Raw genomic sequence first — 57,671 nt, 5'->3', positions numbered from 1 at the left:
CTGCGCGCTGATCACGATCTGGTCGGGGCGAGTAGAAACCCCCGGTCCGGCGTTGATACAGGCTCCGCAACTGGGCTCAATCACAATCGCTCCCGCCCGCTTGAAGACGTCTAAATAGCCCTTGCGAATGCAATAATCTCGCGTCTCCTGCGATCCAAACTGAATATAGAACCTGCAGCTGCCCGCCACGCGCTTGCCTTGCTTGAGCGCGTCGGCGAGCACGCGAGCATACATATCCATGTCTTCATTCTTGCCGGCAGTGCACGTGCCGCCGTAGGCGATCTCAACCGGCACCGGCGTATTTAGGTCGCGGATGAATTTGCCGTTTCCCGGATCCCCAGGCGTGGCCACCATGGGGAAAATCTGGTCCGCATCCAGTTCGATGACCTGGGCATACTGCGCACCCGGATCGCTGTTCAGTCCTTCGATTAGCTGTTGCGCTTTATTGCGATCCATTCCTCGGCGCTCCACCAGGAAATCGACTACCTTGTTGTCAGGCGCCACAATGCCGGTAAATCCACCGATCTCGGCCGCCATATTCGTCATGGTGGCGCGCTCGTCCACGCTGAGCTCTTCAATGGCCTCGCCGGCATACTCCATGACTTTGGCCAACGCCTTGCCGCTGCGAACGTAATCGAGCGCCAGCAATTGCAGGATGAAGTCTTTGGCCGTCACGTTGGGGCGGCGCTTCCCGCGGATGACTACCTTTACGCTCTCCGGCACCTTCACTCGTACATCTTTGGTGATCCAGGAATTGAATACATCCGTGGTGCCGATGCCGAACGCAACGCAGCCCATCGCGCCCACGTGGGGCGTATGCGAATCCGAGCCGACATTCAACTGCCCCGGCAGCGCGTAGCTCTCCAGAACCAGCGAGTGGCAAATGCCCTCCGAACCTTTGCGATCGCGCAATTCGCCGTGCAACTTGATGCCACGCGACTTGGCGAAATCTTCCTGCTTGAGCTTCAGTTGGGTAGCAAGATCAAGCAGCCCCATCTTGCGCTTCTCTTCGGAGAGCACTTCGTCGAGAAACGTCAGGTGATCGCGGAAAAAAAGCACGCTGCCAGCATCGTTGACCGGCGCATCTTTGCCGACGAAATGCTCAAAAAAGATAGAAGCCATGGGCGTGACGTACTCGTGGCTGAAGCGTAGATCAGTACGCGCGAAACCCGCATCTCCGGGCTTGACTGCGGGCACGCCTATTTTGTCTCCGCCGGCGATCATGTGCCGAGCAAAGATCTTTTCTGCCACGGTCATCGGCCGAGCCTTGGTTTCAATCGGCGGTAAAAAAACCTTGCCCTGCATGCGCGCCACGTTAAATGGGAACAGGCCGCCGTGCTCGATGATTTGCCGCGTGATCTCATCTTCGCCCTGCGTGAACTCGGACAGCGGAATCTCCTCACCCGCGCGGATCTTGTCAATCAGCCCGAAATTCGTGGATGTGAGCACGCCCAGGTTTTGGCAATTCTGCTTGTAAATGCGCTCGATATTTTCCGCGATCACCAGCTGAATGCCGGCGCTTCGCTCCGCGTATGGCGACTGCTCCCGGCTGGAGCCCTTCCCGCGCCGCTTCCCGCTCACCGCGGCCACGAAGCCGCCCTTTTTTACGTCGCCGCGTTTGATCGGCAGCTCGCTGCCGCATTTCAACCCGGTATAGGGAAACTCCCCCAAAGTTTCGTCAAAGAAAAAGCAGATGTGTGCCGGGGTGATCTCGTCGGTCGAAATGTCGTCCCGAAGCTTGGGATTGTTGGCTGGATTTTTCGTGTCCCAGGGCAGGTCTTCGCCCGCGAGCTGGCGCTTGATCAGTTCCGGGTCTTCGGTGAGGAAAAGAATCCGGCCCCGCAAGCGGACCCGATCAGGCCGTTTTTCAATCTTTCGATCCAGAAGCGACGCAGTCATAACTTCATCTCAGCGGGAGCCGTACCAGCCGCCCGCCCCTATTTGGATGCGGGCAGCAATACACATATTCTACGCCCGTCCAAGAAGGCCTCCGCCCAGGCGCCTTGGTCGCGCTTCGCGGGCGTCTGCTGGCCGATTTGCGCCTTTTCATTGACCGTTTCCCGCGGTCAGCCTAACATTTCCGCCAGTGGCTACTCCCTTCCAGCCTCTCGGCCAGACGGTTTCGCACTATCGCATCCTCCGCAAAATCGGGGGTGGTGGCATGGGAGTTGTGTATGAGGCGGAGGACCTCCGCCTGGGTCGGCACGTTGCGCTCAAATTTCTCCCCGAGGAACTCGCCCAGGACACGCAGTCGCTGGAGCGCTTCGAACGGGAAGCTCGCGCGGCTTCGGCGCTGGATCACCCGAACATCTGCACCGTCCACGATTTCGGCGAGCATGAAGGCCAGCGCTTCATCGTAATGCAGTACCTGGAAGGCGAGACCCTCAAGCACAAGATCGCAGGCAAGCCGCTCGAGACCGAGACCGCACTCGAACTTGGAATCCAAATCTCGGACGCACTTGATGCCGCACATGCAAAGGGCATCATTCATCGCGATATCAAACCTGCCAACCTCTTTGTAACCACTCGTGGTCAGGCGAAAATACTCGACTTCGGGCTGGCGAAGGTTTCTACCGATAAGCAGGTAATGGGTGCCACGGCTGCGACCCAGGATGTTGCCGAGGAGCACCTCACCAGTCCAGGCACCGCCATCGGCACTGTAGCTTATATGTCCCCCGAGCAGGTCCGCGGCAAGGAACTAGACGCTCGCACAGACCTGTTCTCCTTCGGCGCCGTCCTGTACGAGATGACGACGGGCGCTCTTCCTTTCCGCGGCGACACGGCTGGCGTGATCTTCGAATCGATACTTAACCGAGCTCCGACATCGGCAGTCCGGATCAATCCTGAGATTCCCGTCGGCCTCGAGCAGGTCATCAGCAAGGCACTGGAGAAGGACCGAGAGATCCGCTATCAGTCCGCCGCCGAGCTCAGGGCTGATTTGAAGCGGCTAAAGCGCGACACAGAATCTGGAAAGCTCCTGGCCGCGCAGACTGCTGGCCGCACGTCGCCGCTTGATTTCGCGCGTAGCATTCCCATCCGTATTGGGCTGGGCATACTCGCATTGGCACTGGTTGTCGTGGGATGGTACTTCTTCCCCGGCCGCAGATCCGAAACATCGCCGAGCCCCGCATCCACTTCCGCCCCGACTGCAAGTTCTCCGCAAACTATGGCCGTTCTCCCATTCCGCGATCTTTCCGGGCAGGCTGGAAGTGACAGTTGGGGAATCGGCATGGCAGACGCCGTCATCAGCCGCCTCGCCTCGCTGCACAACCTTGCCGTCCGCCCTACAAGTTCTGTTCTGAAATATGTGAAGCAGAGCACAGATCCTGTGCAGGCGGCAAAAGACCTCGGCGTGCAATCGGTTCTCGACGGCACCTACCAGCGTTCGACCGGAGTCGTACGCGTCTCCCTGCAGCTCATCGATGCACAGACAGGGGCGACGAAGTGGGCACAGCGTTACGACTTGCAAAGCGGAGAAATGTTTAAGTTCGAGGATGAACTTGCAACCCGCGTCATTCAGGGACTGGCAGTACAGGTCTCTCCTGCGGAACAAAGCTCTCTTCAACAGCCGGCGACGAACGTTCCCGAAGCTTACAACGAGTATCTGCAGGCACGTTTCTACCGCAATGAATATTTCATCCGCTCCGATTTGGCCACTATCCAAAAAGCCCAAAGCTTCGCCCAGCGGGCCGTCTCGCTTGATCCCAATTTCGCCGATGCATATGCACTGCTGGCGTTCTTATACAACTTGGAGGGCATGAATTTCAGGGAGAATGCCCGGAAGAATCTGCAGTTAGCGACAGAAGCGGCCCAACGTGCCCTTCAACTGAATCCACGCTCAGTGGAAGCCTTGGTCTCGCTCGGTGCAATTTACGGTGAGCAGGGGCGGAATTCGGAAGCAATCTCTACCCTGCGCCAAGCTGTGGCACTCGCACCCAACGTTGAATACGCCTGGGCTTCACTGGGCTATGCTTACCATTACGCCGGGCTGCTTGATTCGGCCGAGAAAGCCTTCCGACAAAGTCGCGACCTGAACCCAACTCTTCCCAGGGCCAATTGGATGCACGGCCGAATGCTTCTCTATCTCGGCCGACCGCAGGAAGCAGAACAGGAGGTCAGGCAAGCATTGGCCAGTAATCCTGATCAGTTCAAGCTCTTAGCATTCCTTGGTGAGTTCTTGTACTACCAGGGTAAGTTAAAAGAGGCCGAGCCTCCCCTCCTCCGCTCGGTGCAGCTCGGCGGAAAAAGCGGAGATGACATACCGCTCTGGTTCGCCGCTTTTCTCTATGCATCTCAGGGGAAGAGAGAAAAAATCGACCCTCGTTTATTCGCTTACCGTCCGCAACAAGTGATAGACGGAGATCTCGCGTATTGGGCTGGAGGGATGTATGCCCTCCTTGGGGAGAAACAACAGGCTATCTCGTGGCTGAGGCGAGCGGTTGAGCTCGGGAATCTCAATTATCCATGGTTTGAGCACGACAAGAACTACGATAACCTGCGGTCCGATCCTCAGTATCAGAAGATCATGGGCGAGGTTCGCGGCCGCTGGGAGCAGTACAAACAGGAGTTCAATACCACCTAGCCCACGCTAGCTCTCCCGCGTCCTTACATACTCCTCCACCGACGGCAGCTGTTCCAGTCCTTCTCCTCGAAACACAGCATCGAACTCGCGCAACAATTCCGCATGAATCAGCCCGTTGCTGGCGAGGGTTTCGCGGCTGTTGATCTCGAATGGCTGTCCCGTAAATCCGCTCACCTGACCGCCCGCCTCTTCCACCAAAAGCACGCCCGCAGCCGTGTCCCAGGGATTGAGGTTGAACTCCCAAAAACCGTCGAACCGTCCGCACGCCACTGCGGCCAGGTCCAGTGCCGCCGACCCGGCCCGCCGCACTCCGTGCGTCTTCAAGGTGATCTGGTGGTAGAAGTAGATGTTGGGATTTTTGTGCCGCTTCTGGCTGGGAAATCCGGTGGCGAGCAAGCTTTCCGCCAGCCGCGGCACGCTGGAAACGTGGATCTTCTCACCATCCAGGAATGCTCCCCGTCCGCGCTCCGCCGTGTATAGCTCGTTGCGAGTGGGATCAAAGATGACGCCAGTGATCAGTTCGCCCTGAAACTCGAGCGCTATAGAAACGCAGAATACTGGATACCCGTGCGCAAAATTCGTGGTGCCATCGAGCGGGTCAACATACCAGCGATAATCGCTTCCTTGCTCGGTGCGGGTGCCTTCCTCGCCCATCAGGTTGTGCTTGGGCCAGCGGCTGCGGATACGCTCAAAGATCAGCTTCTCAGCCGCGCGATCGGCCGCGGTGACCACGTCCACGTCGCCCTTGTACTCGACCTTGACGCGCTGACGAAAAAAATCCATCAGCAGGGCTCCAGCTTCCCGCGCCACCTCGCAGATAGGCGACAAAAACTCGGACCGCGATTCCCCGGATGAAGACGAGCCTTTCGCTTGCGCCATTCAGGGTTTCCGCCGCCCGCTGTCTTCGGCGATATACATGATTTGGTGTTTGAAAATGAACAGGTTGGGGGCGCCTTCCCGGGTCACGCGCACCATATTCTTGTCGTAGTACTCGATCCAGCCCTTTACTATTTCTCCGTCAATCAGCTTCACTACGACGGGCTTTTGCTTCTCACCCAGGCTCTTCAGATACGCCGACTCTTCGTAAGTCTCTTCCGGCGGCGGATTCTTGCCTTTCTTCGAGGGACGCGGAATTCCACGGAACGACATGGCTACATTCTACACGTGCAGCCAATCCGACTACATAGCACCCACGCGAGCACAAAAAACCACCAGCTCCCGAGGGAACTGGTGGCGTCACACAAATAGTCAATCACCTTCAGCCTAGAACGTAAATCTCATCCCGAACTCGATCTGACGCTGAGCACCCAATGAATAGACGCCCGTGCCGTTGCCGACTCGGAATGATTCGTTATCCGCTTTGGTAGTGCCATTGATTGCGCCCGAACCCGCTCCAGATAACAATCCATTCATCGTGTTCGGCGGCAGGTTGAAGTTGCTGAAATTAGGCAGATTGTAGAAGCCCACGCTGGGTTCAATTGTGTACCGCTCCGCAAACGTATGCCTCCACGCTAACTTCAAATCCATGGCCCGCAACCAGGTAAAGTTGACCTGGCTTCCCGGTGTGTTCGAGGAGCAGCTCGGATCCACCGCTGGCGGTGCAAGACAAACGTGTGATGCAACGCCGCCCAAAGCTTGCAATTCGGCTGCAGTCATCAGGCCGGCCTGGATCAGGGTCTGGCCTGCAGGAGTGGGTTGGTTTGCGATGTTGTTGTTGTAATTGTTGATCAGGTTATTCAAGCTGCCGGCATCCACTCCGCGGTCGAACTGCCCGAAGTGCGTGCCGGGAAGTGGATCTCCGATCGTACCGTCACCGGTGAAGTCAGTGCGAAAGATATCGCCGATATCGCCGGTACCCGGAACAACAATCGCGCTCGCGAGAGGGCTATAGAAGTGGCTTATCAGCCCAATCCGGAAGCCGCCCGGAGCATCCACGAATCCACCGAACGATATCTGGTGAGTGCGGTCAAGCAACGCTGGCCCGTAGTATCTTCCCGGTGAGTTGTTATCGGCGGTTTGCAGCACAAAGTCTTGATCACTGTCTCCAGGAGTACCCGTTAGCTGTAGGCCACCGCTGTTCCTAAACCGTGACAAGCTGTAAGAAATTTGCAGGTTCGCGGCCTTGATCCATTTCATTGGGTTACTCACGTTTTGCGCAAGCTTCATCTGCAAAGCGTTGTAATCCGACCGCCCGATGGGCTGAAGACTGAAGAAGGACGCCTGGTTCGGATTCTTTCCACCGAACGCGCAGGGATGACCAAGTCCACCATTGGCGGCAGGCTGGTTGCAACCTACGCCGCCAATGTCGCTCGAGCTCCCCAAACCATTATTCACGTAGTCGTCTATGGTTGCGCCATGCGCGATCGCGCACGCGACGGTTGTGCAGCTGGAAAAGGAGGTATTAGTTAGCGCAATTGCTTGTTGTGCGGCCGCCGGATTGAAGGTCCTGATATCGCCGTCGCTATTCTGATCGATCGACAGCAAAGTATGCGTCTCAACATTCCGCAGGAAGTCCGCGCTGAACACCATCCCATGCCGGATTTCCCGCTGAATGCCGATGTTCATCTGTAGCGAACGAGGGGTCTTGTAATTAGGTGCAAACAGACCGGTGTTGCCTCCGCTGCCCTGTCCCGCAGTAAGGAAATTCCCGATGTAGTTCGGGTTTGGAGCCTTGAGGTCGAGCGGGTTCCCCGCTAAAACCGTCTGCCAGAATGACATGATCTGGGGAATGACAGCTCCGACCGGCTGATTGCAAATGCCCACAGGCGAAATGAACCCGCTGGGATCTGTGGATTTGCTCACCGGAACCGGCTGCGGCTGTCCTCTAAAGCAAGCACTCGTAACAGCATTAAACGCCCCGGTCTGTAGCCGAAGCGGGCGATCGAAGAGAACGTTATTCCAAATTACGTTCTCGTAGAACAGCCCAATTCCGGCACGAATGACGGTTTTTCCATTGCTCTTCGGATCCCACGCCAAACCAAGTTGCGGTGCGAAATTCAGGTTCGCCTGCTTCACCCGATTTCCCTGACCTGGGAACACAGCGTTTATGGCTGCGTCAGCCGGTAGATCGCTGTCGGTACGTCCGGTGTCCCTGTCGTAGCGCAACCCCGCGCTCAAGGTGAAATTCGGCTTGATCTTCCAAGAGTCCCCGATATAGATACCGATCCGGTTATCAGGTCCTAAACCTCCTGCTGGGAAACCGAGTGCCGGGTCAAGAGTATTGAACCCTTGACCATTGCCGACTCGGAGCCGTTGAACCGGATAATTCAGAGGATTCGATGCTCCGCCCGGAAAACTGCCTACCGGACCGGTGCTGGCAGTCCACGAAACCCGTGGCGCGGTCCCGTAGAAATCTGCGAATCCGCCTCCCTGAAGGTGGTTGAACGCAATTCCGTACCGCAAAGTGTGAGCGTGAAGAATCTTGCTGCCGTCGTATTTGATTTGGTGGTTCGATTGAGGAGTGCTTTGCGGCGCCAGCAGGTTGGGTCCCACGAAGAAGCTGCTCGAGCTCAGTTCCAGCCCGGTGCAGCACAGTGGCAGGGAGGGATTGGTTAGAGTGGCGTCCGCTATCTGATTTTGGAACTTCAAATAAGAGAAGCGGAAAGAATGGCTGAATGTTCCTTTGGCCAGGTCCAAACCAACCACGTGCTGACGGGTCACGTCTTTGTTGTCGTAAACCGAAAACCCCAGCCCAAACGTTGCTGCCAGCAAGTTCGAAAAATATGAGTAACGATAGAAAGCCTTCGCGCTGCCACCCAGGTTATAGTCCAGTTTTCCCACCAGGTTGTTCTCGCGAAATGGTTGGCTGAAACCGCCGCTAAAGGCATCAAACGGGGTTCCGGACAGGAGCACTCCTGCCAACGAATCCTGTTTCGTACGCTCACCATCCGCGAAGAAGAACAATCTGTTTTTAATGATCGGCCCACCGAAGCGCCCACCATATTGATGACGTTGGAAGTAATTGTCGTTACCGCCCGGTGCTTTCGCGGCAAAGTTGTGATCACGGATGTAGTAGAAACCTTCGCCATGGTACGCATTGGTTCCAGACTTTGTGGTCACGTTCACCGCGCCTGAAGAGGTCAGGTCCTGCGAGAGATCCAGCGAAGATTGGCTCAGCTGGAATTCATCAATCGCACTGGCCGGAATGTCAGCCGTCGTGGTTCCCACTGTCTCATCGCTCACATCCACGCCGTCAACATTGATGCGTGCGGTACGCCCGAACCTGCCGCCGAATGAAATCGACGAATAACCCGCCTTGGTGGGATCGAAATTCTGGCCGTCCTGGATTTGCACTCCCGGTTCCAGCTGTGCCAAGTCCAGGAAGTTGCGCCCGCTCACCGGCAAATTCTCGATCTGCTGTGCATTCAGCACGCCTTGAACAGTCGCCTGCTCAGTGTTTACTTGAACCTCTGAACCCTGGACCTCAACTATTTGGCTCTCTCTAAAGCGAGCTTCGCATACGCGGTCGCCGTGTTACCCACCATCACCGTGACCGGCACGCTGACAGTGCTGAATCCCTTTGCAGCAACCTGTACTTTATAGTTTCCAGGAGCCAAGGCACCGGAATTGAACGCACCAGAATTATTACTGACCGTCTCGATGTTTTGACCGGTAGCAGTATTGGTAATCGTGACCCTCGCTCCGGGAACCACCGCTCCGCTCGGATCAGTTACCGTACCTACAATGCTGCCGGTGCCCACAGTTGTCTGCGCCGACAGCAGAGAAACAAAGCTTACTAACGCAAGTACTGTCAGCAATACCAGACAAAATCGTCCCAGCTTTCTGCAATTCGCTTGGGGGATGCTCATTTTCTACCTTCCTTTTGGTTTGCCCAGTTATTGACGAAAAGATCGGCCCCAAACCCCGTGGAGCCCAGTTCCCAAGGCGCAATTTTCACGCGCCACGGCGCTCTTCCGTCATTCACACCTAAAAACAGGCGTTTCACGGCGGATTTGTCTCGCTTGGGAACAGGGTTCCTCTGCAATGCACTGACCAACTCTGAAAGTAAATATTTACTTTGTATTTTCAGTCAGTTAGCCAGAAGCCGGCCACCGACACAGGCGCTACGGCGCTCACTAATTCCAGAATCCCATATTTTCTTTGGGCTTATTTACAAATTGGTAGGCGGAGCAATGGCCTAGAGGGGGATTTCAGCCAAAAAAATAAGGGAGGGCTCTCGCCCTCCCTCTCTCAAACAAAGGTTAACTAGTTAGAACGTCCAGCGCGCAAACAGTCTCGCGTTGAACGGACGCTGGAAGCCAACGATCGGGTTCAGGCCACCAGTGGTTCCCTGGTACGGTTTCAAAAAATCAGCATTCGATACCAGGAAAGACCGGTCTTGGTTCTGGTCTACACGGAGTTGTGTTCTTTGATTGGTGATGTTGAACAGGTCAGTGCCCAAGTGCAGCATCTGACGTTCAGTCAACTTAATTCCATACTCCGCGTGGATGTCGGCTTGCCCATCCGTCGGCGTACGGCCCAGCGATCCGCGGCCGCCCACCGGTATCTCACCGGAGTTCTGGTAAGCGGGGTGCGCCCTCAGATCGTTGATCGGAATGCCACTCTCAACTCGAACGCCAGTTCCCAAAGTTAGGTTCTTGAGGAAACTTGAACTGAACGTATAGCTGAGATAGCTGTTGATGATGTGACGACGGTCGGTGTTGAGCCAGCCCACCGCGAATTGGTCGCCCAGCAGGCCGAAATCGCCCCGGACAAAGTCGAACAGCGAGCTGATGCTCGGATCGCTCTGGCCATTGTCATTGCGGAAGGCGCCTTCGTAGTTGCCGGAAAGCTCAGACCAGCGGTAGTTGGTACGCATCTGCCAGCCGGCGCTGAAGCTCTTGTTGACTTCAAACTCCACCGCCCTGTAAATGCGGACCGGATTGACAAAACCGTCAGGTTTGCCATCCGCCCCTAAGAGACCTGCCGTAGCAGGGTTGGTAATGCAGAAGTCTCCCACTGGGTTGCCAGCGAAGTCGGTCGCAGTACCGCCCGATGCGCAAGAAGCGGGAAGGCCCCCCGCCGGATAATCAACCTGAATTGGATTGATAAACAGATCTGTCCCTGCGCTCGGGTTGCTGATCAGGTAGTTCTGGTTGAGGCAGCACTGGAAGGCCTCCGGTGAAATGCCGGCCATGTCCTCCACGATCCGCTTCAGCCTGCGGTCTATGAAGCGGACGTCCACGACGATCCCTTTGGGGAACTCGTGTTCAATCCCGCCCATCCACTCTTGCAAATACTGCATTTTGGTGCCGGGAGCGATGCTGGTCGTTGAAGACAGGCTGGCGCCGCTGACGGCAGTGACGTAATGCGCATCGTCAAGGATCGGGTTCACCAGCGTGCCGTCCGGGTTGAGGGCAACATTTCCGGAAGCATCGGCCACCGGCAACCACGCGGTTGCGCCGAAGTCCAGTTCGTTGCTGAGCGAGCGGATCGCCATGTCGAGCGGTATGGCGTAGCTGTACCGGGCAAAGTTGCCATAGATCTTGCTCTTCCGATCGCCGAGGGGATCAATGGAGAGACCAAGGCGGGGAGACCAGTTATCAGTGTAGGTGTAGTGGGTATGGAACTTCTGGCCCGTCCTGAAGTCGGTATAGGGCGTGCCCTGCATACGTTGCTGCTCCCAACGCCACCCAATGTTCATCGTGACATGGCGATTGGGCGACCAGGCATCGTTCACGTAGGCGGCATGGTAATTGCCGTCCGTGTCGAATGGCACCTTGCCGAACTCGCCTCGGGTTTGGCGAAGGTACACACTCTTTATCCCGGCTCCAGGAACGAACATAGTGGGGCAAGCACCCGCAGGAGACGTACAGAAAGCGCCGGTTGCCGATGTTACGCGTAATTGGAATGCGGCATCGCTGACCAGACCGATTGCGCTCGCGTCAAGTCCCTGGCCGCGATTCGGATCCAGCGCCATGAGCGCTGTAATAGGAAACGATGGGCCTGAACGGGAGCGGTTACCCTTGTAGAAGTTGCGTTCATAGTGATAGCCGATCCCGAAGGTATGCGAACCTAGCTTGTCCACTGTCTTCTGGGTATCGAAATTCAGCCCGTAGTTGTCGCCCTGAGTGGTTTCACTGAATCCCAGACCCTGGCGAGTAAAGATGCCAGAGAGCGGCCCCAATGGTCCATCCAGCGTCCCAGGCGTGAGTGGGGTTCTGCATGAGGTTGAGCCGGTTGTGCCCGTAAAACCGCAACCCGTGACGTCGAGGATTTGGTAAATGTTCGGGGCCTTCGGCGTCTCGGTCAGGTAGTTGTGTCCCCACGAGAACGACGCGTTGGCCAGCCATGTCGGCGAGAGGACGCCGTTGTAGCGAGCCACCCAGTTGCGAGTACCGTTCGAAAGCTTACTGAAGGTCGTATCGCTAAAGGTGCTGGTGGTGTTGAACGCGCCAGTGTTGCTGCGTGTTGGATCGCCGTACACCGACGACTCTAACTGGTGCTTGTCGGAGAGCTTCCAGGTCAGCTTGGCTGCGTAGTTGTAGAAGGTCTGTTTGAGGTCATTCGTCGTGCCGACCAGCGGGAAGTTGTAAGCCCCGTGCAGAGTCGCGAAGCGGTCGAATTGAGTCTTCCACGAAGGATTGAACGATCCAAAGAAGAAGAGCTTATTGCGCAGGCCTGGGACATAGCCGCCGATTTCGCCGGCGACGTCGTAACCCTGGTCGTGAAGCAACAAGCCGGTTTGGTTCAACCGGTTGAAGTTATCGGGGTTCAAACGCTGGGATTCAAACGCTTTTGGACCAAAGAACCCTGAAATACCGCCATGGAAGTCGTTACCGCCAGACTTGGTAACGATCTGCACCAAACCGCCTGTGCTCTTGCCGTATTGCGGCTCGTAGCCAGCCGTTTTGACCTGCACTTCCTTAACGAATGAGAGGTTAATACCGGTGGAGAGCGATCCATAAACGCGCGAGAACACGCCGATACCACCGAATGCGCCGTCAGTGATGTTTACGCCATCCGCCACGTATTGATTCTCCAGGCCGCTGCCGCCGGAGATTGACGGGTTCGCCGGACCGGTGCCGCCGCCCGAGGTCACTCCAGGACTGGCATAGAACAGACCGGTGACATTGCGGGCCACCGGAACTCTGGAATAGAAGTCATTGTTAAGGTTGGTGCTGACCGCAGTAGATGTCGTGTCTACCGTGACTGCAGCCGCACTCACCTCGACTACCTCACTCGCGCCGCCTGGCTCGAGCTTCACCTGAATGTTCGAGTTTCGGTTGGTGAAAACCTGGATTCCCTTCACATCAGCGGTCTTAAAGCCCTGGGCCTCAGCTTTCACCGAATAGGCACCCGGAACCAGGAGGTCAAAGTAAAACCGCCCGCTTCCGTCTGTAGTTGCTGTCCTCGTGCCCTGGGGCCCGCTCAAAGTGACCTTCGCGTTGGGTACCACCGCGCCGGACGGGTCAACTACGGTACCGCTCACATTGCCCTTCACGGCAGACTCTTGCGCTAGAGCCGTAAAAGTAAAGAGCAACACCAAAACAAGCGCCAAGATTGAAACGTACTTTCTCATTCTTCCTCCAAAGAACCTGGGAGTTCTAAAATTCTGGGGGTGGCCTTTGCGTGGCCGATATACCTGGGTACCCCGGGCCGCTGCCTTTCGGCGGATAAACAGCTAGTTGTTATTGCACTTTGTTTGCCGCTGCTATGTGTCGATATGCAGTAATTCTTTCAATCACTTACGAATCTACTGGCATCATCGGTTTCGGATTTCCATAGTGTACGGGGATGAACTGCTATGGAATTTTGAATAATTTTGGGGCCAAAAACCACTTCACTGTGGTGAAGCGGTTGAAACCGGGGCTATGACTCGGGATGAGCTGACATCAGCTGTTTGCCCTTTTGTTCAGCGGCTGCCGCTTTCTGCAGGTCGCCAGTCTTCCGATAATATTCAGCCAGACCGAGCTGCAGTGGCCCGCTCCCCGGTTTCAGGCTGGCGGCTGACTCCATCACTTCAACCGCTTTTCTGGTGTCTCCCGTCTTGTCGAAACTCTCCGCGATCCTAACAATTGTTTCGTCGTCGGTTGAGTTGCCGATGCCGCTTTTTACATAAAGATCGGCTACGCGCGAATATTCCTGGTGGGCGAAATACATTTCTACCAATTTGCTGCGGAAACGCTCTTCGTTAGGACTCTTCGCATAGGCTTTCTGAAACCACTCCAGCGCGTGCTCGCGATCTCCGAGTGCCTGGTAGCAAGTCGCCCTTTGATAGTCTGCCGTGCCGCTTTTGGCTCTCTCCGCTAAGCCCTCGTCGGAAACATCCCACGCAGGCGAAGCGGTCGAGGCCGTTAGCACGCTGAAACTTAGCGAGCCATAGGTCTTCGCTTGACTGTCCGGATCACGCAACGTCATAACCAGCCGATAATTCCCCGGCGCCAGATCCACGGTCGGTATCTTTTTTCCGTTGAGGACAGAGCCGCCCGGATCCAACTGATCGAGGGGAATTTCATCGTGCAGCGTCTTGGTGTCCTTAGCTCCCATCCTGCCGAATGAATAATCCACGTCAAGCTTCTTGCCCGCTCGAGAAACGTTTCCCGCCGGCGCATCCCACACTTGGTAAAAAAACTTTAGTTCTCGGCCTTGGGTCAACTGCAGTTCCTGGCCCGCCATGGGAACAAATTGCACGCCTGCGCCACTGAACGGCAAGGTTTGTTGCCCTGGCTCAATCATGCTTGCATCTGTAAACGGAACGAGATTAGAAACCTGCAGTTCTCCGGGTTGCACTTCCGGAATTGCTACCTGTACCTCACGACGGTAGGCAGCATTGCGCAACAGGTCGGTCAGTTGGAATTCCAATTTGTACTTGCTCGGAGGAAGTGGCAACCATCCTTCAAACCCGAACACCTTGCCCTTAATCTCTTCGAATTTATCTTTTCCTATTTCCCGCGCGATCTTTTTCTCGTCAGTAAAAATCAGCTTGCCGGCCGCGGAATAAACTTTTACTGCGGCAAGAATTGAGTAGTAGTAGCCTCCTTTGGAGGCCTCTCCCACCGTAAAATCCTCCGGCTTCTTGAATCGCAGCACGTAATGCAAATTCATATCGCCTGCGGCGTCACGGAGCGGGACAGTAAGCACATCCAGATATTCAGGACCCAGGATGAGTCGGTGGGTCACGTCCTCGAGGAGCCGGCGACGGTTCGCCAGCTGTTCTTGCGACAGCGGATTGTTGGCAAGGTTCCGGATGGTCGCCAGCATCACATCAGATTGCAAACTGATTTGCCCGCCCTCCATATCCACAGGTTCATCGGGAATCAGGCTCATCGTGACCCGCGCGACATCAGCCCCAGCATCGTTTGAGATGATCTTCAGCGCTTCTGCACGTTGCGGCCCCGCCACGCTGTTGATGAGCTTTTCCGGCCCATCGCCATAGGGACTATAGATTCGGAACTCACTGCTTGGATCCCGCTGATAAAAGACCACGTAGAAAAAAGGCGGCAATGCCTGGTTTGCGTTGGAGTAGAACCAGATCTCCATGGGCGCGATCTTTTGCAGCCCAAGCAGTTTCTGCTTTTGGGCGGGTTCACCCAAGGTTATATAGACGCGTCCCATGTCGGTTCGCCAGCCTTCGGTATGGCTCACGTGCCCAAAGTACTGGTTCGCGTACGTGATTCGGCGATAATGCTCAGTCTTGTAGGCGTTGTCGGGTGAAGCTGGAGTCGGATTGCGTATCTCCCAGAAGCGCTCGATGAATTGATCTCGCGCCTGATCGCTGGTCAATCTCAAAAACGCATCTTTTTCCTGGTTCGTAATTATGTAGGCTGCATCTTTTGTCAGCCATTCGCGATAGTGGGGAGAAAGCGCAGAGGCTTTATCTTTTGCTAAGCAGAGACTCGGTATCACCAGCAACAGCGCTGTGATCAACGTTACCAAACGCACGCTGCGGCGCCGAGCCGAGAGAACATCACAACCCACAGAGATAAACATCAGAACTATTAGGGTATTGCGAGCTGTGGCGGAGCGTCAAGCCAGGCACTCCCGCGTCCTTCCTTCAATTATTTAAGTCATTCGCGTTCGTAGTGGTACTAGAATGTCCTCCCCGGGGAGGCACCCATGAATTACCGCGTTCGAATCACTTTCCTCTTACTTTGCGCACTGCTGGCCAGCGTTCCCGCGCGTGCCCAGATGAAGCAAACACCCTCTCACCACACTGAAATTCACGGAGTTGTTCGTGATGCTGTGACTCACACTCCGCTCTATCACGTCCTTGTCAGACTGGAAGGGCAGGGCTTTGACACTCAGGCTCAAACCGACACGGACCAAGCGGGCAAGTTCGATTTTCAGAATCCGGGCCAGCAGGTTTTCATGGTTCACGTCCGGCAGAGGGGCTACAAAGAAACCATCCAGCAGGTTGATCTCACGATGGCCACGACGGAATACGTCATGTTTGATCTTCAGCCCGACCGGAAGGACGTTCCAGCGGCTCTACCTCCGGAGGGGCCTCAAGCCGGTCTGAATGTTCGCGACGCAGCAGTGCCGGAACCGGCGCGCAAAGAGTTTGCCGCCGGCAAGGTGCTATTGCTGGAGAAAAAAGACCCGCCAAAAAGCATTGAGCACCTGCGGAAAGCCGTCAGCCTCCACCATCCTTATTATGACGCCTACATGATGCTGGGCATGGCTTACCTTGAGGACGCCAAGCCCGCCGACGCCAAGTCTTCATTGGAAAAAGCGATTCAGCTCGAACCCAAACTGCCCGACGCCCACATCGCGCTCGGCATTCTTTTAAGTCACGAGAAAGACTATCCCGCTGCTGAAAAGAGCCTTTCCCGCGGCCTGGAACTCAATCCCCAAGCCACCGCCGCCGAATATGAACTGGCAAAGACCTACTTCGCGATGGGCAAAGTGGAGGACGCGGAACCGCACGCCGCCAATGTTGCCACCACGCATCCGGAATTTCCTCCCATCCACGTGCTCTTGGGAAATATTCACTTGCGAAAACGAGACAACGAAGGCGCGGTGCGGGAATTTAAGGAGTATCTGCGCCTCGATCCCAGCGGCCCCATGGCAGAACAAACTCGGACTTTCGTCAACAAACTCGAGAGCTCGAGCGCAGCCTCTAACAAGTAGCTCACCAGTCGGACTTCATGGTGTAGTACCCCGTCCGATGGCGCACCGCGAGGCCCGAGCCGGCGGGCCCGTTCACCTGAATCTCAATGCGCCGGAACTGCGAATCCGAGAGCCGTTGCGACGGGTAATAGGCCAGCAGGTACTGTGTTCGTAGTTCATCGCTGATCTGGCGAAACGCGGCATCCAACTGGGCGATCGAGCTGGCATAATAATGTTTGCCGCCGGTGTCGCTGGCAATTTGAATCAGCGCGTGTTCGCCGCCAATGTCGCGCCCGGCATCGGCCTCAATCGGCACCACGATAATGCTGTAAACAATTGCCTCAGATTCCTGCGCCGCCCGCAGCGCCTCGGCATAACTCGTCTTGCTGGAAGTATCTCCGCCGTCGGTGATCACGACCATCACCTTCCTGCCCTGGCGGTTTCCCAACGCACGCGCGCCCAGATACAACGTGTCGTAGAGCGCGGTCGCCGAGCCCACATGGATACGGTCAATCGCCTGGTCTATGCGCCGCAGGTCGGGCGTGAAGGTCACCATCTCATCCACTGCGTCGCTGAACTGATACAGTGTAAGCGCATCCACCGACCGCAAAATCGCGTGCACAAATCGCCGCGCCGACTCCGTCTCCAGCTTCAGGTCCTTGCGCGTGCTCAGGCTGGCGTCAATCGCCATAACAATGGATAGCGGCAGCGCGGACTCCTTCCCGAAAAACGCAATCTTCTGCGGACGCTTGTCCTCCCACAGCGTGAAGTCTTCTTTCTTCAGGCCCGCAACCGGCGAGCCGTGCTCATCCACCACCGTGGCGAATACGTTCACCAGCTTTACGTTGACCTTGAATGTGGTGCTCTGGTCGTCTTCGTTGGCACTTGGTGGGCGCGTCGAAGAGGGCGGCCGCGCCGTCGCCGGATTGGAATCTCCGTTTTGTGCCAGCCCAATTAGGCTGAACAAAAACACGACGGCCGTAAGCGCCAGGCGCGCAATTTGCCTTGGGTCAACAAAAATCATGGAAACTAGTCACTTAGATGCTGCCGGGATGCCTGCCCCCGCCCGTGACACCTCTGCCGGAAACGGCTCCCCATCCGCCCACACCGCGCCATCCTCAAAATGTTCTTTCTTCCAGATGGGCACCGTCTTCTTCAAGGTATCAATCAGCCAGCGGCAGGCGTCAAACGCCGGCCCGCGATGCGCCGCCGCCACCGCCACCAGCACGCTGGTCTCGCCGATCTGCAACCGCCCCAGCCGATGCACCAGCGCGACCTCCCGCACCTTGAACTGCTGCAGCGCGCGCTCCGCCAGCTCTTCCATCTGCTTCAGCGCCATGGGCTCGTAAGCTTCGTAATCGAGATAACGCGTACGCCGCCCGCGACTATGATCGCGGACGATTCCCTCAAACACCGCTACCGCGCCATCCGCCGGCTGCTTGATCGCGTCCGCCACCGCATGAGCATCAATCTTCTCCCGGACAATCCTCGCGTGCTGTCCGCGTAGCGCCGGGGTCCCGCCGGCAACTCCAGTCATCGCCTGTGTAGCGCGGACACTCCGGTCCGCGGCCTTTGCTTTTGACGTTTTTCCCTGCCTCGTCTTCCCTGCCCCCGACTTCCCACCACTGACCGGCGGTATCAACGCCACTTCATCGCCCTCGTGCAGCGGCGCATCCGGATTGCTGTACTCCTGGTTCAGCGCCACCGCCATCACGTCGTAATAAGGCTTGAGCGCAGGCGCCATTGCGGCATACTTCCCCAGCAGGTCGGAGACGCGCGAGCGCTCGGGCAGCTCCACGCTGTCGCGCTCCCGCCCCGCAACCTCTTTTAACATCCCGAAAAATAGGACTCGGACGCGCATGGCTGACAGTAAGTCAATACGCAGTTGCCAGTAGTTTATCGCAGCGTTAGGGTGGCCAGGCTAGACCACGGATCCGGTGACGATCGGCAATTAGTGCGAGAACGGGACCTCGGATTCCACGCCAGCGTAGTTGTATTTCTCTCCGTACAAGTCGCGGAAAATCTTGAATGCGAGATTGCCCGTGCAATGGGCCGGAGCCACGCGCTGCACCCCAAGATCGTCTTTCATCAGCTTCGCGACCTTCAGAATGTAATCGCCGTCGTAGGGAAACAGGTGGAATCCGCCTTCGACCAGGTCAACGTTGCCGCCGAGATACTCTTTGGTGGCCCGGATAATCGCTTCCACGGTGCTGTGCGAGCAACCCGTAATCAGCACCACGCCTTTTTGTGTCTTGAGGGCAAGCGACAGTTCGGGGAACCCTGCCAGATCGGGATGTCCGGGCTCATGCGGGGGATAAGCGTTGAAGTCTCCCAGCATGATCGAGCGCGTCACGATCAGATAAATGCCAGGAGCGATCTCCCGGGTCGCCGGCACAAACTCCTGGTTTATTCCATGAAAGCGAGAGTCGGGTGTCCAGGTAATGGAATTGACCTTGCCCCTGAAGTACAACTGCTCGGGTGGAAGCCCTGCCAAGGCTTCTTTCATGTCATGCGAAAAAGTATAGAGGGTGGGTGCGCCCAGTGCGGGGTCGGCAGGCAGGTACGCTTTCACGTCAGGCTTGATCTTTAACATGTAGTCAAAACCCGAAATGTGGTCCAGATGGCGGTGCGAAAGCACAGCAATGTCAACCTGCTTTAGGTCTACACCTAGCGCCTTGACGTTGTGCTCGAATCCAGCAGCGGTATTGCCAGTATCGAAGAGAATGGTTTTGCCGTTGTAGCGGACCAGTGCCGAGAAGCCCCAGTCGAGCATCGTGCCGCGCTTCTGGTAGCCGAAGGCGTCGTACAGATTAAGTATTGAATTTCTGTTTGAAGCGGAGACCTCGGTAGTCTGAGCAGAAAGAAGAAGTGGCTGGCAAACGAGCAAAAGAATGATTGCCCGCGAGAAATTGCTCATGGTATCTCCAATGCAGCCCTCCGGGAGCAAACCCGGGCGAGACCAGCGCATGAAGCCGACCCGCTGAAGCCAACGCTAGTCCTGCCGGGTGGCGAAGATTACTTGCCTTTCAGCTCCACCAGCACAAGATCGAAAGGCTTGGCTGTCAGGTTCTCCGGCAAGTGAGTTCCAGCCGGAGTCACCATCACGTCGTGGGCTTTCCAGCTGCGCTCTTCTGCTTTCCCGTCAGGATAGGTGAACTTCACGCGGCCGGCGTTCAGAAAGGTAGCCACGGAACTGGGATGCTCATGCATCACTGATTTTTCGTGCGGGCCGTAATGCACGCGCAACACCCGTACCTGATCGTTCTCCTTTTCTATCTTGTAATGTTTCGGGTCCACCTTGACAGGATCTTGTGCGAAGGCCAGCGAAGCTAACAGACATGCGACCATACACAGCAACATGTTCCGCATTTGCGTTCCTCCCATGGTACCGTGAGATTTTTTGTCCCGGTTGCGCGGGAATTGTGCACCTTCTCCGCGTGCAGGTCAAGGTTGGGGAGCCCGGTAGTGGGCTACTTTAAATCTGAACACCTTATGGGTGGTGGCGCAGTTTGAAAAGCGATTGTGGTACTTGCATCAAGTATTTTGGCTTTGTAGAACGGATCGGCTAGACTTAACCGCCCCATCAGGTCGCCTCTTAAATGAGAGAAAAATCGGCGTTCAATATAGCCAAACAACGCACCGCCAAAGGCGAGGCCCGACAGCGCGAAGTTGATCGTTTAGAAGAAATGGCGGATATTCTTGACCTAATCGAGGATGAAGAAGTCCTCGAGGATCTACTTAAAAGTAGGTTCGGAATAACGCGGGGACATGAACGCTATGAGAGAATTATCGCGACTTGGCGCGCGCTGCACCGCTAGACGATTCTACCATCTGACGAGCTTCCGCTACGCGCTTGTCCTTCTCGTCTTCGGAAAGCCCCTGTTCGGTCATGTGCTCCTCAATTAGAGAAGCCATTGCGTGCAACGCTTCGGCACGCGACAATTTACTAGTCTTTCGAATTGGTGGAGCACCCTTCATGCGTCTATTCCTTCGTCGAACGAACTGAGCCACGTAGTTTACTCCCTTGGGTCGGCCCTGCAAGCCGTTATCCGAAATAATGTACGGAATTGCCTTTATTTTAGCTAATTACAATCACTATGAACCAGCAAAATAACCCGCTTGTTCACAGGATTTCTACTATAAGAACTTCGATTCCTATGCAAATGTTCCCCCAGTTTAATATAGATGCGAGGGTGCCGGAAAAGGCACGAAGGTGCTTGAACCAGTGCAGCAAGCCTCATGGTTTAAAGGGCTTTGTCCGTTTAGACCAGCGGCCTTAGCACGTAACGCGTATTCCTGCGTACGTCAGGCGTCGTTGTTGCCAAGCTACGCCTACCCCAACCTTTTCTCCCCTGCGCCCCCATAAGAACCATTACACGGACACCTCAGACTTAGAGGGCTTACAATATTAAGGGTTGGCTGCCCAGATTCAGGGCCAGCGGTAGAGCGCTCGACCGTCAAATGAGTGGCTTGATTTATGTCTGCAGGTCTGTTGCTAATCCGCTTTGCATACCGACTATAGAATACCATTTGTTAGATTGGTAAAATCAAAGTAGTCCACTACCGGGAGCCCCTACCCAGCGCTTATGCGGCGGGCTTCCTCTGCGAACTTCGCGTTAAAGCTCTTGAGCAAAAAAGCGCAAACAAAAATGCCAGCCCTCTTCGAGGCTGGCACTTGAAACTAAAAACTTGAAACTAGAACTGCTCTATATTGGCGCGTTGGTGTACACCGTCTCGCGGATGACCTTCTCGCGCTCTTCGGCGTCCTGGCGCTCTTCGGTGGCAGTGTGCGGCAACGCGATCTCGAGCACTTCGTCAATCATCTTGACGTAGTGAATGGTCAAGCCCTCGAGCTCTTCGGCGGTGAGGTCCTCGACCACATTGGTCTGGTTCTCCGCGGGCAGAATTACGTCGTGCACTCCCGCGCGCTTGGCGGCGAGCACTTTCTCTTTAATGCCGCCCACGGGGAGCACATTGCCGCTCAGCGTGATTTCACCGGTCATCGCGGTCAGCGGGCGCACGCGGCGATTGCTGAGTAGCGACACTAGCGCAGTCACCATGGTCACACCTGCCGAGGGCCCATCCTTCGGGATGGCGCCGGCGGGCACGTGAATGTGAATGTCGTGATCGCTGAAGAACTCAGGCGCGATGCCCAGCTCGGTGGTGTTCGACCGAACCCAGGTGAGCGCCGCCTGCATGGACTCCTGCATCACCTGGCCGATCTGGCCGGTCATGATGAAGTTGCCCTTGCCCTTCATGGTATTGGCTTCGACGAAGAGGATGTCGCCACCGGCGGGCGTCCACGCCAGGCCAACAGCAACGCCCGGACGCATGGTGCGCTCGGCGATCTCGCCTTCCACGCGGATCTTGATGCCACCTAGGAATTCCTCGACCACACCGCGCGTCACCAGCAGCTTGTCCGTCTTGCCTTCGGCGATGCGACGCGCCTGCTTGCGGCAGATGGTGCCGATGTTGCGTTCCAGACTGCGAACACCAGCCTCGCGGGTGTAGTGCCGGATAATGAAGTGGATCGAGTCCTCGGTGAACTCGATCTGGTCCTTGGTAACACCGTTCTCTTCCGTTTGCCGCGGAATCAGGTACTGAAACGCGATGTGTGTCTTCTCTTCTTCCGTGTAGCCCTGGAGCTCGATGATTTCCATGCGATCGCGCAGCGGATCGGCGATGGGATCGAGCATGTTGGCAGTGGTGATGAACAACACCTTCGACAAGTCGAACGGTACGTCGAGGTAGTTGTCGCGGAAAGTCGCGTTCTGCTCGGGATCGAGTGCTTCGAGCAGCGCCGCCGCGGGATCGCCGCGGAAGTCGCGCCCGACTTTATCGATTTCGTCGAGCATGAAGACCGGATCGTTGGTCTCGGCGCGCCGAATGCCCTGAATGATTTGCCCAGGCAGAGCACCGATATAAGTCCGGCGATGGCCGCGGATTTCCGCTTCGTCGTGCACGCCGCCCAGCGAGAGCCGCACGAACTTGCGACCCAGCGCGCGAGCGATGGATTTACCGAGCGAGGTTTTGCCTACTCCGGGCGGTCCGACGAAGCACAGGATCGGCCCCTTCATGTTGGGCTTCAGTCGGCGCACGGAGAGGTAATCCAGAATGCGCTCTTTCACTTTTTTCAGGTCGTAGTGGTCGGCATCCAAAATTTCTTTGGCCTTCAGAATGTCAACTTCACCGCCTGAAGACTTGTTCCAGGGCAGTACGGCGAGCCACTCGATGTAATTGCGAGTCACTGAATAATCGGCGGCCATGGGCGACATGCGCGCCAGCCGGGCTAGCTCTTTCAGAGCTTCTTTCTTGACTTCTTCCGGCATGCCGGCGGCTTCGATTTTTTGGCGGAGATCTTCCGTCTCACGCTGGTTCTCGTCTTGCTCGCCCAGCTCTTTCTGGATGGCCTTCATCTGCTCGCGCAGGTAGTACTCGCGCTGCGTCTGCTGGACGCGGTCCTGCACTTCGGACTGAATCTTGTTGCGGAGCTGCTGGACTTCGAGTTCTTTCGCCAGGTGTTGGTTGATCTTCTCCAGGCGCTTGCGAACGTCGGGAGTTTCGAGCACGTCCTGCTTATCGGTGGTTGAAAGAGATGGCAAAGACGAGGCGACAAAATCCACCAGGCGTCCCGGCTCGTCAATGTTCATTGCCACCGTCGAAAGCTCGTCGGACAAGGTCGGCGAACCGGCGACGATCTGCTGGAAAAGAGTGAGAACGTTGCGCTGCAGAGCTTCCAGTTCGGCATCCTTGGATGAGGCGATGTCCGGAACCGTCTCCACTGTGCCCCGCATGAAGGGCGTAATTTGCGTGAACTCACGGATGCGCACCCGATCCAGGCCTTCAGCGAAGACGAAGAGGCTCTGGTTGGGCATTTTGACGACTTTGTGAACGATCGCACGCGTGCCCACGGCGTACAGGTCGGTGGGCTGGGGGTTATCAACCCGGGCCTCGCGCTGCGCTACAACAACGATGGTCTTGTCCTCGCCCAGCGAATTAATCAGCTGGACCGAACTCTCCCTGCCCACAGTAAGGGGGAGGACCGCATGCGGAAATAAAACCGTGTCCCGCACCGGGAGGATAGGTAAAGATGTATTTTTCTGTTCCATTTCGCGGGAAATTCCTTCTGCGCGCTCAGGTTGCGCTTGCTGTGCCATGTTGCTCCTTGAGTGACCCTGACTCAACTTTTGATGACTTTTCGTCTGCAAAAGATTCACCGCGTGCTCTGATACCACTGAAAAATCGACTGAAAAGCCGAAGCTGCCTGATTGTAGTCCACCGTAAGACCCCTCTGACGTGACGAAAGACACTAAACCAGGAGGCGCTTGCGATAGACTGACAACCCGGGCTGATGCTTCCGCACCTCACTTATAGAGAGCACGCCGACTTTCTTGAGGGTAAAACCGATGCTTTGGACCTTGTTCATCGTTCTTCTGGTTCTCTGGTTACTCGGGGTTATAAGCAGCTACACCCTGGGCGGATTTATCCACATTCTGCTGGTTCTGGCAGTAGTGGCCCTGGTTTTCCAGCTTCTCACCAGCCGCAACACACCAGCCTAGCGGTCGTCGAGCTCGAACTAAACGTCAAATCAACGGCGAGGTCATTTATGGACAAAGATCGGGTGAAAGGCAAGATCAAAGATGTGGCAGGCCGAGTTGAGCGGCAGGCAGGTGAGTGGACTGGGAATGAAGAGACCCAGGCCGAAGGAGCAGCAAAGCAGGTTGAGGGCAAGGTGCAAAACGCGTGGGGCAAAGTGAAAGATGCCGGCCGCGACGCAGTTAAAGACATGGAAAAGAAGTCGGAAGAAATGCGGGACGAGGAAGAAATCCGTAGAGAAGAAGAACGGGGAAAGAAAGATATAGCATAGGTCACTTGTTATCTGTTTTCAGAAAGGCGCTCGCTCGAGCGCCTTTTTTATTTTATGAACGATTTTTAATGATGATGCGATTGGCACTCGTGGTAGTATCCGCCCGTCATTTTCCTTACAAGTCCTGACTTATCCAACTCAGGGATGCCCGAATTCTTGAAAATTTAAAGTTCTTGTAACGCGATATTCATATTCGTGATCTAGTCTCCCTCTCTTACCGGAATTTTAGTGTTTTAGATCCGAGATCAGCTGGGGGGCAAACTATGCGCAGTTCTCTCTGTTCGCTATTCCTGCTCGCGGTCATGACAGTCCTGGCGTTGACACCAATCCATGCCCAAGAACGCAAAGGGATGCTTACGGGCACGGTAACGGATGTAAGCCAGGGTGTGTTGCCCGGTGCCCGCGTGGAAGTACAGCCGAAGAACGTTTCGGTTGCTTCCGATGGCCAGGGACAATTCACGATCACTGATCTGGCGCCCGGTCGCTACACGGTGACGGTCTCGTATGTCGGATACAAGCCGTTTTCGAGTGATGTCACCGTCAATAGCGGACAGGTCATACATATTGATGCGGTCCTGCAAATTGCGTCCCAAACCGAAGTGGTTACGGTCCGTGGAGACCGCCAGCGCGGAGAAGTTGAGGCGATCAACATCGAGCGAACGGCGGACAATATCGTGCAGGTGCTGCCGGCCGAGGTCATCACTAGTCTTCCCAATACCAACATCGCCGACGCGGTGGGACGGCTGCCCAGCGTATCGCTAGAGCGGGATGAGGGCGAAGGCAAGTACATCCAGATTCGAGGCACTGAGCCGCGCCTCAGCAATGTGACCATTGACGGCATCCACGTGCCGTCTCCCGAAGGAGTTAGGAACGTTAAGCTCGACGTCATACCCGCCGATCTCGTGGATATGGTGGAACTCAATAAAACGCTCTCGGCCAATCAGGACGCGGACGCGATTGGCGGCTCAGTGAACCTGGTGACCAGGACTCCAACCGACCAGCCTTACATGACATTTTTGGGAATGGGCGGCTACACCCCAATAAGCGGAGGCAGATCTCTGTACCAGCTCGCGGGAACTGCCGGGCAGCGCTTCGGCACAAACAAGAAGTTCGGTTTACTTTTAGGCGGAAGCTACGATTACAACGCCCGCGGCATCAACGACATTGAGCCCGCGTATGGTTCGCCGGCCGTTTTCCAGGGACCAAACACTATAGATCTGCGTAATTACCGCTATGACCGGACACGCTGGGGATTCGGAGGGGAGACCGATTACAAGCTGGGTGACATGTCCTCCGTGTACTTGCGCGGCCTGTACTCCAAGTTCAAAGACTACGGGGAGAATTGGATCTATTCGCCGAGCGTGGATAATTTCATTACGAACCCCGCCGACCCGAATAACAACTGTAACCTCACCACCATCACGGGGGTTGAGGGTTGCGGCAGCATGGGCTTCACTGATGTGTATCGCAAACCGGAGCAGCAGATTTTCAGCGCCCAGGCTGGGGCGCGACACGCAATTGGAAGCACCCTGCTTTCCTATCAGATAGCTCTCTCGCAAGCCAAGTACACAGGCGGTTTTCCGCGGGCCGGATTCGGCGGGCCGGGCGGCGTGGCATTTGCGGTCGATACAACGGATCCCTTCACCCCCAAGTTTCCGGTCCTGAATGGAGTAAATATTTTTGATCCCAATGCGTACACTCTGGGGTTTGCTTCGGTAGAGAACGACACCATTTTCGAGCGGGACGTGGTGGGAGATATTTCGCTGAATAAACAATATTCTCTCGGCTCGCACTCCAGTTCGATCGAAATAGGTTTTAAGGGATGGGATGCGGGAAAAACACAACGCGATGACAGAGAGGGATTCAGCCCGAACGGCACTCTACCCATGAGTTTGTTTCTCGGTAATTTTAGAGATTCAAACTACTACTTCAAGAATTACGCGTTCGGTCCGACCACCGATTTCAACAAGGTGCTTGCCGCAATCCACGCGGGGCAGCTCTCCGGGCCGACTCCAAACCTTGTTTATAACCTGCAGAACGCCTTCGACATTGGCGAGCGCATCTGGGCGGGTTATGTGATGGATACGATTAGTTTCGGGGGACTGAGGCTGCAGGCGGGCGTAAGAGTCGAATCCACCGATGACTCGCTGCGTGCGAACAAGCTCAATCTCAATGCGGCGGGAGATTTTGTGCCACCCGCGGTCCCGCAGACCTCCACCAACAGCTACGTGAATGCCTTTCCCAGTGTTCAAGCCCAGTATCGGTTCGGGTCGGACACGATTCTGCGAGCAGCTTATGGTATGGGGATCGCGCGGCCCAACTTCGGCGACCTCGCTCCTTTTTTTATTGACGATCCCACATCGAATCCGGAATTCTCTAGAGGAAATCCAAACCTGAAGCCGACGCACGCGCACAACTTCGACGTCGTCGCGGAACATTATTTGCGGCCGCTGGGATTGATCCAGGGCGGGTTTTTCTACAAGTACCTGAATGATCCGATTTATTCGGTCACGGTGCCATTCCAAACCGCGACCGAAGGAACTTTAATTAATGGCCCGCACGCGCACATCGAGGGCATCGAGGCCGCCTGGCAGCAGCGCTTGTCCTTCCTTCCCAGCTTGCTAAACGGCATGGGCGTTCGGGCGAACTACAGCTACACACATTCGCGGGCAAGCTTTCCGGTCGCGATCGGAGAGCGAACTGACCATCCCTCTCTATTGCGCACTGCCCCAAACAACTTCAACTTCGACGTGACCTATGACAGGAAGGGCCTTTCTGCCCGCATGGGTCTGACGCACAATGACGGATACCTCTGGTCCTATGCCGGTGCTCCGAGCAAATTTGGAGACGGGGATACCTACCTGTATCCCCACACTCAGGTTGACGCACAAGTAAGCTACTGGATCCCGCGCAGCCACGGACTCCAGGCAATTGTTTCGCTTCTCAACTTAAACAACGAAGTGTTCGGTTTTTATAACGGCAGCGAACGCTTTCCCATTCAGCGGGAGTATTACAGCCGCACCATCTCAGCCGGGCTGCGCTGGACGTTGCGGAACAAGGAACAGTGACCGACTTTTGGAGGCGAGACAACTGACGCGAACGTTAACCTTATTGTTGCTGGTGGCAAGCGTTTCCAGTTGTCTCGCCCAGTCCAACACGACCGAGCAGAGGCCTCCAGCAAAGAAGACACAGAGTGCTGCCACCTCTGAATACCCTGTGCTGGTGGGCGCCGGCGATATCGCAACCTGCGATGATCTGGTGGGCGCAGAGGCCACTGCCAAGCTGATCGAGAAAATCCCCGGCACGGTTTTCGCCGCAGGCGATCTGGCATACCCCGACGGTTCCGATGAGCAATTCCAAAAATGTTACGGCGCTACGTGGGGACGATTTAAAGATCGCACCCGGCCAGCGCCCGGGAACCACGAATACCGCAGCGGCGGCTCCTCTGGCTACACGCGCTATTTCGGCGAAGCTGCCGGCGATCCATCGAAGGGTTATTACAGTTACGAAGTGGGCGCGTGGCACGTCATCGCGCTCAACAGTGAGTGCGATAAGGTTGGAGGCTGCGACGCCGCATCTGCGCAGTTGAAATGGCTGCGGGAGGATCTGACAGCACATCGAGCCACGTGCACGTTGGCCTATTTCCATAAGCCACTTTTCAGTTCCGGAGTCGAACACGGGAATGATCCTACGGTCAAACCTTTGTGGCAGGCACTCTACGCTGCGGGCGCTGAAATCGTGATCAACGGGCACGATCATCATTACGAGCGGTTTGCCCCTCAGGACCCGAATGGGCAATCAGATTCCCAGCATGGCATCCGCGAATTCGTAGTGGGGACGGGAGGAAAAAGCACCCACCGGACATTGGCGGCGACGCCCCAACCTAACAGCGAAGCCCGTAACGCTGACACCTTCGGAGTACTGAAACTCACCTTGCATTCCGGTGGCTATGAATGGAAGTTCGTTCCGCAAGCCGGGAAGGCGTTCACTGATTCCGGCTCTGGAACCTGCCACTAACAGCTCTGACCGCGGGCAGCCGATTTCAGCGCGGCCATTCTTCAGAGGCCATGGCCCCTCGTAGTACACTCCTCGCGTTCATAAGTCACTCCCAATTAAATCGTTCCGAGGAGATGCATGCTCCGCTTCATGGCTGTGACGCTGTCGCTTTTCCAACTCCTCACAACATTGCTGTGGTCACAAAACAATGTTGCGCCCGATGTGGCGCAGCCTGGGTCTATCGAGGCCATCGCCGCCGCCACTGGCGACAAGCGTTTCATGTCGCCCTGGGTGTCTTACCTCCCAGCCTCGGCCACGGTGCCCTCGCCGCTGACTTTTTTCGGACGAATCACCGGCGCTCCCGGTGAGTTCGCGAACACGGCACAGGCCCAGGCATACTGCCGCATGCTTGCGGCGGTTTCGCCGAGAGTACGAGTGTTTACCATCGGGCGCAGCGAGGAAGGGCGAGAGATCCTCATGGTAGCGATTGCGGACGAAGCCGGAATTCGCGACCTTGATCGCCTGAGAGCGGCAACCGCAGCCTTAGCGGATCCGCGCACTACTGATCCTGCGGCCGCAGAGCGCATTATTCAAAACGCGCGGCCGATTTACTACTTCAATGCTGGACTGCACTCAGATGAATCAGGCTCTACTGAGGCGACTTTGGAATTGGCTTATCGTCTGGCCGTGTCCGAACAGCCGATGATCAAGCGGATCCGTGAGCAGATGGTTGTCCTTCTGAATCCCGTTTCGAATCCCGACGGACGAGACAAGGTGGTGGAGTGGTTCTATCGGTATCTGAAGGGCAAGACCGATTACGCATCGTTGCCCCGGCAGTCGCCGCCCTATTGGTCGAAATATGCGTCTGTGGACATCAACCGCGACTCCCATCAGGCAACTCACGAGACTACGAAGGCGGTCCGTCGTATGTTTTTTGATTGGCACCCAGTCGTCGTGCATGACATTCATGAGGGTATGCCGATGCTGATGAGTTGGAATGGCACCGGCCCGTACAACCCCAATGTTGACCCTATTACCTACGGCGAATTTCTGGCCATGAGCTTTCATGAAGTCGAGACCATGACCGCGATGGGAATGCCGGGAGTCGCGACCTGGAACTTCGGGGAAGCATTCAGCCATTTTTACCTTGATTCCGTGGCCATGAACCATAACAGCACGGGCCGGGGCTACGAGACTTGGGGAAACGGAACGGCGGAGACGGTGAAACGTATTGTTGATCCGGCAGAGATGACCAAGGAATGGTATCGGCCGTTGCCGCCGACAACCCGGGAAGTGACCTGGTCGGCGCGCGACAACTTGAATTACACAGAGACGGGCGCGCTCGCCGTGCTGGATTACAGCGCCGGCAGGGCCAAGGAAATGCTGCGGAATTTTTACACAAAGGGATGGAACTCCTGGCAGAAGGGATTGAACGAGCCGCCATACGCGTTTCTGATTCCGCAGGACCAAGGTGACCACACGCGCGTAGCCCAGATGGTGGAGCGGTTGATGGGGCAACACATTGAGGTCGCACAAACGAAAGCGCCACTCAAACTGAAGGAGGGCAGCTTTGCTGCGGGTACCTATGTGGTGCCCCTGGACCAGCCATATCGCAACTATGCAGTGGACCTGCTAGCGCCGCAGCATTATCCCAAGGACAGCAATGAACCCTATGACGACGTGTCCTGGGAGCTGCCGGCGAACTTTCACCTGCAGGCGATTCCAACAGCCGACGTGTCGGTGCGTTCAGCGGCGCTGACACCCTTGACCGAGCCGCCGCACCCAGCGGGAAATGTGAACGGCGCCGGTCCAGTGTTTCTGTTGAAGGACACAGGCCAGGAGGCGCTTCTTGCTGCGCGATATCGGCTTGCGAGTTTCGGAATTGAGATTGCCGAGCGCGCCTTCAAAGTGGGCGGAACCGACTTCCCTGCGGGCTCGTGGATACTTCCGGCGCAAGCGGGATTAGCTGATGCCGTTCGCCAGACTGCATCTGAGCTAGGCCTGGACTTCACCAGCACATCTGCGGTTCCTGACGTGCAACATCATGCGGCCAAGGCGGCCCGCATCGGCGTCTGGGTGCCATGGGCGGATACGGACTCCATCGGATGGATTCGCTACTCGCTCGATCAGCGCAAGGTGCCCTACACCTATTTGCGTGATGAAGACATCAGAGCCGGCGCGCTGCGCAATCGGGTTGACGTGATTGTCTATGGGCATGTGGACCTGGAGCTGGCCGAGCAAATCCAGGGACTGCCCAAGCGCTGGAGCCCGATGCCGTTCAAGAAGACGCCAAAAACTCCGAGCTTCGGAACGCCGGCAGAAACGGATGACATCACGGGTGGGATCGGATGGGAAGGCCTGGGGCAGCTGCAGCAGTTTGTAGAAGATGGTGGATTGCTGGTCACGCTGGGCAGCGGCTCAATGCTTCCCTTGGAAGCGGGAATCGTCCGCGGGGTGCGGCGCGCGGCCGGTGGTGTGCCTCGCAGCACTCAGGGCGGCGGTGGAGCATCGGCAGCGGCGGCACAGACCGCCCCGACCCGCACCCCCGGCGCGCATGTGCGGGTGACTTTCGATCGCCCCGACCATCCGTTGGCTTATGGCTATTCGCCGCGCACCTGGGTTTTTCGGCAGAACTTTCCCCTGTACGACGTGCCGCGTCACTGGCTGCGGATGGCCTATTGCACCACCTGTCTGGATGGGCCGGAGGACCGCAGCGGAATTGTCATGGAGTGGGGAGATCGCGAGGGCGCGCCGTTTGTGGTAAGCGGACAAGCCTGGGGCGAAGACCGGCTCGTTGGTCGACCGGCAATCCTCGACATGCCCGTCGCGCATGGGCATGTAGTAAGTTTCAACTTCAACCCGCTGCATCGCGACATGAATCGCGGCGATCATCGCCTGGTGTGGAACGCGATCCTGAACTGGCAGGCGATTGTGGCGGGGCAGCGATAAGCTGATCATAGTGCCCAACTACTTACTGAGTGTCGAAAAGAACGGCTTTGCGGTTATCCCGAACTGCGGCCAGCGGTGGATCAAGCGGAAGTAATCGGGCGTCAGGTCGTCTGTAGTAAAAGATTTCCCGCACGATCAATCTTGAAGTTCCAGCCGGGCGGAACCACTGTAGTCGCGCTGTATTCGGTGACGATCGCCGGCCCCGAGTAGCTCTTGCCCGTGGCGAGCGCTGCGCGATCGTAAACAGCGGCAGCCACACTGCGGCCATTGAAAAACACACGCGCATGGGACGGCTTCGCCTGCCTGCCGTCAGGTGCTGGGGGTTGGAAGTGGGGCGTTACGTTGTTGGGCAATCGCGCCCGCGAACGCAGAGTAACGATCTCGATTTCGGAGCCGGGGCGGCTGTATCCATACCGGCGCTGATGTTCATGATGAAAATCGCCCAGCCAGGCGCGGCTGAATGGAACGTTCAACTCGTATCCCTGGCCGCGATAGCGGACGTCGAGCGTGTGCTGACGGCGCACCGCCCCCCGGCGGGATTTCGTCAGCCACTGCTCGCGACGGAAATCGGCCTGCGCAGCGCGATCGAATTCTGCAAACTGTGCGCGGAGTTCGCGTTTGGGCGAACGCCCGGAAACCCGCCAAAGGACGGTGCGCGAGTAGTCTTTCACAATGTCGCTGGCCAAAATACCGTAAGCGGAAAGCGCACCCGGCATTGCCGGTACCAGAACGCGAGGGATACCCAACGCCTGCGCCAGATCGCAGGCGTGCACGCCACCGGCGCCGCCGAAGGCCACCAGAGTGAAGTCGCGCGGATCGAAGCCGCGTTCGATGGAGACCACGCGGATGGCTTTTTCCATGGTGGCGTTCACTACCCGAATCACGCCGCCGGCGAATGCTTCGGGAGTACGCAGACCCGGGCGAAGGAATTTGTGATTGTGCTTCAGCCAGCGTTCAACAATTCGGCGGGTGCGAGTCACATCCAACGTGAACTCGCCACCTAAAAAATTGTCAGGCGACAGTCGCCCGAGCAGGAGGTTGGCATCGGTGACGGTTGGCTGCTCACCTTTTCCATAGCAGATGGGGCCGGGATCGGCGCCGGCGGATTCTGGCCCCACACGCAGCGCGCCTGCCGCGTCAAAGCGCGCAATCGAGCCGCCGCCCGCGCCAACGGTATGAATGTCGAGCATGGGGACGCGCACCGGCAGTCCGGCAATCTCTGCTTCGTTCGTTGCGCGCGGCTGACCCTCAACCAGTGCCACGTCAGTTGAAGTGCCACCCATATCAAAGGAGATGATCCGCTCAAAGCCGCTGCGCGCCGCAACCGCCGACGCGCCGACGACGCCACCGGCGGGTCCTGAGAGCACGGTGCGCACGGGTTCCTCTGCCGCTGACGTAAGAGATGTAATTCCACCGCTGGATTGCATCACAAAGATCGAGCTGCCAGCCGAATGATGGGTGCCCGCTGCGTCCTTGAACCTGGATCCGAGGCGAACCTCGCCCTCCCACTCAGAGACGCGGCTTTGAAGACTGCGCAGGTAGTGCTGCATCACCGGCTGCAAATATGCATTCATCACCACGGTGCTGGCGCGCTCGTATTCACGGAACTCCGGAAGAATGACGTGGGAGATCGAGAATGGAACTGCGTTCTCGCCTTTGCGGCCGGGGCGACCCCTCCCGCCTAAGGCAGCAGCCACCATGCGTTCGTTTTGTGGATTGGCAAAGGAGAATAATAAAGAGACCGCAATGGCTTCCGGGTGCTGCTCTTCAACCGCCACACGAAGCTCGTTTAATTCTTCCGCGCTTGGGGCGCGCAAGATTGTGCCCTCGCAACCCGTGCGTTCAGGCACGCCGAAGCGCAGCTCTGGGGGAACCAGTGGCTCTATAGGATCGAAGAAAAAGTTGTAAAGCTTGGGCCTTGCCTGGCGTCCGATCTGAATGGAATCTTCGAAGCCTTCTGTGGTGACGAAAGCCACGCGGGCGCCCTTGCGTTGTAGCAGCGTATTCGTGCCCACGGTGGTACCGTGCAACAGCACTACGCCGCTCGCAAGGCCGGTGCGGCGCAACGTCTCAACGATCGCTTGCGATGGATCCGCGGGCGTGGAAAATACCTTCACGATGCGAATCCGGCCGTTCTCCAGCCATACGCAGTCGGTAAATGTTCCGCCAGTATCCACCGCTACGCGGGTGATCTCTGCTAAAGGAATGGATTTGCGAGCTGGTGATTTCCGCGCCATTCTGGATGAAAACTGGTTTTTCCAGCCGTGACAATTTAACATTTGTCATCAGCAGCGCCCGCGAGGAGTGAATGAGCAACCCTGAGAAGCAATCCCCTCCAGAGAAACCGGCCAAGCAAGAAGAATGCGATCGGGAGAAGATGCTGGACAAAACTCTAGCCGATACCTTCCCCGCGAGTGATCCGCTCTCCAGCGATCCCGACCCGCAGTGCGAAGATCCAGAAGAGGCCGCGTAATCCCACAAAGTAATCGTCGCAGGTCAGGACAGGATCTTGCGCATGTGGAAGGCGTCAACGCTGTTCTGGTAATAGCGAGGGATGGTCTTCACCAGTTCGTACCCGTGTCGCTTATAGAAAGTCAGCGCAGGCAGATTGTCCACCGCAGTTTCAAGTAAGACTTCAGTACAGCGCGCCGCCCGGAGCCGCTCTTCGGCTGTCTTCATCAATGCTGAACCCATGCCGGACCGGCGAGCTGTGGGCAGCACGTCAATAGTAATAATGTGGCCGCTGCGGCCGGCGTGGGCTTCGGCCACCAGGAACCCACTCAAGGCTGGATTTTCTGATTTATTGCTGCCTCCATCTCCCATCGATGCCACAAGTGTGAAAGCACCTCGCCCGCCCATGTAATTACGCAGTTCGGTCCTGGAATAGGCGATGCCGGGAGGAAAGCACTGCTGGTCAATCTTCCAGAGCTTTTCGAAATCTTCGGGCGAAAAATCGCGGATTCGGTAGTCCACTCGACAATTGTACCGGGCGTGAAGGACTGGCCGTTCCGCGGTTGACCGCATTCGCCGTCGTGGCCGTCCGTTACTACTCAGTTAACAGACGTCGCTTCCGATCACTAAACATTCCACAACTCTCTTGACAAATGTGCAGCACTCGCTCGATAATCCCTGCCCGTTCGGTTGCGGCCACTGGCGGGCGTTTCAGAAGGCTGCGACCAGCATTGAGTGTGCGAGTGGGTTTCTCGAAGATCCCCCAACCAGGTTTCCGCGGTCTCCATCAGGAAAGAAAATCCCTTACAAGAGGAGTGTCATGAAACGAATTTCGTTTCTGCTCGGCCTAATGATTTTTGCTTTGCTAACCGCTGGAGTGATTTTTACTCTCAATTCATCCCAGGTAAAAAAGCAGAGAACTACAGCGTCCATCAGTCCCGTTTCAAACCGAACATTAACGGTGGGGACTGCGGAGATTGCCAAGAGCACCGCAGCGCATCACAAAAAACCAGTCGTCCGATCGGTGAAACCAACCGGCAAGCAGCTCCCGGTTAATGAAGAGGGCATGCCCATCGCTCTATCGCGTCACCTTGAAAAGCTCAAGGAGGCAATCCCCGGAAACGGCGGAGAATCGCGCGGCGGCCCCGGATCGGCTGCGGAAGCGGCATTCCTGCAACGCGCTTACCCAGAACATGACATCCCCGTGTCCCGGATTACGACTGCCCGCAGGGCCTTCTCCGGTCACAAGGACAAAGGTTTCAATCGGGTGCGGCGCAGGACGCGTGGCTGGGCGAACGTGGGCCCCAGCAATGCAGTCTATCAACTTACCCCTTTCCGCATCGCGTATGTGCCCAACGAGTATTCGGCTGGGGGACGGACCACGGCGCTAGCCATTGCGAATAATTGCGGAGCGGGTGGTGGGGACAGGTCTGGAGAAAACGCTGGCTGCAGAATGTGGATAGCGGCAGCGGGCGGAGGCATCTGGCGTACCGACAACGCGCTGCAGTCCCAGCCCCAATGGAGATATCTATCGACCCCATTCGAGATCAACGCGGTAGGTTCGATCGCCATCGATCCCAACGATCCCAGCGGCAACACGATCTGGGTCGGCACGGGTGAAGCTAACGCTTGCGGTAGCGGCTGCGAGGCCGGAGTTGGGTTGTACAAATCCACCAATGGCGGGAATACTTGGGTTGGGCCACTAGGAAAGTCGGCCTTCAATGCCCGCGGTATTGGCACCATTGCCGTCAAACCCGGCGATTCGAACACCATTTACGCAGCTTCAACCCGAGCGCTTCGGGGGCAGTCCTCAGTCTGTTGTGGTGGAGTAGTTACGCTGACGCCTGGCGCACCCAAGTGGGGACTGTATAAGTCCAGCGATGGTGGAGCGACTTGGTCTTTCATCCACAATGGTTTTTCCACTACCGCTCCCTGCACTGGCGACATAACTGAAGCCAGCAACGGTACACCCTGCTCGCCACGTGGCGTCCGGCGAGTCGCGATTGACCCTTCTGACCCGAACACTGTGTACGCGTCATCGTACGCGCGTGGTGTTTGGCGTTCGAATGACGGAGGGGCCACCTGGACACAGATCAAGCCGTCCCTGAATGCTGCGCAAACTACCACACGCCCGGAAATTTCAGTGACGCGCCTGGCCAGCGGCAAGACGCGTATGTATGTGGCCGAAGGGAACGTGGGTGCGCCTTACAGCCGGCTGTTCCGTAGCGACGATGTTCAGAGCGGCGCGCCGGTGTTCGCAGATCTAACCAGTCCAAATCCTGCTGATCCGGGATATGGATCTTTTAATTTCTGCACCGGACAATGCTGGTACGACGACTATGTCTTTACGCCGCACGGGCATCCGGACGTGGTTTATTTGCTGGGCTCTTATCAGTATGGTGAGGCGCTTGGCATTTCCAATGGCCGGGGAGTCGTTCTCTCGACTGACGCCGGAGTATCGTTCACGGACATGACGATGGATGCGACGGATGATGTCCACCCCAATGGAATTCATCCCGACCAGCACTTCATTGTGGTCAATCCAAACAATCCTTTCCAATTCTTCGAGTCTTCCGACGGCGGCGTGATCCGCTCCAGCGGCCAATTCGCAGACGTATCAGGGAGATGCGACTCGCGTGGGCTTGCTGAGCCGGCACTCAGCCGTTGCAAACAGCTATTGTCGCGGGTGCCCACGGTGCTGCAAGGCGTAAACAAGGGCCTGACGACTCTTCAGTTCCAAAGTCTCACGGTGAATCCCTTTGACGTTAGCGACCTTCAGGGTGGAACTCAGGACAACGGCACATGGGAGTCCTATGGCAACACGGTTAAATGGCTGCAGACCATCCATGGTGACGGCGGACAGTCCGGCTTTGACGTCAGCAATCGTCATTTCCGATTCCATACCTTCTACGCTGCCCAACCCGACGTAAACTTCAGCGATGGCTTAATTGCTGACTGGAACTGGATCGGAGATCCGCTCCTGTATGAGGCCCAGGAGTTCTACATTCCGATCATCTCTGATCCTAAGGTCAGCAGAACTATGTTTGCCGGCACTTCACATGTGTGGCGGACGAAGACCCATGGCATGGGCTCGATGACGCTCAGCGAGTTCCGCGCGCACTGCAATGAGTGGACCGGAGATTTCACGGTTACCTGCGGTGACTGGCAGCCGCTCGGAGATCCAGGGCCGGCTGGCCAGTTGAATTCGCCAACCTACGGAGATCGCGTGGGAGGTGATGTTGCTTCCGTGAGGCGGAGCGCAAGTGACTCTTCCACAATGTGGGCGGCAACTTCAACCGGGCGTGTTTTTATTTCCAAGAATGCCGCCGCAGAACCCGCGGCGAGCGTGACCTTTACCCGATTGGATAGCCTCGCCCCCAATAGTCCGGGACGATTCATCAGTGGAATTTACATTGACTCTGCCAATGCAAACCACGCCTGGATCTCATACAGCGGCTACAGTGCCGCCACCCCGACCACACCCGGTCACGTATTCGAAGTGACCTACAACCCGATTGCGGGGACCGCAACCTGGACCAATCGGAGCTATGACTTGAACGACATCCCCATTACAGATGTCGCGCGTGATGACCAAAGCGGTGACCTCTATGCGGCAAGCGATTTCGGCGTCTTCCGCCTTGAATCCGGCGAATCGAGCTGGGGACTGGCAGCGCCGGGAATGCCCAACGTGGAAGTTGCCGGACTCACGATCGTGCCTAAGGCGCGCAAACTATTCGCCGCCAGCCACGGTCTGGGCGCGTGGGTGTTAAACCTTCCCTAACCCGAGGTAAGAGCAATCAGGGCCGCTTACGGGCGGCCCTTTTATTTTTCAGCCAGAATATGGTGATTGCCGAGCGCCAGCGAATTAGAACGTGGCCGTGGAGGCGTCAGTCGCCAACTCTTCAAGGGCTTCAAAGAGCCGGGATGAGCAGCGGTCGTGCACGTCGAGCGAATGCAGGGGCACACTGGCTGAGAAATGCGGAGAGTGGCGCTGAAAGCTGACGGTTTGAAAATCACAATCTCGTGAAGCCAGGAAGCCATCCATCATGTTCGTAAGGTCCCGCTGCCAATCTCCCCGCGTTGTCAACACAATGGGGCCGCTGCGTACCAGCATGAGGCGATTGGGATCAGGGGTAGTCCGGCGGGGCAGCTTGCGCTGCCAACGATAGTTATTCACTTCCAGGTTGAAGGCCGGGGGACAATCGAGGTCGGCTTCGAATGTAAGCGTCTCCTGCTCACGACGACAGCGGCTGATCAGCCAATTCAGTGGCATCTCACGGGGCAAAAGCCGAACACAGACCCGGGCCTCATGAAAGCGCTGCGAGCTGAAGTGAATGTGCACCAGGAAACGGGAAGCGCTCACCCAGCAAACTCGCGCCACTCGCCCATGGCCGGCACAGGCGTCGCAAATCCATTGCACGATGCGAACCGCGCGATTGCGGTTGACGTGAATGAACCAGAAATACCAGGCCGACACCACGGCAACTGCGAGGACCAGATCGAGGATCGCCATCCACAACGGCATCCTTTACACAGATGCCGGTTTCAGGCAACGCAGATGTCAGGAGAAAAGTGCCTCGGCGGTGATTCAACTGTACTCAGGCTGAGGTTTTTACCTCGATTCCTGCCCACTTTTCGAGCAGGGCAAGGGTCGAGGCATAGTCCAAGTCGGCCTGGCCTTCTTCAGTAGCTACTTCGTAGATTTCGTCCACAGTTTCCAACCCAGGTAGTTTGACCCGCGCTTCCTTGGCGGCATCGAGCATGAGGTGAATGTCCTTATGCATAAGCCGGAGAGGGAAATTAGGAGAGAAATCGTGCCGCAGAACAAAGGGCGCCTTATAGTCCACCACTCCCGAGCGCACCATGGTGGACTGAATCAGTTTGACCAGGGTTTCCGGTTCGACTCCTAGCTTGGTGGCCAAGGTCAGGCCTTCGGCAAAACCTTCATAGATAAGGGCGATCATCAGGTTCAGGGCCAGCTTGGCCGATTCTCCCTTTCCCACGTCGCCCATGCGGACGACCGTCTTGCCCATGGCTCGAAAGAGTGGATCCAAAGTAGCGATCGTGTTCTCTGAGCCGCCCACCATAAAGATGAGTTGGGCGTTCTCGGCACCGATTTTGGAGCCGGTAATCGGGGCATCCACGTAATCACAGCCCCGTGCCCGCAGGCGCTCGGCAAAGCGCACCGTGGCGGAAGGGGAGATGGTGCTGGAATCCACCACGATAGCTCCCGGGGTAATGGAACTCTCCACACCCTGCGCGCCGAACAATACTGCCTCGACTGCCTTCGTATCGGAAACGCACATCCACACCACTTCGGCATTCTGCACAGCCTCAGCAGGCGTAGCGGCCGACTGCCCGCCTTCCACTTGCCGTCCCGGCGTACGATTCCAAACTGTGACCTCGTTACCTGCCTTTACGAGATTGGCCGCCATAGGACGGCCCATGATTCCCAGACCTAAAAATGCAACCCTCATTTACCCCTCTTTCCGAAGCTACGCCGATTAGAAATTACGCCGCGCGGAACGGTCAAGCAGAGGCTGAAAATTTCCCGAGTAGTCTCGGCTAGAATGGGCGGAGTTGCAGGCGGAATTGCAGACGAAGCTAAGGCGACGTTGAAGCGTATGGCGCCAGAGCTTGCGGGCGTTCTCCCGAGTGCATCATCAACACTGCCCAATGCGTCTAATTGGAGTAGTCGGCTAACCAATCCATGCTGAATCTGACGCTAAGGCGACGGGCGGGCCAGTTTACACGCCTGGTGCGCCACTCTGTAGTGACTCCCAGGACGGGCCAGACGCACAAGCCAGTGCTCGCCGCGAATGGCGAGTTGGGGGTTACGTTCATCGGGCACGCCAGTTTCTTCGTGCAGATCGGCGGGCGGAGTGTTCTGATTGATCCTAATTTTGCCCCCTGGTTGTTCGTGTTGAAACGGCTGCGTCGGCCGGGGCTGCGCATTCGCGACTTGCCCGCCATTGACCTGGTGCTGGTCACACACGCGCATTTTGATCACCTGCACCGGCCCTCGCTACGCGCCATTGCACGCGCAACATTGGAACGGGGTGGCAGGCCACCCGCGATCATCGTGCCTCCGCATGTGGTGGACCTGGTTTCCGACCTCGGGTTTGAAGAGATCATTGAGCTGGATTGGTGGAACAATCATCGTGCTGGAGGACTCACGATCACCAGTGTGCCCTCGCGGCATTGGGGCGCGCGGGTGATCAAAGACCGCCACCGCGGCTACGGCGGGTATGTGCTTCGCGGCAGCCGCCACTCCGTTTACCATGCCGGTGACACGGCGTATTTCTCCGGCTTCCGCGAGATCGGCCGGCGACTGCATCCGGAGCTCGCGCTGTTGCCCATTGGCGCGTACAACCCTCCCGCGTTCCGCAACGTGCACACTAGCCCCGAGGACGCGATGAGGGCTTTTCTCGACCTGAAAGCCCGCTGGATGGTGCCCATGCACTACGGAACTTTTCGCTTGTCGCACGAACCGGTGGATGAACCACTTCAGTTGCTGGAAAAAGAGGCGCGAGCGGCCGGGGTTGAAGACCAGGTCGTGGTAATGGAAGAAGGGGTCACCAAGTTCTTTTAGTTTCTCAGTTTCGAGTTTCGAGCTTCGAGTTCCTGCAGTAATCAGGTGAAACTTGAAACGCGGTCAAGCGAATCAGTACGCCAACAGGATTCGCAAATCGCGGACATTGTTTCCCGTGGGACCGGTGATAATCGCGTCGCCCAGAGCTTCAAAGAGTGGAAAGGCATTGAAGCTTTTGCGTGCCTCGGCCGGATTGTGACCAAGCTTGCTGGCCCGTTCCAGAGTGCTGCCGTCAGCGACCGCTCCCGCAGCCGGGCTGTTGCCATCTATGCCGTCGGTGCCTGCGCTGAGAGCGGTAATGTTTTGCCCCGCAATTTTTTCTGCGCAATAGAGTACGAATTGCTGGTTGCGACCGCCAATGCCGCCATCCGCCACTCGCACCGTAACTTCGCCACCTGAGATCAGGCATACCCGCTCCACGCCCTGACGCAGAGCCCGCAGGCGATCGAGAAGATAATCGGCCGCCTTCTCGTAATCCCAGTCATCGGGACGGTTATCAATCTCGACTGCGAAGCCGGAGCGGGCAGCTTCAGCGGCTGCCGACTGAACTGCATGTTTGTTGGAGAGGATCGTCCACCAGCGGGAATGCGCGAAGGCGGTATCACCGGGCTTGGGAGTTTCCTCAAGGCGTCGCTCCAGGAATAGACGCCGTACTGATTCCGGAAACTGCTCGGCAAGAGAGTACTTCACGGCAATGGCATAACAATCCTGCACTCGCGAGGAGTCCGGCATGGTTGGACCGGAGGCCAGAGAATCAGGCGAGTTTTCGGGAACGTCGGAAACCAAAATGGAAACTTGGTGCGCGCCCGCGGCAGCGACCGCCATGCGGCCCCCTTTAATTGTCGAGAGGTGCTTGCGAATCGCGTTGATTTCGGCGATGGTTGCGCCGGACAGAACCAGAGCCCGATAAGTTGCAACCAGATCATCGAGGGTGATGCTGTTGCTGATCGGCTTTTCGGCAATTGCCGATCCGCCGCCGCTGATAAGAAAAATAACCAGAGGCGGGGTCTGTTGCTTCGACACCCTTCGTTTGCGCAGGAACTCCAATATGGCTTGTGCCCCGCGAACCGAATTGGCGTTGGGCAGAGGGTGGCCGCCGCGAAAGTACCGAAATCCCTTCAGTGGCGAAACCGGATCAGAGGCGCCCACGGCGACCCCGGTGATGCGGTCTCCCAACTCCTGGTGTAATGCGTCGAGCATCGTATACGCGGCCTTGCCGATTGAAATTACGGCGACGCGCTTGTGCCGCTTCAGATCGTAGAGGTCCTCCCCCACGCGCAGGACAGCTCTATCGAGCTGCACATGCCGTGTGAATGCTTTGCTGATGCTGGTTTCGCGGAGTGCCCTCAGGAAGATCTCGCGGGCGGTGGAGCGCATCGGCTGCGTTTCTTTCGCCTGGTTACCCGCGGCATGGTTTGAAGGCGGCATAACTCAATGTGCGACCTGCTGCAGCACAGCGTCACGTACCCAGTTCTCGATGGTGCGGCGGAGTTCAGCCAGGCGGCCTTCGAAGAAATGGTCCCCAGCCTCGATCAGCACCAGTTCCTTCGGTGGCGCCACCGATTCCACCAGCCGCTTGAGTGCAGGCTGCGGCCCATACTGGTCCCGCGCTCCGCTTACGAAGAGCTTCGGCAGCGGGCACTCTTTAAGAAAGGAGTAGTCATAGTTGCGGTCGTCAATTGGCGCCACCGGGGTACCGAGCGAGATCAGCGCGACCACATTGGGATCAGAGCAAGCGGCGCGCAGGCCAACCGCCGCGCCGAATGAGAACCCGGCAAAAATAATGGGCAGATTGAACTCTCGTTTCAACCATTCCAGCGCGACGCGGACATCTTCCGCCTCTCCGCGTCCATGATCGTGTTCTCCCTGGCTCAGGCCGGTGCCGCGGAAATTGAAGCGCAGCACAGGAAATCCAAAGCCGTTCAGCGCCTTCATGGCGTGAAAGACAACTTTATTGTGAAGGGTGCCACCGAAAAGCGGGTGAGGATGACAAACCAACGCCACGTGTGTGGCGTCTTCCCGGCCACTATTCAATAGGGCTTCCAGCTTGCCCGCAGGCCCTTCCAGGGAAAAAGATTTGATCTGCGAATCGGCCATAAAGATTGAAACATTGACGGATCGAGGAACTGAATCATCGCATCCGTGCTTAACCGAGTCACCAGCCAATGTCTAAATGACTCAGGGATTCAATCATTCACTAATTGAATATACGTTATCCTGCTTGCACTGATGGACATCATCTCTCTCACTCGTCAGCTTGTAGACATTGAGTCAATCACCGGCAATGAAGGCCCGGTGGGAGAATTCCTGTACCGGGAACTCTCCCGGCTGGGGTACCAGGTGAAGAAAATGCCGGTGGAGGGCGACCGCTTCAACGTGCTTGCAAACCCGCCACAGCAGCCCAGACCGGCGCTCTTTCTTTCTACTCACATGGACACGGTGCCGCCATTTATTCCATCGTCCGAGGATGTGGGCCGAATCTATGGTCGCGGATCGTGCGACGCCAAGGGAATCATTGCGGCACAGATTGCGGCGGCGGAGCGGCTCCGCAAGCAGGGACTATATGTCGGGCTGATGTTCCTGGTGGGCGAAGAAAAAGATAGTCAAGGGGCACAAGTAGCAAATCAGCAGCCGCAGGGATGTAAATTTCTGATTAACGGTGAACCCACTGAGAACAAGATGGCGCTGGCGTCGAAAGGGACCCTGCGGGTGGAGGTCACTGCAAAAGGCCGAATGGCGCATTCGGCCTATCCAGAACTAGGCGAATCCGCAATTGAGAAATTGCTCGAAGCCCTGAACCGGTTGCGGAATGTGCCCCGTCCCGTGAATGAAGAGATTGGGCCGACGACCGTCAACATCGGCGTGCTCGAAGGCGGGCGCGCGCCCAATGTGATTCCCGATTACGCCCGCGCCCATTTGTTGTATCGGCTGGTCGGACCGGCGGAGGAGCTACGGCGGAACATTGTTGCAGCAGTTGGCGACCTGGCAGAGGTCAACTTCGTGCTCGAGATCCCCTACATGCGACTGCGCGCCCTTGACGGTGTGCCGACCATGGTTGCGGCCTTCACTACAGACATTCCGGCGCTCACCAATTGGGGCGAACCGATGCTGGTCGGACCCGGGTCCATTCATGTCGCCCATACTGAAAGGGAGTACATAGAAAAGGACCAGCTAGCGGCAGCCGTGGATCTGTATTGCGCAATCGCCGAACGTGCCTCAGCGACAAAAGCCGGCTGATCCTGCATGGGCGAAAGCAGTCGCAAATTCGACGTGATTTCATTAAACTCTGGAGTTTCAAGCTCCTCTCAGGCGCATTCATCTCTATGGTGCTGAAATCCGAGTCGCGCAGCACGGTGTTGATGTCCGACGAACCTAAGCGTTCGGTAATGGTTGACCTGAGAAGTGACACCGTCACCAAGCCCACACCCGAAATGCGGCGGGCGATGGCCGAAGCCGAGGTCGGCGATGATGTTTATGGCGAAGACCCGACGGTCAATCGCCTGGAGCAACGCGCAGCGGAAATCTTCGGCCGCGAGGCGGCGATCTTCGTACCCACCGGCACCATGGGTAACACCATCGCGGTAAAAGTGCATACCCGTCCCGGGCAGGAAGTGATTTGTGACGAACGCGGCCACGTTCTGAACTATGAAATGGGCATGATGTCGCATTTCTCCGGGTGCGTGCCGCGGACAATTGCCGCGAAAGACGGAATCCTAACCTGGCCGGAGATCAAAAAACGCATTGCACCTAAGATTTACTATCGCGCGCAGACCGGTCTGGTTGAACTGGAGAACACTCACAACATGGCGGGCGGAACGGTATACCCGCAAAATGTGTTGGACGAAATTTGCGACGGCGCGCATGAGGCTGGCTTGCCGGTGCACCTGGATGGAGCACGCATTTTTAATGCGGCAACCGCGCTTGGCCGGCCGGTGGCGGCGATCACCAACAAGTGCGACTCGGTGATGTTCTGCCTGTCAAAGGGCCTGGGAGCGCCGGTAGGCTCCATGCTGGTGGGGAGCCGTACCTTCATTGACCAGGCGCGGGTGTATCGTAAATCGCTGGGCGGTGGCATGCGGCAGGCAGGAGTGCTGGCGGCCGCAGGTCTGATTGCGCTGGAGAAGATGCCGGCGCGACTTGCGGAGGACCACGAAAATGCCCGACGGCTGGCGCAAGGACTTGCCGAAATCCCTGGAATCCAGCTGGACGCGAGCAAGGTAGTGACCAACATTCTTGTTTTCAATACAGCCGGAACTGGCCTGAGCTCGTTTGAGATCTGCAAAAAGCTGGGCGAGCGCAATATTCTGGCCAGCGGCATTGATGCGGAGAATATCCGTATGGTCACGCACAAGGATGTGGATCGCGAGGGCTGCACGCGGGCAATCGAAGCACTGGCCGAGATTTGCAGACGATGAAGCTGATTGGAGGCTGCTATGGGTCTCTATTCGCATTACGACGGGGCACATAATCATCCCGTCAATCGGGCGCTGCACATGCTGGCGATCCCGCTGGGGTTTTCCTCATTAATTGTGGTCTGGTTCCATCCCATCATTGCGGTGCTGCTCATTCCGACAGCGTTTGCACTGGCCTGGCTAGGCCACCTTATTGAAGGCAACAAGCCGGCCTTTCTGAGCAATCCTGCGCATGTCTTTGTGGCACCGGTGTGGATGGTGAAGAAGATATTGCGACGGCAAGGAACAGAGAAGCCTGCATGAACATTGAAATCAAGCGTTGTTTCTGGTGAACCGACACGCGACAGCGGGCCGGGAGCCTGAAACGTGAGCTCGAAAAGAACCCCGGAGTGAAGGTGAAAATCCGCATGGGCGGATTAGGATCACTCGACGTAATCGTGGAGGGAAAAACCGTGTTCTCCAAGCAGCAAGCGGGACGAATGCCCACCGCCACGGAGATCATGCAATCCGCTCAAGCGGTTTAATTTGCCCTCCTGGTTTTGCCAACATTAGTTTTGCCAACATTAGTTTTGCTCACATTTTTCCCAGCCCCCGCCGCTGTGTTCTAATGAAGCGTTTTGCGGAACCTGGGCTCCCGTTGCCGGCAGCAACGGGTTGCAAGCCTCACGCGTCCGGGAGGAGTTTTTGGATTTTCAGCTCAACGATGAGCAGCAGCAGCTGCGCAAGAGCGTGCGCGAGTTTGCCGAGCGCGAAATTCTGCCCAACGTAATGAAGTGGGACGAAGCTGGCGAGTTCCCGCTGGCCACCGTCAAGGAACTTGGGAAGCTGGGGCTGCTGGGCACGATTTTTCCACCGGAATACGGCGGCGCCGGCATGGGCTATGTGGAGTACGTGACCGCTATCGAGGAACTGTCGCGTGTGGACGGCTCGGTGGGAATCATCGTGGCTGCGCACACCTCGCTCTGCAGCAATCATATCTTCCTGGCGGGCAGCCAGGAGCAGAAGAAAAAATACATTCCCAGGCTGGCCACGGGAGAATCCATCGGGGCCTGGGGATTGACGGAGCCGGGATCCGGATCGGACGCGGGAAGCGCACGAATGTCAGCCCTGCGCAAAAAAGACTGCTGGGTGCTGAATGGCACTAAGACCTTCTGCACCAACGGACACTATGCGGACGTGGTGGTGGTGATCGCAGTTACCGACAAGGCTGCCCACACCCACGGGCTCTCGGCGTTTATCGTGGAGAAAGGTACAAAAGGATTTCGTCCCGGCAAAAAAGAGAACAAGCTCGGGCTGCGGGCCAGCGATACCGCCGAACTGATATTTGAAGACTGCTGCATTCCAGCGGGAAACTTACTCGGCAAAGAAGGGGACGGCTTCATTGATGCTATGCAAGTCCTGGACGGCGGGCGCATTTCGATTGCCGCCCTCGGGCTGGGTATGGCGCAGGGTGCGTACGAAGCGGCGCTCAAATATTCCAAGCAGCGCAAACAATTTGGACGCCCGATCAGCGACTTTCAGGCAATCCAGTGGAAACTGGCGGACATGGCGACGGAAATTGATGCGGCCCGAATGCTCACCTATCGAGCCGCCTCGATGAAAGACGCCGGCATGAAGACTACTCTGGAGTCGTCCATGGCGAAGCTCTACACCAGCGAAGTCGCTGTTAGAGTCGCAAATGAAGGGGTACAGATTCACGGTGGCTATGGATTCATTAAGGATTATCCAGCGGAAAAGTTTTACCGCGACGTGAAGCTGTGCACCATTGGCGAAGGAACGAGCGAGATTCAGAGGCTGGTGATCGCGCGACAGATTTTGAAAGATTAGAGCATAGAGGGATCGCATGCAGCCTTGTGAGACTTCCGTCCCCACGCAGGACGAACGCACGATGGCGACCTTGGCCCATGTCTTACAACTCGTAGGCTGGTGGATAGCGCCGTTGATCATTTTTTTGCTGAAGCGGGAATCGCGCTTCGTTTCTTTTCATGCCTTGCAGGCATTGCTCCTCCAAATTGCGCACGTTTGCATAGCAGTAGTCGGTATGGTTCTGTGGGTCTTGGTGATTTTCGGGGCAATCATCCGCCATCCACAGACGTCTACAGGACCGCCACCAACATTCTTGCTCATTATGCCGCTATTCTGGTTAGGATGGATGGGCATGTGGGTGTTGGTTTTGGTAGTAGCGATCGTGTACGGGATCAAAGCCGGCCGAGGAGAATGGGCGGAGTATCCACTCTTGGGGCGATTGGCGCGAAAACTGTTAAAACTGGACACCAATGGTCCTCTACTGCAAACCTAGCAGGATTTCGCTTCTTGAATCTGTCCGGTAAAAGAATCTGAATCCTGAAATCCAAACTCTCGTCCAAGGCGTGCGCTCGGGTGATATGCGGGCCCTGGCGCGGGCCATTACATCGGTGGAGAACCGGGAGCCCGAATCGGTGGAGATTCTGAAGGCCTTATTTCCCTTCAGCGGCAAGGCCCGAGTGATCGGCGTGACCGGAGCGCCGGGAGCAGGCAAAAGCACGCTGGTGGACCATCTCGCGCGGCACTATCGCCAGCAGCAGCGCACGGTGGGAATCATCGCGGTGGATCCTACAAGCCCGTTCACTGGCGGCGCCATTCTCGGAGACCGCATCCGGATGCAGGCCCACTATTCCGACCGGGGAATCTATATCCGTAGTATGGCGACTCGGGGTTCGTTGGGCGGACTTGCGGGCACAACCGCCGACGTCGCCACCGTGCTCGACGCCTCGGGACGTGATCTGGTGCTGATCGAAACCGTCGGCGTTGGTCAGGATGAAGTGGATATCGTCCGGCTGGCAGATATAACGGTGGTGATCCTCGTTCCGGGCATGGGCGACGATGTGCAGACCATCAAGGCCGGCATTATGGAGATCGCCGACATCTTCGTAATTAATAAGAGCGACCGGGAAGGCGCGGAACGGGTGGAGCGCGAGATCAGAGCCTTGCAGTCTCTGGCCATACGCAAAGACAGGTGGACGCCGCCGATTGTCAAGACGGTCGCCAGTGAAGGTCAAGGAACGGAGGAGCTGGCGACGGCGATTGCAAGCTACGAAACTTTCCTGCAGAAAGAGAACCGCGCGCTGGAGAAGAAAGTCAGAAACTGGCGCGAGCGTCTGGTGGAAATGCTGCGTGAGAGGTTGCTCTCTCGCGTGCGCGAGCAACTGGGCCAGGACCAACTCGAGCGTTACGCCACTCAGGTTGCCGACCACCAGCGCGACCCGTATTCTCTAGTAGAAGAAATTGTTGGTAAGCTGGGAAAAAAATAATGTTCAGCATTGATCATCTCGGCGTCGCGGTGCGGTCGCTTGCTCAGGCTAAGAAATTTTACGAAAAACTGGGTATGACCGTGATCGGTGAAGAGACAGTCGAGGACGAAAAGGTTCATCTCGCCATGGTGCCGGTGGGAGAGAGCCGCATCGAACTGCTGGAAGCGACATCCGAGGATTCACCCATAGGACGGTTTATCGCCAGGCGGGGCGAGGGGCTACACCATATCGCGCTGCGTGTGCCCGATCTGGCGGCGACGGTCGAAAAGCTGAAGCAAGATGGCACGCGCTTAATTTCCGAGGATATAAAAGTGGGAGCCGGCGGACACCTGTACGTCTTTGTCCATCCCTCGAGCACCGGCGGGGTGCTGCTGGAGCTGTGCGAAGATCCTCCGCAGGGCGTTTAATGCTGCTGCTCGCCACCGATACTTCGGGTAAGCATGGCAGCGTGGCGTTAGCGCGAGGTGATCAGCGCAGCTTCCAGCTCATAGAGATGGTCCCGCTCGAGGGCGGCACATTTTCCGCACAATTGGTCCCACAAATTGCCGACCTTCTCGCCCAGCACAATTTCTCCAAAGACCAAATTGATGGGTTCGTGGTGGCTTCGGGGCCGGGCTCGTTCACTGGACTTCGTGTGGGGCTGGCGGCAATTAAAGCATTGGCCGAGGTCCTGCAAAGACCCATCGCGGCAGTCTCTCTGCTCGAGGTGATTGCGCTGGCCGCAAAGGGAGACGGCCAAATTTTCGCGGCACTCGATGCCGGCCGGGGCGAAGCTTACGTCGGAGAATATGAAGTTGCCGGAGGCCGGGCAAAGACAATCGGCGAACAGTTGCTAAACCGGAAGGAATTTGTCGCTCACGTGCGATCTCATCCTGGTGCGCGGGCAGTCACCCCGGACAAGGGAATCCTGGAGTGGGCTCGCGAAGCGGGATTGCTGGCTGAAGAAATCGAGCGTCCGCGCAGTGATGCTGTCGCGCGCGTAGGGCTGGGGAAGATGCTGGCCGGAGAAAAAGTTTCTCCAGAGGATTTGGACGCGAACTATATTCGGCGATCAGATGCAGAAATCTTCTCCAAGCCAGGACCCTGATCCCGAGCCTATGGTTTCCATCCGCATCGCCAGCCGGTCCGACATCGCCGCCATGCTCGCGCTCGAACGCGCCGCCGAAACGGCTGCCCACTGGTCAGAACCGCAGTATCAGCAAATCTTCTCCGCTCCCGGCAGGCTGGCCTTGGTGGCTGAATCCGACGCTATAGAAGGGTTCCTGGTTGCCCGCCAGATCGGCCCGGAGTGGGAGTTGGAGAACATTGTCGTGAGCTCTGCCGCCGCGCGCCGGGGACGGGCCACTCGCCTTATAACTGAGCTGCTCGAGCGCGCTCGGGCCGAACACGCCGAAGCCATTTTCCTGGAGGTACGCGAGTCCAACCGGCCGGCTCGCGCTCTTTATGAGAAATGCGGCTTCAGACAGGTGGGGCTTCGCCAGGGCTACTATCGCGGCCCAGAAGAGAACGCGGTTGCATATAAATATAGCCTGATACCCCGTTCCTTACGATCCAAGTAGTTCGCGAGACGATTGGTTCACGTAAGTGATTGATGTTTCCCATGTGTTCCACAAGACGTTGTTTAAATCTTCGTGCGTAGCCAGGTTCTCCCTTTCTTCCGAAGGTATCCCGAGAGAAAAGAACCCAGAAACGAACCAACCAGCGTCGTCAGCCCCCAAGTAATGAGCGCTTCCATTTTTGAAACGCGTTCTATTCCATCATGGGTGGTCAGAAAAGCTCGACCGTAGGCTTGCTCGCGCCGAAGACGGCTGCTTACAGGCTTGGCATTGCAGGTTCTCTCTACAACCCGTTAAGGTGCTGCTGAACCGTAAAGCTCCAATCATGCAAGCGGAAGAAAACATCTGCGTTGGTAACGGCCCATTAGTCTCCCTCGAAAGGCCGGTCAATCGTGGGTTTCCAGCCTCTAATAAGCTAGACATCTACTTGGTAGTCACGTTAGAATCCGCGCCCAAAGCCCACTCTGGGCAGGGAGGCTCTCTTGTGAAAAGCGTAATCGCTCCTCGTACCGCTCTCTCGATTGGACTCTTTATGGTGTTAATCGCAGGCCTTGCTCAAGCTGCGACCCCAATCACCAACTGGACAAAGATTACCGCGCGAGGGTCTTACGTATTAACCACGAACATTGTGGCGTCCATCGGAAACGCGATCCCGACTCAGTTCGGTAGAAGTGCGTGCATCTTAGTCAGAAGCAGTTTTGTGACCCTTGACCTTGCTGGCTACACAATAATTGCCGGAGCAAGTTGTGCTCGCCTTTGCGATGGAATTGACTCTGACGTTTTATCTCAAGGCTATCAAGGCATTGAGGTGCTCTCTGGTGCAGTGACCAACTTCAACGCGGGAATATTTTTACCTTTTGGAGCAGGTCACCGGGTCGAGCACATTCGGGCTTTCGCCAACGTTGTTGGGATAGATGTTGGCAACGGAGATTCTCAACACGGCGCGGCACACCGAATCATCGACAATCTTGTGTATTCCAATGGGTCGAGCGGAATCCTTGTAGTTTGCCCTTCAGTAGTGTTGGGAAACATGGCATACCAGAACGGCGGCAATTCGCCCATTGACAACATCTTCGAGGACGGTGGGAACTGCACCAGCGCTAACAACAGCCCTGGTCCGTGAGATCATCTCGTCGTGGTTAAGCCTACGTCGCTTTTGGCGTGTCGGCTTGCGCCGCAAACGGCTGCTTGCAGGGCATTGCAGGTTCTCAAAGCAGCGTGGCCGGGGCGGGCGGGGTGTTGTAGCAGCACCCTTAATTTCACTTTGGTGTAGTCGTATTCGCGAAGATAGGGCGGTATCGGTAAAGCGGGCAGGAAAAGTCGAACTTCGTGAGCGCTACTACCGCGGCCCAGAAGAGAACGCGGTTGCATATAAGTACAAGTTTTAGTGACTTGCCCCGGCTATTCACAGCAAAGCACTTAAACTGCACCAGGACTGAAGCAATCTGGTGGACGACCGCAAGCGGGCGATTTCAGCCTGAAATTGCTATTCGGTGCTGGAAAGGCATTGAAGCCGGGCATGGCCTGTGCTAGTTTGTTGCAGAGATATTACAGGAGGTAGGATTGGATGTTATCTCCTAGAGACGCGCTAATGGCCAACCATGATGAGTTTCGCCGGTTGGCCCAAGAACATCTGCAGTACTCGCAACGCCTCGATTCACTCACCCAAAAAAGATACCTAACCGAAGATGAAAAGCTGGAAGAGGTCCGGCTGAAGAAGCTAAAACTGCGGCTCAAAGACCAGATGGAACAGATTGAGCGGCAGTTCCGCACTGCCCATCAAGTCGCTTAGTCTGCCACCTACCCACCCTCGCGGGGGCGCAGGGCTGTCCCTGCTTCGGGAACAAAGAATCCAACGACATCGGCCACAACTACAGAGGTCGAAAGCCCCTCTTTGCCAATATAATCACTGTTAACCCATGGTTAAGGACGGGTACTATTACGCGCTAGGTCTGCTGGGGGCGGCCCTAGTGATTGGCTGGCTCACGCGGCCAGGCTGGGGTGTGCCGCTGCTGCTTTTGGCCGGCTTTTTCCTATGGTTCTTCCGCGACCCGGAGCGGGCCATTCCGGACACGCCGGGTGCGTTGGTTTCACCGGCGGATGGCAAAGTCACAGATGTGGGCACGGTAGATGTGAACGGTTTGCCGCGCACGCGAATCAGTATTTTCCTGAGCGTCTTCGATGTGCACGTGAACCGCTCGCCGATCGGCGGGGTAATACAGGATGTCCGCTACCAGACGGGGAAATTCCACAATGCTATGGCTTCAAGCAGCGCACAAAGCAATGAGCAGAACATTGTGACTGTGCGGGGCGAGGGACACACCGTAATTTTCAAGCAGATTGCGGGAGTTCTGGCGCGGCGTATTGTGTTCACGAAGAAAATTGGCGACCGGGTACAACGCGGAGAGCGCGTAGGCCTAATCAAGTTCGGCTCCAGGGTGGACGTTATCATGGATGCCGCCGCTGCCCTGCAGGTGAAAGTCGGTGACCGGGTGCGGGGTGGGTCAAGCGTGCTGGCACTCCTCCCGTTTAAAGTGGCAGAAGAGCAAGGTGAAGCGGTTTCTGTGACCAGTGCAATTCGTGAAACTGACGGAGGTTCGCGATGAGGACCCCTTTTCCGCTGCGCCGCAGAGAAGATGACCCATTACGTGAAAAGAGGCAGCGCAAAGGCATGTATCTGCTGCCCTCGATGTTTACGTCCCTGAACATCGCGGCCGGCTACTACGCGATTTCGCAAGTGCTGCAGGGCAGCGTCACCGAGCCCTGGCATTTCGACAACGCAGCGCGCGCCATTGGTATCGCCGTCGTTTTCGACGCGCTGGACGGTTTTTTCGCACGTCTGACCAAGACCAATAGCGACTTCGGCCGTGAGCTGGACTCGCTGGCAGACGTGGTCACATTCGGCGTGGCTCCAGCCCTGCTCGCCTGGGTGTGGGGTTTTCGATTGCTGCCGGTGATGGCGAACTCAGAGCTGCATTCGAAACTGATCCAGATTGGCGGAATTATCAGTTTTGTCTTCTTAATGGCGGGTGCCGGTAGGCTGGCGCGCTTCAATATCCAGGCAAACCCCCAACCTTCAAACCCAGGCCGGCCAGGGAAAAAATACTTCGTGGGGTTGCCGATTCCGGCGGGCGCAGGCGTGATTGCCGCCGTGGTCCATTTTGCTGCTGGAGATCCCATTGCCGTGTGGTGGCTCTCGCTGATCTGGATGGCACTGGTCTTGAGCTGTGCGTTCCTGATGGTCAGTACATGGCGGTTCTATAGTTTCAAAGAATTGGATATGCGCCGGCGTCATCCCGCCCGGCTGATCGTGCTTCTGGGACTGCTGATTGCGGCGATTTGGATCTTTTCCCGGCCCGTGCTGTTTCTGATCGCCATGACGTATATGCTGTCAGGGGTATTTTGGCGTTTGCTTTACGTAGTGCACCGGCGCGGTAGTCCGCCATCCCCACCCGCTTACACGGAGGCCCCGGAGCTCAGGTGAGCCCAGAGTTCAAACCCGCAGCACCAGCTTTGCGTTCAGAGTCCGAACGTGGCGCCGGCAATTATCGTGTGGCAATCGTGGGCGCGGCCACGCTCAAAGGAAAAGAGCTGGTTGACGTACTCAATGATAGAAAGTTTCCGCGTCGTGACCTGAAGTTACTCGACGATGACGAGTCTTTGGGCCAACTGGAAGCGGTAGGCGACGAGGTCAGTTTTGTGCAAGCGGTACGGCCGGAGCACTTCCAGGACGTGGACTTTGCTTTTTTCGCTTCCGAAGAGAAGTTCACCAAAACCCATTGGCATATGGCGCAAAAATCGGGAGCGGCGATTGTAGATCTTTCATTCGCCCTGGAGAACGAACCGTCGGCCAGCTTGCGCTCCACCTGGGTAGAGCGGCAACTAGGACAGGCGCCTTCGCCCGAGCTCCAGCCCGCGCCCGTAGTGGTAGCTCATCCAGCCGCGGTCGTGATGGCGCTCGTGGCGCTGCGAGCGCAAAAAAGCGGCAAGGTAGCGCGTATGGCGACCACCCTCTACCAGCCGGCCTCCGAGTATGGACGCCGAGGCATGGACGAGCTGCATGAGCAGACGGTAAACCTGCTCTCGTTCCATGAACTGCCGAAGGAGGTCTTTGACGCGCAGGTCGCTTTCAACCTGCTCACCCGATACGGAGAGAAGTCCGTTCCGGTGCTGGAGTCGGTGGAAAGACGGGTTCTGGATCACTATCGCAGGACCACTGCCGGCCAAGCGACGGTGCCCTCGCTCTTAGTAGTACAGGCGCCGGTTTTCCATGGATACGCATTCTCCATCTATGTGGAAATGCAGGACACGGTGTCAGTGGGTGATCTGGCGCAGGCGTTGGCGGGCGAGCATGTCACTGTTACGCGGGGCGCGGACGAATCCCCGAGCAACGTGAATGCTGCCGGACAGAGTGACATTCTGGTGGCGGTGCGGCGTGACGCCACCCAGGAGAACGGATTCTGGATTTGGGCAGCGGTTGACAACCTGCGAATCGCTGCCAGCACGGCGGTCGAGTGCGCCGAAGCGATGGCGGCATCGCGCCCGCGAGGAAAGATCCAATGAGCCGGCTTGCCGGCCTATCGCTATTCGCCCTCTGCTTACTGGCGGCTTGCGGCTATCACACCGCGGGTCATAATGTTCAACTCCCGTCTGAAATCCACAGCATCGCCATTCCGGTTTTCACCAACCAGACCCAGACTGCACGCATCGAGCAGGTGGTCACGGCGTCAGTTGTTCACGAATTCATCGGACGAACTCATTACCGCGTGGTCACGCAACCAGACGATTCCACGGATGCCGTACTGCACGGAACCGTGTTGGGAACTTCGTCCGGCCCGCTCACGGTGGGCACTCGTACAGGCAGAGTAGCGACCGCCAATGTCGTCATTGTTCTGCAGGTCTCTCTCACCGACCGTCACGGCAAGGTGCTGTATCAGAATCCCAATTTCAATTATCACGATGAGTATGAAATGTCGAACGATGTGGCGAGCTTTTTTGACGAGAGATCGCCTGCGCTGGGACGCATCTCAGAGCAATTGGCTCGCGCTCTTGTGACCAGCATTCTGGAGGCGTACTGATGGGCGCCTTCGCCGCGGCAGAGCGTTTTGCCTCTGAAATCGCAGGCCGCAAGCTGCGACCGGCGTACGTCCTGGTGGGAGATGAGGTTTTCTTCCGCAAGCGCTGCCGCGACGCCATTCTGCAATCGCTAATACCGCCGGACATGCGTGACCTCAGCGTCTACGAGTTTGACCTGGCGGAAACTGAGGTTTCCGAGATTCTGGATCGCGCCCGCACCCCTTCCCTGATGGCGCCTTTCCAGGTGTTCTTCATTCGCGGAGTGAAGACGCTTTATGCTCGCGGATCGCAAAAGGAAAAGTTCGAGGCCATTGAAGCATATGCCAAGAATCCGAATCCCGATGCTCTGCTGATTTTTGTTGCTGATCACATCAGTATCCCTGCCGATGCGCGGCGAATGGAGCTGACCGACCGCGAGCGCTACGAGCGCATCCGCGAAACTCTGGGTGAATATTGCGGCATTGTGGAGCTGGCCAGGGTAGAGGAGAACCAGGCCGTCCGGTGGCTGAATGGAGAGGCGGAGCGGCAGAATGCGAAGCTCGATGCCGACGCAGCCCGGGAGCTCGTGGACGCGCTGGGCGGCGACATGATGATGATTGCCAGCGAACTGGAGAAATTGCTGCTGTTCGTGGGGGAGAAGAAACGCGTCACCCTAGGGGATGTGGAAACGATGGTACTGGCAGCCAAGCAACGCTCCCTCTACGAACTGACGGATGCCATTTCTGCCAGGGACCGGGTGCGCGCACTGCAAGTGCTGGATGCAATGTTGAGCAGCGGTGATGGCGAGGAAGCTGCAATCGGACATCTTTATATGCTCGCGAAGACGTTTCGCCAGATGCTGGTTATTTCCGAGCGGAACGTGCGCGACTCGCGGGCGCTGTGGCAGGCATTGTGGCAGGGCTTCCGCGTGCCTCCGTTTGCCGCGGAGGACATAATCAAGCAGGCGCGGCGATACAAATCGCGCCGTGAGCTGACGCGTGCTCTGCGGCTGATCGCGCGCGCCGATCTTGCGCTCAGATCGAATCCGGTGAGCAAACGCCTTCTACTGGAAAAACTGGTGTTGGACCTGGCATCGGAGACACAAGTGCCAACAGCGGGATGGCAGCAAGAGCAATTACCGGTGTGAAGAGGCAGTGCTCTTCGTCGCTAGCGGGCGAATTTAAGTCCGCTGAGCTGTTTGACTTTCGAGAGATCAACTCCCTTCGACATCAGCAACACATGGAATGACTCGCCCATTCCCGCGGGCGTAATAAGATGCTTCAGTTGCAGGGCCACCTTGGCGCGCTCCTGAGGCTGGCGAGTCTCTGAGAAAGCATCGGCAAACTGGTTCTCTTCGCCAATCCCCATCAGAAATTGCGCTTGTGTAACCAAACCCTGGCGATTGAGGCCTGACTGCTCGCCCGCGGCAGCAATGGCGGTAAAGTTCACGTGGGCAGTAATGTCCTGCTCTCCCGGCGCGTCGTACGGGGTGGGGCTGACGGTGTGATTACGGATTGCCGTAATGGTGCCGCGATGCCGGCCGGCGAGCTGTTCTTCGCGGGTGTAGCCGTAATCAACGACCATGACAAATCCGCTATAAATCTTACTGGCGATCTGGGCCATAAGATTTTGCGCAACCAGGCCAGTCTCGACACGCTCGCCGGGCTCGGGATGGATGCCATAGCGGTCCAGATATTCCTGCACTCCGGGTGACGCCGGCACGAAAGACTCGCGTAGCTGTCCGTTCTGGCAGTTGATCCTCATCTCACCTTCGCTGGAGACAACTTCCACCGGCAACGCGTCAAACAGCTCATTCGCAAAAACGATAACTGGATTGGGCAGTGGAGATGGGAAATCGTCCAGTGTGGTCTTGATGACAGCTTTGCCGGCCGCGACATGGGTTTCCAGAGTGCGCGCCAGGCGATTGCCTAGCGCCGGTGAGCTCTCAACCAGCACATAGCGAAGGGCTGCAAAAAAGTCAGGAAATTTCTGCTCCGACCAGTCCATCACGTCACGGGCAAACAAACCACGACCGGGGCCCAGCTCCAGCAGATCAATTCTCTCTGGCGAACCGAGGACGCGCCACATTTCCTCAAACTGACGGGCCAGCAGGCGGCCGAAGACAGCGTGTACATCGCTGGAGGTATAGAAATCGCCGGATTTACCGAACTGTTCGGCATGGCGGGCGTAATAACCCAGTTCGGGCTCATACAGGCACATCTCCATATAGCGCGAGAACGGAATGGGGCCACGGGCGCGGATTTCCTGTTCGATGCGCTGGCGCAGGGTCACAGGCCTTCGCGCTGCCGTTCGGCGCGGTTCTGCGGGGTGCGAGTAAACATCTCGACCAGATAATCGTGGAGGCAGTCATAGAGCTGGCGCTGGAAGGTCCATTCAAACTGTGGGTGGTCGAGATCGCGTGGGTGCAGCTCGAAATAGTAGGTGTGCACCGGGGTGGCGCGGTCCTTAAATTGAATGATCACCTCAACCGCTTCGCCTTTCGGGCGCGCGTCAAAATCCAGCAGAGGGTGCTCGTAAAGCCGAAGTTGCTCTAACACACGCTCAAGGCGGGGGTTGGGGGCGCCCATTGACCTATTGTAAATGGCGCACAATCTCCAGGGGCTCCGACCGCCATCAACCGCTATTTTCCGCTTCTAGAAAACCAGGAATGCGCGTTCTACTCGTAGCGAAGCGCTTCAATGGGGTCGAGGCTGGCGGCTTTCACCGCGGGCAGCATGCCGCTGGCGACGCCCACGAATCCCAGAATAAGCGTGGCGGTGAGCAGAATGGCGCCACTGATCTTCAGGTGAATGTCGCCCTTAGAGGCGTCGTCAACAAAGGCGCTCCACAATGTGAGCGAACCCACACTC

48 protein-coding genes and 1 pseudogene (1 of these 49 running past the window's edge) are annotated in these 57,671 nt (G+C 57.0%); 28 read left to right on the top strand and 21 right to left on the bottom strand.

Features of this window, described 5'->3' with window-relative positions; translation table 11 throughout:
* Positions 1-1,899 carry the 5' portion of an aconitase family protein gene (locus VFA76_07705; protein HZR31723.1) on the bottom strand. 135 nt of this gene lie to the left of the window's left edge, so the window shows 1,899 of its 2,034 coding nt (coding positions 1-1,899); it begins with the start codon at positions 1,897-1,899; its stop codon lies beyond the left edge, outside the window.
* A 187-nt stretch (positions 1,900-2,086) separates the two neighbouring features.
* Here VFA76_07705 and VFA76_07700 point away from each other — a divergent pair, with 187 nt between their 5' ends.
* Complete coding sequence (locus VFA76_07700; GenBank protein HZR31722.1) at positions 2,087-4,582, top strand: protein kinase; 2,496 nt, start codon at positions 2,087-2,089, stop codon at positions 4,580-4,582.
* Between the two features lie 6 nt (positions 4,583-4,588).
* Here the strand turns inward: VFA76_07700 and VFA76_07695 are convergent, their stop codons facing one another.
* The 6 genes from VFA76_07695 to VFA76_07670 all read right to left on the bottom strand — a co-directional run bounded on the left by VFA76_07695 (position 4,589) and on the right by VFA76_07670 (position 15,466).
* Positions 4,589-5,461: an inositol monophosphatase family protein gene (locus VFA76_07695; GenBank protein ID HZR31721.1), complete on the bottom strand. Its 873-nt coding sequence runs from the start codon at positions 5,459-5,461 to the stop codon at positions 4,589-4,591.
* Positions 5,462-5,731 (bottom strand): RNA chaperone Hfq, encoded by a 270-nt coding sequence (locus VFA76_07690; protein ID HZR31720.1) that lies wholly within the window; start codon positions 5,729-5,731, stop codon positions 5,462-5,464.
* Positions 5,732-5,845: 114 nt separating this feature from the next.
* On the bottom strand, positions 5,846-8,953 hold the full coding sequence (locus tag VFA76_07685; protein ID HZR31719.1) for a TonB-dependent receptor: 3,108 nt from the start codon (positions 8,951-8,953) through the stop codon (positions 5,846-5,848).
* 56 nt (positions 8,954-9,009) lie between these two features.
* Positions 9,010-9,390, bottom strand: a complete 381-nt coding sequence (locus VFA76_07680; protein ID HZR31718.1) for a carboxypeptidase-like regulatory domain-containing protein — start codon at positions 9,388-9,390, stop codon at positions 9,010-9,012.
* 401 nt (positions 9,391-9,791) lie between these two features.
* Entirely contained in the window at positions 9,792-13,103 is a 3,312-nt protein-coding gene (locus VFA76_07675) for a TonB-dependent receptor (protein HZR31717.1), read from the bottom strand.
* 290 nt (positions 13,104-13,393) lie between these two features.
* Positions 13,394-15,466, bottom strand: a complete 2,073-nt coding sequence (locus VFA76_07670; protein HZR31716.1) for a GWxTD domain-containing protein — start codon at positions 15,464-15,466, stop codon at positions 13,394-13,396.
* Positions 15,467-15,640: 174 nt separating this feature from the next.
* Between VFA76_07670 and VFA76_07665 the strand changes: the two genes are divergently transcribed.
* Positions 15,641-16,654, top strand: coding sequence for a tetratricopeptide repeat protein (locus tag VFA76_07665; GenBank protein HZR31715.1), 1,014 nt, complete (start codon positions 15,641-15,643; stop codon positions 16,652-16,654).
* A gap of 1 nt (position 16,655) precedes the next feature.
* Here the strand turns inward: VFA76_07665 and VFA76_07660 are convergent, their stop codons facing one another.
* From VFA76_07660 to VFA76_07645, 4 genes are all read right to left on the bottom strand, one after another.
* Positions 16,656-17,657: a VWA domain-containing protein gene (locus tag VFA76_07660; protein ID HZR31714.1), complete on the bottom strand. Its 1,002-nt coding sequence runs from the start codon at positions 17,655-17,657 to the stop codon at positions 16,656-16,658.
* 9 nt (positions 17,658-17,666) lie between these two features.
* Entirely contained in the window at positions 17,667-18,494 is an 828-nt protein-coding gene (locus VFA76_07655; GenBank protein HZR31713.1) for a molybdenum cofactor biosynthesis protein MoaE, read from the bottom strand.
* 90 nt (positions 18,495-18,584) lie between these two features.
* On the bottom strand, positions 18,585-19,550 hold the full coding sequence (locus VFA76_07650; protein HZR31712.1) for an MBL fold metallo-hydrolase: 966 nt from the start codon (positions 19,548-19,550) through the stop codon (positions 18,585-18,587).
* A 98-nt stretch (positions 19,551-19,648) separates the two neighbouring features.
* Positions 19,649-20,002 (bottom strand): hypothetical protein, encoded by a 354-nt coding sequence (locus tag VFA76_07645; GenBank protein ID HZR31711.1) that lies wholly within the window; start codon positions 20,000-20,002, stop codon positions 19,649-19,651.
* A 230-nt stretch (positions 20,003-20,232) separates the two neighbouring features.
* On the opposite strand from VFA76_07645, the gene VFA76_07640 reads away from it, so the two are divergent.
* Positions 20,233-20,451 (top strand): hypothetical protein, encoded by a 219-nt coding sequence (locus VFA76_07640; protein ID HZR31710.1) that lies wholly within the window; start codon positions 20,233-20,235, stop codon positions 20,449-20,451.
* An 888-nt stretch (positions 20,452-21,339) separates the two neighbouring features.
* On the opposite strand, the gene lon is transcribed toward VFA76_07640, so the two are convergent.
* Positions 21,340-23,742, bottom strand: a complete 2,403-nt coding sequence (lon, locus tag VFA76_07635; protein ID HZR31709.1) for an endopeptidase La — start codon at positions 23,740-23,742, stop codon at positions 21,340-21,342.
* Between the two features lie 297 nt (positions 23,743-24,039).
* On the opposite strand from lon, the gene VFA76_07630 reads away from it, so the two are divergent.
* From VFA76_07630 to VFA76_07610, 5 genes are all read left to right on the top strand, one after another.
* Positions 24,040-24,192, top strand: coding sequence for a lmo0937 family membrane protein (locus VFA76_07630; GenBank protein ID HZR31708.1), 153 nt, complete (start codon positions 24,040-24,042; stop codon positions 24,190-24,192).
* Positions 24,193-24,239: 47 nt separating this feature from the next.
* Positions 24,240-24,500 (top strand): CsbD family protein, encoded by a 261-nt coding sequence (locus VFA76_07625; GenBank protein ID HZR31707.1) that lies wholly within the window; start codon positions 24,240-24,242, stop codon positions 24,498-24,500.
* Positions 24,501-24,763: 263 nt separating this feature from the next.
* A complete protein-coding gene (locus tag VFA76_07620; protein ID HZR31706.1) occupies positions 24,764-27,568 on the top strand; it encodes a TonB-dependent receptor in 2,805 nt (934 codons plus the stop codon).
* Positions 27,569-27,716: 148 nt separating this feature from the next.
* Entirely contained in the window at positions 27,717-28,517 is an 801-nt protein-coding gene (locus tag VFA76_07615; GenBank protein HZR31705.1) for a metallophosphoesterase, read from the top strand.
* 117 nt (positions 28,518-28,634) lie between these two features.
* On the top strand, positions 28,635-31,445 hold the full coding sequence (locus tag VFA76_07610) for a M14 family zinc carboxypeptidase (protein ID HZR31704.1): 2,811 nt from the start codon (positions 28,635-28,637) through the stop codon (positions 31,443-31,445).
* Positions 31,446-31,546: 101 nt separating this feature from the next.
* Here VFA76_07610 and VFA76_07605 read toward each other — a convergent pair whose 3' ends face one another.
* Positions 31,547-33,682 (bottom strand): hydantoinase/oxoprolinase family protein, encoded by a 2,136-nt coding sequence (locus tag VFA76_07605; GenBank protein HZR31703.1) that lies wholly within the window; start codon positions 33,680-33,682, stop codon positions 31,547-31,549.
* A 71-nt stretch (positions 33,683-33,753) separates the two neighbouring features.
* On the opposite strand from VFA76_07605, the gene VFA76_07600 reads away from it, so the two are divergent.
* The gene (locus tag VFA76_07600; GenBank protein HZR31702.1) at positions 33,754-33,918 is read left to right on the top strand and encodes a hypothetical protein; all 165 of its coding nucleotides are present in this window, start codon (positions 33,754-33,756) and stop codon (positions 33,916-33,918) included.
* Positions 33,919-33,941: 23 nt separating this feature from the next.
* Here the strand turns inward: VFA76_07600 and VFA76_07595 are convergent, their stop codons facing one another.
* The gene (locus VFA76_07595) at positions 33,942-34,418 is read right to left on the bottom strand and encodes an N-acetyltransferase (protein HZR31701.1); all 477 of its coding nucleotides are present in this window, start codon (positions 34,416-34,418) and stop codon (positions 33,942-33,944) included.
* Positions 34,419-34,716: 298 nt separating this feature from the next.
* On the opposite strand from VFA76_07595, the gene VFA76_07590 reads away from it, so the two are divergent.
* Positions 34,717-37,677 carry a hypothetical protein gene (locus VFA76_07590; protein HZR31700.1) on the top strand — a complete coding sequence of 987 codons (2,961 nt, stop codon included), beginning with the start codon at positions 34,717-34,719 and terminating at the stop codon, positions 37,675-37,677.
* An 84-nt stretch (positions 37,678-37,761) separates the two neighbouring features.
* Here VFA76_07590 and VFA76_07585 read toward each other — a convergent pair whose 3' ends face one another.
* Together VFA76_07585 and VFA76_07580 are read right to left on the bottom strand one after the other, a co-directional pair.
* The gene (locus tag VFA76_07585; GenBank protein HZR31699.1) at positions 37,762-38,409 is read right to left on the bottom strand and encodes a hypothetical protein; all 648 of its coding nucleotides are present in this window, start codon (positions 38,407-38,409) and stop codon (positions 37,762-37,764) included.
* An 85-nt stretch (positions 38,410-38,494) separates the two neighbouring features.
* A complete protein-coding gene (locus VFA76_07580) occupies positions 38,495-39,373 on the bottom strand; it encodes an NAD(P)-dependent oxidoreductase (protein HZR31698.1) in 879 nt (292 codons plus the stop codon).
* 233 nt (positions 39,374-39,606) lie between these two features.
* On the opposite strand from VFA76_07580, the gene VFA76_07575 reads away from it, so the two are divergent.
* Complete coding sequence (locus VFA76_07575; GenBank protein ID HZR31697.1) at positions 39,607-40,488, top strand: MBL fold metallo-hydrolase; 882 nt, start codon at positions 39,607-39,609, stop codon at positions 40,486-40,488.
* 72 nt (positions 40,489-40,560) lie between these two features.
* Here the strand turns inward: VFA76_07575 and VFA76_07570 are convergent, their stop codons facing one another.
* Together VFA76_07570 and VFA76_07565 are read right to left on the bottom strand one after the other, a co-directional pair.
* Entirely contained in the window at positions 40,561-41,916 is a 1,356-nt protein-coding gene (locus VFA76_07570) for a DUF4147 domain-containing protein (protein ID HZR31696.1), read from the bottom strand.
* Between the two features lie 3 nt (positions 41,917-41,919).
* Positions 41,920-42,585 carry an alpha/beta fold hydrolase gene (locus VFA76_07565; protein ID HZR31695.1) on the bottom strand — a complete coding sequence of 222 codons (666 nt, stop codon included), beginning with the start codon at positions 42,583-42,585 and terminating at the stop codon, positions 41,920-41,922.
* A gap of 132 nt (positions 42,586-42,717) precedes the next feature.
* On the opposite strand from VFA76_07565, the gene VFA76_07560 reads away from it, so the two are divergent.
* From VFA76_07560 to holA, 17 genes and pseudogenes are all read left to right on the top strand, one after another.
* On the top strand, positions 42,718-43,725 hold the full coding sequence (locus tag VFA76_07560; GenBank protein HZR31694.1) for a M20/M25/M40 family metallo-hydrolase: 1,008 nt from the start codon (positions 42,718-42,720) through the stop codon (positions 43,723-43,725).
* A gap of 149 nt (positions 43,726-43,874) precedes the next feature.
* Positions 43,875-44,903, top strand: a complete 1,029-nt coding sequence (locus tag VFA76_07555; protein ID HZR31693.1) for a GntG family PLP-dependent aldolase — start codon at positions 43,875-43,877, stop codon at positions 44,901-44,903.
* 18 nt (positions 44,904-44,921) lie between these two features.
* The gene (locus VFA76_07550; GenBank protein HZR31692.1) at positions 44,922-45,203 is read left to right on the top strand and encodes an Mpo1-like protein; all 282 of its coding nucleotides are present in this window, start codon (positions 44,922-44,924) and stop codon (positions 45,201-45,203) included.
* A gap of 50 nt (positions 45,204-45,253) precedes the next feature.
* Positions 45,254-45,424, top strand: a pseudogene (locus VFA76_07545) (Rdx family protein).
* A gap of 160 nt (positions 45,425-45,584) precedes the next feature.
* A complete protein-coding gene (locus tag VFA76_07540; GenBank protein ID HZR31691.1) occupies positions 45,585-46,727 on the top strand; it encodes an acyl-CoA dehydrogenase in 1,143 nt (380 codons plus the stop codon).
* 16 nt (positions 46,728-46,743) lie between these two features.
* On the top strand, positions 46,744-47,199 hold the full coding sequence (locus VFA76_07535; protein HZR31690.1) for a DUF4870 domain-containing protein: 456 nt from the start codon (positions 46,744-46,746) through the stop codon (positions 47,197-47,199).
* A gap of 70 nt (positions 47,200-47,269) precedes the next feature.
* Positions 47,270-48,190, top strand: coding sequence for a methylmalonyl Co-A mutase-associated GTPase MeaB (gene meaB, locus VFA76_07530; GenBank protein ID HZR31689.1), 921 nt, complete (start codon positions 47,270-47,272; stop codon positions 48,188-48,190).
* Positions 48,190-48,597, top strand: coding sequence for a methylmalonyl-CoA epimerase (mce, locus tag VFA76_07525; GenBank protein ID HZR31688.1), 408 nt, complete (start codon positions 48,190-48,192; stop codon positions 48,595-48,597). Before meaB ends, mce begins: the two co-directional genes overlap by 1 nt.
* The gene (gene tsaB / locus VFA76_07520) at positions 48,597-49,277 is read left to right on the top strand and encodes a tRNA (adenosine(37)-N6)-threonylcarbamoyltransferase complex dimerization subunit type 1 TsaB (GenBank protein HZR31687.1); all 681 of its coding nucleotides are present in this window, start codon (positions 48,597-48,599) and stop codon (positions 49,275-49,277) included. The genes mce and tsaB overlap by 1 nt, the downstream gene beginning before the upstream one ends.
* A complete protein-coding gene (gene rimI / locus VFA76_07515; protein ID HZR31686.1) occupies positions 49,246-49,749 on the top strand; it encodes a ribosomal protein S18-alanine N-acetyltransferase in 504 nt (167 codons plus the stop codon). The genes tsaB and rimI overlap by 32 nt, the downstream gene beginning before the upstream one ends.
* A gap of 481 nt (positions 49,750-50,230) precedes the next feature.
* On the top strand, positions 50,231-50,869 hold the full coding sequence (locus tag VFA76_07510; protein ID HZR31685.1) for a hypothetical protein: 639 nt from the start codon (positions 50,231-50,233) through the stop codon (positions 50,867-50,869).
* 468 nt (positions 50,870-51,337) lie between these two features.
* A complete protein-coding gene (locus VFA76_07505) occupies positions 51,338-51,538 on the top strand; it encodes a DUF465 domain-containing protein (protein ID HZR31684.1) in 201 nt (66 codons plus the stop codon).
* A 127-nt stretch (positions 51,539-51,665) separates the two neighbouring features.
* Positions 51,666-52,352 carry a phosphatidylserine decarboxylase gene (locus VFA76_07500; GenBank protein HZR31683.1) on the top strand — a complete coding sequence of 229 codons (687 nt, stop codon included), beginning with the start codon at positions 51,666-51,668 and terminating at the stop codon, positions 52,350-52,352.
* A complete protein-coding gene (locus VFA76_07495; protein HZR31682.1) occupies positions 52,349-53,230 on the top strand; it encodes a phosphatidylcholine/phosphatidylserine synthase in 882 nt (293 codons plus the stop codon). Before VFA76_07500 ends, VFA76_07495 begins: the two co-directional genes overlap by 4 nt.
* Entirely contained in the window at positions 53,227-54,309 is a 1,083-nt protein-coding gene (locus VFA76_07490) for an Asd/ArgC dimerization domain-containing protein (protein HZR31681.1), read from the top strand. Before VFA76_07495 ends, VFA76_07490 begins: the two co-directional genes overlap by 4 nt.
* The gene (gene lptE, locus VFA76_07485; GenBank protein ID HZR31680.1) at positions 54,306-54,824 is read left to right on the top strand and encodes an LPS assembly lipoprotein LptE; all 519 of its coding nucleotides are present in this window, start codon (positions 54,306-54,308) and stop codon (positions 54,822-54,824) included. Before VFA76_07490 ends, lptE begins: the two co-directional genes overlap by 4 nt.
* On the top strand, positions 54,824-55,948 hold the full coding sequence (gene holA / locus VFA76_07480; protein HZR31679.1) for a DNA polymerase III subunit delta: 1,125 nt from the start codon (positions 54,824-54,826) through the stop codon (positions 55,946-55,948). Before lptE ends, holA begins: the two co-directional genes overlap by 1 nt.
* A 20-nt stretch (positions 55,949-55,968) precedes the next feature.
* Here the strand turns inward: holA and VFA76_07475 are convergent, their stop codons facing one another.
* From VFA76_07475 to VFA76_07465, 3 genes are all read right to left on the bottom strand, one after another.
* Positions 55,969-57,093, bottom strand: coding sequence for an SAM-dependent methyltransferase (locus VFA76_07475; GenBank protein HZR31678.1), 1,125 nt, complete (start codon positions 57,091-57,093; stop codon positions 55,969-55,971).
* Positions 57,090-57,389 (bottom strand): hypothetical protein, encoded by a 300-nt coding sequence (locus tag VFA76_07470; protein HZR31677.1) that lies wholly within the window; start codon positions 57,387-57,389, stop codon positions 57,090-57,092. The genes VFA76_07475 and VFA76_07470 overlap by 4 nt, the downstream gene beginning before the upstream one ends.
* An 89-nt stretch (positions 57,390-57,478) precedes the next feature.
* A partial coding sequence (locus VFA76_07465; GenBank protein ID HZR31676.1) for an ABC transporter substrate-binding protein occupies positions 57,479-57,671 on the bottom strand: 193 nt, incomplete at its 5' end.

It is taken from the genome of Terriglobales bacterium (genome assembly GCA_035651655.1).
GTDB lineage: Bacteria > Acidobacteriota > Terriglobia > Terriglobales > Acidobacteriaceae > DASRFG01.
Note: the sequence above shows the minus strand (reverse complement) of the source record. Positions and strands in the feature narration are given on the sequence as shown.

Bases quoted from the DNA above. Each gene is read 5' to 3' on its own strand.
- VFA76_07695 (HZR31721.1), bottom strand. From the start codon at position 5,461: ATGGCGCAAGCGAAAGGCTCGTCTTCATCCGGGGAATCGCGGTCCGAG.
- VFA76_07690 (HZR31720.1), bottom strand. From the start codon at position 5,731: ATGTCGTTCCGTGGAATTCCGCGTCCCTCGAAGAAAGGCAAGAATCCG.
- VFA76_07680 (HZR31718.1), bottom strand. From the start codon at position 9,390: ATGAGCATCCCCCAAGCGAATTGCAGAAAGCTGGGACGATTTTGTCTG.
- VFA76_07675 (HZR31717.1), bottom strand. From the start codon at position 13,103: ATGAGAAAGTACGTTTCAATCTTGGCGCTTGTTTTGGTGTTGCTCTTT.
- VFA76_07665 (HZR31715.1), top strand. From the start codon at position 15,641: ATGAATTACCGCGTTCGAATCACTTTCCTCTTACTTTGCGCACTGCTG.
- VFA76_07660 (HZR31714.1), bottom strand. From the start codon at position 17,657: ATGATTTTTGTTGACCCAAGGCAAATTGCGCGCCTGGCGCTTACGGCC.
- VFA76_07655 (HZR31713.1), bottom strand. From the start codon at position 18,494: ATGCGCGTCCGAGTCCTATTTTTCGGGATGTTAAAAGAGGTTGCGGGG.
- VFA76_07650 (HZR31712.1), bottom strand. From the start codon at position 19,550: ATGAGCAATTTCTCGCGGGCAATCATTCTTTTGCTCGTTTGCCAGCCA.
- VFA76_07645 (HZR31711.1), bottom strand. From the start codon at position 20,002: ATGCGGAACATGTTGCTGTGTATGGTCGCATGTCTGTTAGCTTCGCTG.
- VFA76_07640 (HZR31710.1), top strand. From the start codon at position 20,233: ATGAGAGAAAAATCGGCGTTCAATATAGCCAAACAACGCACCGCCAAA.
- lon (HZR31709.1), bottom strand. From the start codon at position 23,742: ATGGAACAGAAAAATACATCTTTACCTATCCTCCCGGTGCGGGACACG.
- VFA76_07630 (HZR31708.1), top strand. From the start codon at position 24,040: ATGCTTTGGACCTTGTTCATCGTTCTTCTGGTTCTCTGGTTACTCGGG.
- VFA76_07625 (HZR31707.1), top strand. From the start codon at position 24,240: ATGGACAAAGATCGGGTGAAAGGCAAGATCAAAGATGTGGCAGGCCGA.
- VFA76_07620 (HZR31706.1), top strand. From the start codon at position 24,764: ATGCGCAGTTCTCTCTGTTCGCTATTCCTGCTCGCGGTCATGACAGTC.
- VFA76_07610 (HZR31704.1), top strand. From the start codon at position 28,635: ATGCTCCGCTTCATGGCTGTGACGCTGTCGCTTTTCCAACTCCTCACA.
- VFA76_07605 (HZR31703.1), bottom strand. From the start codon at position 33,682: ATGGCGCGGAAATCACCAGCTCGCAAATCCATTCCTTTAGCAGAGATC.
- VFA76_07600 (HZR31702.1), top strand. From the start codon at position 33,754: ATGAGCAACCCTGAGAAGCAATCCCCTCCAGAGAAACCGGCCAAGCAA.
- VFA76_07590 (HZR31700.1), top strand. From the start codon at position 34,717: ATGAAACGAATTTCGTTTCTGCTCGGCCTAATGATTTTTGCTTTGCTA.
- VFA76_07585 (HZR31699.1), bottom strand. From the start codon at position 38,409: ATGGCGATCCTCGATCTGGTCCTCGCAGTTGCCGTGGTGTCGGCCTGG.
- VFA76_07580 (HZR31698.1), bottom strand. From the start codon at position 39,373: ATGAGGGTTGCATTTTTAGGTCTGGGAATCATGGGCCGTCCTATGGCG.
- VFA76_07575 (HZR31697.1), top strand. From the start codon at position 39,607: ATGCTGAATCTGACGCTAAGGCGACGGGCGGGCCAGTTTACACGCCTG.
- VFA76_07570 (HZR31696.1), bottom strand. From the start codon at position 41,916: ATGCCGCCTTCAAACCATGCCGCGGGTAACCAGGCGAAAGAAACGCAG.
- VFA76_07565 (HZR31695.1), bottom strand. From the start codon at position 42,585: ATGGCCGATTCGCAGATCAAATCTTTTTCCCTGGAAGGGCCTGCGGGC.
- VFA76_07560 (HZR31694.1), top strand. From the start codon at position 42,718: ATGGACATCATCTCTCTCACTCGTCAGCTTGTAGACATTGAGTCAATC.
- VFA76_07555 (HZR31693.1), top strand. From the start codon at position 43,875: ATGGTTGACCTGAGAAGTGACACCGTCACCAAGCCCACACCCGAAATG.
- VFA76_07550 (HZR31692.1), top strand. From the start codon at position 44,922: ATGGGTCTCTATTCGCATTACGACGGGGCACATAATCATCCCGTCAAT.
- VFA76_07535 (HZR31690.1), top strand. From the start codon at position 46,744: ATGCAGCCTTGTGAGACTTCCGTCCCCACGCAGGACGAACGCACGATG.
- mce (HZR31688.1), top strand. From the start codon at position 48,190: ATGTTCAGCATTGATCATCTCGGCGTCGCGGTGCGGTCGCTTGCTCAG.
- tsaB (HZR31687.1), top strand. From the start codon at position 48,597: ATGCTGCTGCTCGCCACCGATACTTCGGGTAAGCATGGCAGCGTGGCG.
- rimI (HZR31686.1), top strand. From the start codon at position 49,246: ATGCAGAAATCTTCTCCAAGCCAGGACCCTGATCCCGAGCCTATGGTT.
- VFA76_07505 (HZR31684.1), top strand. From the start codon at position 51,338: ATGGCCAACCATGATGAGTTTCGCCGGTTGGCCCAAGAACATCTGCAG.
- VFA76_07500 (HZR31683.1), top strand. From the start codon at position 51,666: ATGGTTAAGGACGGGTACTATTACGCGCTAGGTCTGCTGGGGGCGGCC.
- VFA76_07495 (HZR31682.1), top strand. From the start codon at position 52,349: ATGAGGACCCCTTTTCCGCTGCGCCGCAGAGAAGATGACCCATTACGT.
- lptE (HZR31680.1), top strand. From the start codon at position 54,306: ATGAGCCGGCTTGCCGGCCTATCGCTATTCGCCCTCTGCTTACTGGCG.
- holA (HZR31679.1), top strand. From the start codon at position 54,824: ATGGGCGCCTTCGCCGCGGCAGAGCGTTTTGCCTCTGAAATCGCAGGC.
- VFA76_07470 (HZR31677.1), bottom strand. From the start codon at position 57,389: ATGGGCGCCCCCAACCCCCGCCTTGAGCGTGTGTTAGAGCAACTTCGG.